At 41.4% G+C, this 56731-nt stretch carries 67 protein-coding genes and 3 pseudogenes (1 of these 70 cut by a window edge); 21 read left to right on the top strand and 49 right to left on the bottom strand.

The window, feature by feature from the left end:
* The 30 genes and pseudogenes from L2764_RS07035 to L2764_RS06895 all read right to left on the bottom strand — a co-directional run.
* A protein-coding gene (locus L2764_RS07035) for a phage tail tube protein (protein ID WP_248939516.1) crosses the window boundary here: on the bottom strand, positions 1 to 190 show its 5' end (the start). 284 nt of this gene lie to the left of the window's left edge; 190 of the gene's 474 nt are visible here — the first part of the coding sequence; the start codon lies at positions 188 to 190; the stop codon falls past the left edge of the window.
* Positions 190 to 609: a phage tail terminator protein gene (gpU, locus tag L2764_RS07030; RefSeq protein ID WP_248939515.1), complete on the bottom strand. Its 420-nt coding sequence runs from the start codon at positions 607 to 609 to the stop codon at positions 190 to 192. The genes L2764_RS07035 and gpU overlap by 1 nt, the downstream gene beginning before the upstream one ends.
* Positions 609 to 1226: a phage tail protein gene (locus L2764_RS07025; protein WP_248939514.1), complete on the bottom strand. Its 618-nt coding sequence runs from the start codon at positions 1224 to 1226 to the stop codon at positions 609 to 611. Before L2764_RS07025 ends, gpU begins: the two co-directional genes overlap by 1 nt.
* On the bottom strand, positions 1223 to 1501 hold the full coding sequence (locus L2764_RS07020) for a hypothetical protein (RefSeq protein ID WP_248939513.1): 279 nt from the start codon (positions 1499 to 1501) through the stop codon (positions 1223 to 1225). The genes L2764_RS07025 and L2764_RS07020 overlap by 4 nt, the downstream gene beginning before the upstream one ends.
* 6 nt (positions 1502 to 1507) lie before the next feature.
* Positions 1508 to 1762 (bottom strand): hypothetical protein, encoded by a 255-nt coding sequence (locus L2764_RS07015; RefSeq protein ID WP_248939512.1) that lies wholly within the window; start codon positions 1760 to 1762, stop codon positions 1508 to 1510.
* Positions 1763 to 1826: 64 nt separating this feature from the next.
* Entirely contained in the window at positions 1827 to 3683 is a 1857-nt protein-coding gene (locus tag L2764_RS07010) for a phage major capsid protein (protein ID WP_248939511.1), read from the bottom strand.
* Entirely contained in the window at positions 3661 to 5124 is a 1464-nt protein-coding gene (locus L2764_RS07005; protein WP_248939510.1) for a phage portal protein, read from the bottom strand. Before L2764_RS07005 ends, L2764_RS07010 begins: the two co-directional genes overlap by 23 nt.
* Positions 5121 to 5639, bottom strand: a complete 519-nt coding sequence (locus tag L2764_RS07000) for a hypothetical protein (protein WP_248939509.1) — start codon at positions 5637 to 5639, stop codon at positions 5121 to 5123. Before L2764_RS07000 ends, L2764_RS07005 begins: the two co-directional genes overlap by 4 nt.
* Positions 5636 to 7660 (bottom strand): terminase gpA endonuclease subunit, encoded by a 2025-nt coding sequence (locus tag L2764_RS06995; RefSeq protein WP_248939508.1) that lies wholly within the window; start codon positions 7658 to 7660, stop codon positions 5636 to 5638. Before L2764_RS06995 ends, L2764_RS07000 begins: the two co-directional genes overlap by 4 nt.
* Positions 7581 to 8144 (bottom strand): terminase small subunit, encoded by a 564-nt coding sequence (locus L2764_RS06990; protein WP_248939507.1) that lies wholly within the window; start codon positions 8142 to 8144, stop codon positions 7581 to 7583. The genes L2764_RS06995 and L2764_RS06990 overlap by 80 nt, the downstream gene beginning before the upstream one ends.
* A gap of 262 nt (positions 8145 to 8406) precedes the next feature.
* The gene (locus tag L2764_RS06985; protein WP_248939506.1) at positions 8407 to 8778 is read right to left on the bottom strand and encodes a beta-sandwich lipoprotein; all 372 of its coding nucleotides are present in this window, start codon (positions 8776 to 8778) and stop codon (positions 8407 to 8409) included.
* Positions 8779 to 8805: 27 nt separating this feature from the next.
* A complete protein-coding gene (locus tag L2764_RS06980) occupies positions 8806 to 9060 on the bottom strand; it encodes an HP1 family phage holin (RefSeq protein ID WP_248939505.1) in 255 nt (84 codons plus the stop codon).
* Positions 9057 to 9284, bottom strand: coding sequence for an Rz1-like lysis system protein LysC (lysC, locus tag L2764_RS28170; RefSeq protein WP_376708387.1), 228 nt, complete (start codon positions 9282 to 9284; stop codon positions 9057 to 9059). Before lysC ends, L2764_RS06980 begins: the two co-directional genes overlap by 4 nt.
* A complete protein-coding gene (locus tag L2764_RS06975; protein WP_248939504.1) occupies positions 9205 to 9642 on the bottom strand; it encodes a hypothetical protein in 438 nt (145 codons plus the stop codon). Before L2764_RS06975 ends, lysC begins: the two co-directional genes overlap by 80 nt.
* Positions 9626 to 10114, bottom strand: a complete 489-nt coding sequence (locus L2764_RS06970; protein ID WP_248939503.1) for a lysozyme — start codon at positions 10112 to 10114, stop codon at positions 9626 to 9628. The genes L2764_RS06975 and L2764_RS06970 overlap by 17 nt, the downstream gene beginning before the upstream one ends.
* A gap of 4 nt (positions 10115 to 10118) precedes the next feature.
* A complete protein-coding gene (locus L2764_RS06965) occupies positions 10119 to 11165 on the bottom strand; it encodes a DNA-methyltransferase (protein ID WP_248939502.1) in 1047 nt (348 codons plus the stop codon).
* A 672-nt stretch (positions 11166 to 11837) separates the two neighbouring features.
* The gene (locus L2764_RS06960) at positions 11838 to 12308 is read right to left on the bottom strand and encodes a hypothetical protein (RefSeq protein ID WP_248939501.1); all 471 of its coding nucleotides are present in this window, start codon (positions 12306 to 12308) and stop codon (positions 11838 to 11840) included.
* 696 nt (positions 12309 to 13004) lie between these two features.
* The gene (locus tag L2764_RS06955; protein WP_248939500.1) at positions 13005 to 13616 is read right to left on the bottom strand and encodes a hypothetical protein; all 612 of its coding nucleotides are present in this window, start codon (positions 13614 to 13616) and stop codon (positions 13005 to 13007) included.
* A 115-nt stretch (positions 13617 to 13731) separates the two neighbouring features.
* Positions 13732 to 14424: pseudogene (locus L2764_RS06950) on the bottom strand (IS3 family transposase); the annotation flags it as partial.
* A 62-nt stretch (positions 14425 to 14486) separates the two neighbouring features.
* Positions 14487 to 15179: pseudogene (locus L2764_RS06945) on the bottom strand (IS6 family transposase).
* A gap of 24 nt (positions 15180 to 15203) precedes the next feature.
* A complete protein-coding gene (locus L2764_RS06940) occupies positions 15204 to 15596 on the bottom strand; it encodes a hypothetical protein (RefSeq protein WP_248939499.1) in 393 nt (130 codons plus the stop codon).
* A 32-nt stretch (positions 15597 to 15628) separates the two neighbouring features.
* The gene (locus L2764_RS06935; RefSeq protein WP_248939498.1) at positions 15629 to 16036 is read right to left on the bottom strand and encodes a hypothetical protein; all 408 of its coding nucleotides are present in this window, start codon (positions 16034 to 16036) and stop codon (positions 15629 to 15631) included.
* Between the two features lie 365 nt (positions 16037 to 16401).
* Complete coding sequence (locus L2764_RS06930) at positions 16402 to 17064, bottom strand: hypothetical protein (RefSeq protein WP_248939497.1); 663 nt, start codon at positions 17062 to 17064, stop codon at positions 16402 to 16404.
* 18 nt (positions 17065 to 17082) lie between these two features.
* Positions 17083 to 17403, bottom strand: coding sequence for a hypothetical protein (locus tag L2764_RS06925; RefSeq protein WP_248939525.1), 321 nt, complete (start codon positions 17401 to 17403; stop codon positions 17083 to 17085).
* A gap of 4 nt (positions 17404 to 17407) precedes the next feature.
* The gene (locus L2764_RS06920) at positions 17408 to 17656 is read right to left on the bottom strand and encodes a helix-turn-helix domain-containing protein (protein WP_248939496.1); all 249 of its coding nucleotides are present in this window, start codon (positions 17654 to 17656) and stop codon (positions 17408 to 17410) included.
* The gene (locus L2764_RS06915; protein ID WP_248939495.1) at positions 17646 to 18830 is read right to left on the bottom strand and encodes a tyrosine-type recombinase/integrase; all 1185 of its coding nucleotides are present in this window, start codon (positions 18828 to 18830) and stop codon (positions 17646 to 17648) included. Before L2764_RS06915 ends, L2764_RS06920 begins: the two co-directional genes overlap by 11 nt.
* Complete coding sequence (locus L2764_RS06910; protein ID WP_248939494.1) at positions 18827 to 19525, bottom strand: ATP-binding protein; 699 nt, start codon at positions 19523 to 19525, stop codon at positions 18827 to 18829. The genes L2764_RS06915 and L2764_RS06910 overlap by 4 nt, the downstream gene beginning before the upstream one ends.
* Before the next feature lie 2 nt (positions 19526 to 19527).
* Positions 19528 to 20349, bottom strand: a complete 822-nt coding sequence (locus L2764_RS06905) for a hypothetical protein (RefSeq protein WP_248939493.1) — start codon at positions 20347 to 20349, stop codon at positions 19528 to 19530.
* A gap of 128 nt (positions 20350 to 20477) precedes the next feature.
* The gene (locus tag L2764_RS06900; protein WP_248939492.1) at positions 20478 to 20675 is read right to left on the bottom strand and encodes a hypothetical protein; all 198 of its coding nucleotides are present in this window, start codon (positions 20673 to 20675) and stop codon (positions 20478 to 20480) included.
* A complete protein-coding gene (locus L2764_RS06895; protein WP_248939491.1) occupies positions 20672 to 20917 on the bottom strand; it encodes a helix-turn-helix domain-containing protein in 246 nt (81 codons plus the stop codon). Before L2764_RS06895 ends, L2764_RS06900 begins: the two co-directional genes overlap by 4 nt.
* Before the next feature lie 144 nt (positions 20918 to 21061).
* Between L2764_RS06895 and L2764_RS06890 the strand changes: the two genes are divergently transcribed.
* Entirely contained in the window at positions 21062 to 21526 is a 465-nt protein-coding gene (locus L2764_RS06890) for a hypothetical protein (protein ID WP_248939490.1), read from the top strand.
* On the opposite strand, the gene L2764_RS06885 is transcribed toward L2764_RS06890, so the two are convergent.
* Together L2764_RS06885 and L2764_RS06880 are read right to left on the bottom strand one after the other, a co-directional pair.
* Complete coding sequence (locus tag L2764_RS06885) at positions 21523 to 21879, bottom strand: hypothetical protein (protein WP_248939489.1); 357 nt, start codon at positions 21877 to 21879, stop codon at positions 21523 to 21525. The genes L2764_RS06890 and L2764_RS06885 overlap by 4 nt on opposite strands.
* The gene (locus L2764_RS06880) at positions 21869 to 22360 is read right to left on the bottom strand and encodes a hypothetical protein (RefSeq protein ID WP_248939488.1); all 492 of its coding nucleotides are present in this window, start codon (positions 22358 to 22360) and stop codon (positions 21869 to 21871) included. The genes L2764_RS06885 and L2764_RS06880 overlap by 11 nt, the downstream gene beginning before the upstream one ends.
* A gap of 382 nt (positions 22361 to 22742) precedes the next feature.
* Between L2764_RS06880 and L2764_RS06875 the strand changes: the two genes are divergently transcribed.
* From L2764_RS06875 to L2764_RS06835, 10 genes are all read left to right on the top strand, one after another.
* On the top strand, positions 22743 to 23102 hold the full coding sequence (locus L2764_RS06875) for a hypothetical protein (protein WP_248939487.1): 360 nt from the start codon (positions 22743 to 22745) through the stop codon (positions 23100 to 23102).
* A gap of 26 nt (positions 23103 to 23128) precedes the next feature.
* The gene (locus tag L2764_RS06870) at positions 23129 to 23347 is read left to right on the top strand and encodes a hypothetical protein (RefSeq protein WP_248939486.1); all 219 of its coding nucleotides are present in this window, start codon (positions 23129 to 23131) and stop codon (positions 23345 to 23347) included.
* Between the two features lie 40 nt (positions 23348 to 23387).
* Positions 23388 to 23735 (top strand): hypothetical protein, encoded by a 348-nt coding sequence (locus L2764_RS06865; protein ID WP_248939485.1) that lies wholly within the window; start codon positions 23388 to 23390, stop codon positions 23733 to 23735.
* Positions 23732 to 24091, top strand: a complete 360-nt coding sequence (locus L2764_RS06860; protein WP_248939484.1) for a hypothetical protein — start codon at positions 23732 to 23734, stop codon at positions 24089 to 24091. Before L2764_RS06865 ends, L2764_RS06860 begins: the two co-directional genes overlap by 4 nt.
* Positions 24091 to 24780 (top strand): hypothetical protein, encoded by a 690-nt coding sequence (locus L2764_RS06855; protein WP_248939483.1) that lies wholly within the window; start codon positions 24091 to 24093, stop codon positions 24778 to 24780. The genes L2764_RS06860 and L2764_RS06855 overlap by 1 nt, the downstream gene beginning before the upstream one ends.
* A gap of 2 nt (positions 24781 to 24782) precedes the next feature.
* Complete coding sequence (locus L2764_RS06850) at positions 24783 to 25055, top strand: hypothetical protein (protein ID WP_248939482.1); 273 nt, start codon at positions 24783 to 24785, stop codon at positions 25053 to 25055.
* Positions 25056 to 25196 (top strand): hypothetical protein, encoded by a 141-nt coding sequence (locus L2764_RS06845; protein WP_248939481.1) that lies wholly within the window; start codon positions 25056 to 25058, stop codon positions 25194 to 25196.
* Positions 25193 to 25579: a YopX family protein gene (locus tag L2764_RS06840; protein ID WP_248939480.1), complete on the top strand. Its 387-nt coding sequence runs from the start codon at positions 25193 to 25195 to the stop codon at positions 25577 to 25579. Before L2764_RS06845 ends, L2764_RS06840 begins: the two co-directional genes overlap by 4 nt.
* 381 nt (positions 25580 to 25960) lie before the next feature.
* Positions 25961 to 26086 carry a hypothetical protein gene (locus L2764_RS27700; protein ID WP_283106936.1) on the top strand — a complete coding sequence of 42 codons (126 nt, stop codon included), beginning with the start codon at positions 25961 to 25963 and terminating at the stop codon, positions 26084 to 26086.
* 16 nt (positions 26087 to 26102) lie between these two features.
* Complete coding sequence (locus L2764_RS06835) at positions 26103 to 26345, top strand: helix-turn-helix transcriptional regulator (protein ID WP_248939479.1); 243 nt, start codon at positions 26103 to 26105, stop codon at positions 26343 to 26345.
* Between the two features lie 34 nt (positions 26346 to 26379).
* Here the strand turns inward: L2764_RS06835 and L2764_RS06830 are convergent, their stop codons facing one another.
* Positions 26380 to 27552 (bottom strand): tyrosine-type recombinase/integrase, encoded by a 1173-nt coding sequence (locus L2764_RS06830; protein WP_248939478.1) that lies wholly within the window; start codon positions 27550 to 27552, stop codon positions 26380 to 26382.
* A 251-nt stretch (positions 27553 to 27803) separates the two neighbouring features.
* Here L2764_RS06830 and sbcB point away from each other — a divergent pair, with 251 nt between their 5' ends.
* Both sbcB and cdd read left to right on the top strand, forming a co-directional pair.
* Entirely contained in the window at positions 27804 to 29216 is a 1413-nt protein-coding gene (sbcB, locus tag L2764_RS06825) for an exodeoxyribonuclease I (protein ID WP_248939524.1), read from the top strand.
* Positions 29217 to 29306: 90 nt separating this feature from the next.
* On the top strand, positions 29307 to 30197 hold the full coding sequence (gene cdd / locus L2764_RS06820) for a cytidine deaminase (RefSeq protein ID WP_248939477.1): 891 nt from the start codon (positions 29307 to 29309) through the stop codon (positions 30195 to 30197).
* A gap of 83 nt (positions 30198 to 30280) precedes the next feature.
* On the opposite strand, the gene L2764_RS06815 is transcribed toward cdd, so the two are convergent.
* The 9 genes from L2764_RS06815 to yceD form a co-directional block, all read right to left on the bottom strand.
* Positions 30281 to 30760, bottom strand: coding sequence for an acyl-CoA thioesterase (locus tag L2764_RS06815; protein WP_248939476.1), 480 nt, complete (start codon positions 30758 to 30760; stop codon positions 30281 to 30283).
* 248 nt (positions 30761 to 31008) lie between these two features.
* A complete protein-coding gene (fabF, locus tag L2764_RS06810; RefSeq protein ID WP_248939475.1) occupies positions 31009 to 32247 on the bottom strand; it encodes a beta-ketoacyl-ACP synthase II in 1239 nt (412 codons plus the stop codon).
* Between the two features lie 214 nt (positions 32248 to 32461).
* Positions 32462 to 32695 carry an acyl carrier protein gene (gene acpP, locus L2764_RS06805; protein WP_248939474.1) on the bottom strand — a complete coding sequence of 78 codons (234 nt, stop codon included), beginning with the start codon at positions 32693 to 32695 and terminating at the stop codon, positions 32462 to 32464.
* Positions 32696 to 32858: 163 nt separating this feature from the next.
* Positions 32859 to 33605, bottom strand: a complete 747-nt coding sequence (gene fabG, locus L2764_RS06800; protein ID WP_248939473.1) for a 3-oxoacyl-ACP reductase FabG — start codon at positions 33603 to 33605, stop codon at positions 32859 to 32861.
* On the bottom strand, positions 33589 to 34542 hold the full coding sequence (gene fabD, locus L2764_RS06795; RefSeq protein ID WP_248939472.1) for an ACP S-malonyltransferase: 954 nt from the start codon (positions 34540 to 34542) through the stop codon (positions 33589 to 33591). Before fabD ends, fabG begins: the two co-directional genes overlap by 17 nt.
* Before the next feature lie 32 nt (positions 34543 to 34574).
* Entirely contained in the window at positions 34575 to 35534 is a 960-nt protein-coding gene (locus L2764_RS06790) for a beta-ketoacyl-ACP synthase III (RefSeq protein ID WP_248939471.1), read from the bottom strand.
* A 10-nt stretch (positions 35535 to 35544) separates the two neighbouring features.
* Entirely contained in the window at positions 35545 to 36573 is a 1029-nt protein-coding gene (gene plsX / locus L2764_RS06785; protein ID WP_248939470.1) for a phosphate acyltransferase PlsX, read from the bottom strand.
* A gap of 15 nt (positions 36574 to 36588) precedes the next feature.
* Positions 36589 to 36759 (bottom strand): 50S ribosomal protein L32, encoded by a 171-nt coding sequence (rpmF, locus tag L2764_RS06780; protein ID WP_220740365.1) that lies wholly within the window; start codon positions 36757 to 36759, stop codon positions 36589 to 36591.
* Between the two features lie 17 nt (positions 36760 to 36776).
* On the bottom strand, positions 36777 to 37301 hold the full coding sequence (yceD, locus tag L2764_RS06775; protein ID WP_248939469.1) for a 23S rRNA accumulation protein YceD: 525 nt from the start codon (positions 37299 to 37301) through the stop codon (positions 36777 to 36779).
* A 398-nt stretch (positions 37302 to 37699) separates the two neighbouring features.
* Between yceD and L2764_RS06770 the strand changes: the two genes are divergently transcribed.
* Entirely contained in the window at positions 37700 to 38281 is a 582-nt protein-coding gene (locus tag L2764_RS06770; RefSeq protein WP_248939468.1) for a Maf family protein, read from the top strand.
* Between the two features lie 51 nt (positions 38282 to 38332).
* Here the strand turns inward: L2764_RS06770 and rluC are convergent, their stop codons facing one another.
* Positions 38333 to 39316 carry a 23S rRNA pseudouridine(955/2504/2580) synthase RluC gene (gene rluC, locus L2764_RS06765; RefSeq protein ID WP_248939467.1) on the bottom strand — a complete coding sequence of 328 codons (984 nt, stop codon included), beginning with the start codon at positions 39314 to 39316 and terminating at the stop codon, positions 38333 to 38335.
* A 600-nt stretch (positions 39317 to 39916) separates the two neighbouring features.
* Here rluC and rne point away from each other — a divergent pair.
* Together rne and L2764_RS06755 are read left to right on the top strand one after the other, a co-directional pair.
* Entirely contained in the window at positions 39917 to 43723 is a 3807-nt protein-coding gene (gene rne / locus L2764_RS06760; protein ID WP_248939466.1) for a ribonuclease E, read from the top strand.
* A gap of 124 nt (positions 43724 to 43847) precedes the next feature.
* Positions 43848 to 45407, top strand: a complete 1560-nt coding sequence (locus tag L2764_RS06755; RefSeq protein ID WP_248939465.1) for a SulP family inorganic anion transporter — start codon at positions 43848 to 43850, stop codon at positions 45405 to 45407.
* A 106-nt stretch (positions 45408 to 45513) separates the two neighbouring features.
* On the opposite strand, the pseudogene L2764_RS06750 reads toward L2764_RS06755, so the two are convergent.
* Positions 45514 to 46437: pseudogene (locus L2764_RS06750) on the bottom strand (bifunctional methionine sulfoxide reductase B/A protein).
* A gap of 309 nt (positions 46438 to 46746) precedes the next feature.
* On the opposite strand from L2764_RS06750, the gene L2764_RS06745 reads away from it, so the two are divergent.
* Both L2764_RS06745 and ylqF read left to right on the top strand, forming a co-directional pair.
* On the top strand, positions 46747 to 47586 hold the full coding sequence (locus L2764_RS06745) for an isopenicillin N synthase family dioxygenase (protein WP_248939464.1): 840 nt from the start codon (positions 46747 to 46749) through the stop codon (positions 47584 to 47586).
* A 105-nt stretch (positions 47587 to 47691) separates the two neighbouring features.
* Positions 47692 to 48630 carry a ribosome biogenesis GTPase YlqF gene (gene ylqF / locus L2764_RS06740; RefSeq protein ID WP_248939463.1) on the top strand — a complete coding sequence of 313 codons (939 nt, stop codon included), beginning with the start codon at positions 47692 to 47694 and terminating at the stop codon, positions 48628 to 48630.
* Between the two features lie 116 nt (positions 48631 to 48746).
* Here the strand turns inward: ylqF and L2764_RS06735 are convergent, their stop codons facing one another.
* Both L2764_RS06735 and L2764_RS06730 read right to left on the bottom strand, forming a co-directional pair.
* Positions 48747 to 49232, bottom strand: a complete 486-nt coding sequence (locus L2764_RS06735) for a low molecular weight protein-tyrosine-phosphatase (RefSeq protein WP_248939462.1) — start codon at positions 49230 to 49232, stop codon at positions 48747 to 48749.
* Complete coding sequence (locus L2764_RS06730) at positions 49201 to 50088, bottom strand: DNA ligase (RefSeq protein ID WP_248939461.1); 888 nt, start codon at positions 50086 to 50088, stop codon at positions 49201 to 49203. Before L2764_RS06730 ends, L2764_RS06735 begins: the two co-directional genes overlap by 32 nt.
* 250 nt (positions 50089 to 50338) lie before the next feature.
* Between L2764_RS06730 and L2764_RS06725 the strand changes: the two genes are divergently transcribed.
* Positions 50339 to 50710, top strand: a complete 372-nt coding sequence (locus tag L2764_RS06725) for a diacylglycerol kinase (RefSeq protein WP_248939523.1) — start codon at positions 50339 to 50341, stop codon at positions 50708 to 50710.
* Positions 50711 to 50797: 87 nt separating this feature from the next.
* Here L2764_RS06725 and L2764_RS06720 read toward each other — a convergent pair whose 3' ends face one another.
* Positions 50798 to 52390, bottom strand: a complete 1593-nt coding sequence (locus L2764_RS06720) for a M28 family metallopeptidase (protein WP_376708386.1) — start codon at positions 52388 to 52390, stop codon at positions 50798 to 50800.
* Positions 52391 to 52736: 346 nt separating this feature from the next.
* Here L2764_RS06720 and glpD point away from each other — a divergent pair, with 346 nt between their 5' ends.
* Positions 52737 to 54278 carry a glycerol-3-phosphate dehydrogenase gene (gene glpD, locus L2764_RS06715; protein WP_248939460.1) on the top strand — a complete coding sequence of 514 codons (1542 nt, stop codon included), beginning with the start codon at positions 52737 to 52739 and terminating at the stop codon, positions 54276 to 54278.
* Between the two features lie 220 nt (positions 54279 to 54498).
* Here the strand turns inward: glpD and L2764_RS06710 are convergent, their stop codons facing one another.
* Positions 54499 to 55122, bottom strand: coding sequence for a YceI family protein (locus tag L2764_RS06710; protein ID WP_248939459.1), 624 nt, complete (start codon positions 55120 to 55122; stop codon positions 54499 to 54501).
* Positions 55123 to 55554: 432 nt separating this feature from the next.
* Here L2764_RS06710 and L2764_RS06705 point away from each other — a divergent pair, with 432 nt between their 5' ends.
* Positions 55555 to 56196, top strand: a complete 642-nt coding sequence (locus L2764_RS06705; RefSeq protein WP_248939458.1) for a DUF1353 domain-containing protein — start codon at positions 55555 to 55557, stop codon at positions 56194 to 56196.
* A 70-nt stretch (positions 56197 to 56266) separates the two neighbouring features.
* Here L2764_RS06705 and L2764_RS06700 read toward each other — a convergent pair whose 3' ends face one another.
* Positions 56267 to 56572, bottom strand: coding sequence for a hypothetical protein (locus L2764_RS06700; RefSeq protein ID WP_248939457.1), 306 nt, complete (start codon positions 56570 to 56572; stop codon positions 56267 to 56269).
* Between the last annotated feature and the right edge of the window lie 159 nt (positions 56573 to 56731).

Here is a 56731-nt window from a genome sequence, read left to right as displayed (position 1 = left end):
TTGGACTATCAAGATAATCATCCTCATCGTCCTCAATTGTTAATTCACCAGGTTGAAAGTCCTTTACTTTCCCAATGGTGAGCCATTCAGTATCTTCTTTAAAATCACTAATACTGCCAATGTCAGAGCCCTCTTTTAAACGGCTAAAATAGGTGCCTGCGCCTTTTGTCGGGACTGTTTCAGTAGACATTAATCATCCTCCCAATTTATTGTAAAAGTTAAATCAAGAGTGCCCCACGGCTGGACATCATCGCGCGTATACGCGAAACCTAGCCGGTGACATTCTGACAAAGTATTTTGTACTGTATAATTTCGATGGATAACTTGGTTAATTTTTTCTGCTATCGCATCTAGAGTGGGCTCTAAATCGTTTGTCGCATGTTCGAAAATCTCAACATGTAACGTTGCAGTCCACTCCTCATTTTCAAAATCCTGTCCCGTTGTTTCCCCCACATCAAGATATACAGCAACAGCAGGAAGCTCACTTTCAGTATCGGCATCACCGACATCAATCACGGCCGGATAGCCATTGAACCAAGCCTTAATATCAGATATTTCCGTACTTAAATCATTGATAACACTTTGGCGTATCTGGTTATGCTGTGACACTAAGACCTCCTTTTTAAGATCAGTCTTAATTGGTTATTCAGATTTGCTTTTAATTCTTTTGGCATATCAAAGGCTAATAAACGTTGGCTGTGAGTTTGAAAAGCTGTGGTTATTGGCTTAACCAATGGTAATGCGACAACCTCAATAGGATAACGAGGATCATTCGATCGCTGCATGATGTGCCAACGGCCATTACTTAACTTCTGTAAAAAAGCATTTTTAAAAGTATAACGACCGACTTTGATCGATGTATTACCGCTATATTGACGTTGACTATAGCGCCCTCTTTTATCGCGCTGTACAGCAGAAACCAAATTCTGCCCGCGTTTGCGTACAACTTGCGTTCTCGCAGCACCAATCGCTATTGCTGGGATTTTTCCACGATGTAACTTAATATAAGAAACTGGCTTACGCGCCGTCGCTTTTACATGCTTAACACGAGTACGTACCAGCTTTTGCGTCACTTTTAACTCATTAGCTGTATCTTTCACTGAACGGCTAATTATTCGCTGACTAACTCTATTTAGTGACTGACTTGTTGCCTTGGGGACTGCGGTTTTACTGACGCGATTTAAATTATTAATCGCTTGTGCCAGCTCCTTATCGATATAACTCATAATATGAGCCGTGTAATGCTATTACTTCGCTCAATATCATTAATAGCAAAACTCTTATTATCACGAAGCCGTACTAAGCGATCTCCTTTTTTAACTGCAGGTAAAATAGATGAGGCACATTCAAATGAATATGCGCTCCCCCCCATGGATCCAAACTCATGATGACTTCGAGCAAGATAGCCTTCACAATCGACACCATTCACTTGTACTTTATCTTTAAAGTCAGAGAAGAAAACACCGGTTAAATCGGCGTTAAGTTGGTCTTGAAAGCTCATTGTCCTTTACTCTCCCTCGTCTTCCTCGTCTTCTTCATCAAAATATGCATCTAATTCATCTTTAGCTTCAGTAGGGTCTTTAATCTCTACCGAAATTTTTGCTTTGTCATCGGCGCGTTTTGCCTGTTTGTTGGCAATGAGATCACGGGCTTCAGCTTTGTCCACTTCTACAATCGACGGCTTAGCGTTTTTATCGGTACCCGTCATAGGAAAAACAGCGGTACCTTTAATCATCACGCCGGATAAGATTTGTACTTTCATAAAATAATTCCATAAAAAAGGCGCAGTGAAGCGCCTATATGATTAGTAATGGTTATTGATAACGTTAAGCGACCTTGCCATAGGCGAATGCAGCTCCATGGCGAATAGCTACGTCGGCATCTTGAAACACTCGCAATACCGTGCCACCACTAGCCGCTTTGGTTGACTTATCAACAGTTAAGTCGAGTGCGCCCCACATGCCTACTAACGCCTGGCTAAAATCACCATGTAACATGGCTTGCTGCTCAAGTTGGGTAGACACCACTCCAGGATAACCATTGACTTGATCGCCATCCCACAAATACTTGGCGGTACCTGTCGATTTTTCTGTTGTTTTCAATGTACCGCGTAATGATGGACGCATAGCGTAGGCCATAGTTGAAGCCAAGGCATTAGACTCGGCGACAGCAGTTTCAAATGCGACAATCGTCGCCCAATCCCAACCTTCTACTGGAATAGGGATAGCGTGGACTCCGGTATGATTTTTAATACCTAAAGGCTCATTATTTAAGCCCGTCCCCAAGAATACGGCTTTATCAACCCCCAAACCTATACCGCGTAACATTTCATCGCGCACTAATAAATCAATATCAGGGGTGGATTGCTGCATCAAACGGCGGGTGATAGGTACTGCGCCAGCAATGGTTTTAGGTGACATCTTGATGATCCCTAAACTGACATTGGAATCGGTTCCGTCTTCATCTTCATCAATCCAGTAAAATGATGCACCGTTTGCCATCTTAGGGATATCAACATTACCCACAAGCCCTGTGGCAAAACGCACCCCAAGACCTGCTGCTATCGAGTTAGGACGCAATAAATCAATGAATTGACTACTCCATAAATCGGTAGCAACTAACTCCCCACCGACACCCGCACCCGTTGATTGAGGAGCGGCACGCTTACCCAATTGTGACAAGACTTCGTAATTAACATAAAAGCCACGGGCGTCTTTACCCATTTTATCGGCTAAAGCAACTGACACTTCACGCTCTAGGCCTGCCTTATCCCATTTACCCGTGATACTAGCGCGAACGGCACTGATCAAACTGTATTGGCGTACATCTTTATCTGATAAGCCAAGGGCCATATCAGTGCCGATTGGTTTGACTTTTTTATCCCGTACCGACTTTAAAACCAATTGACGAAATTGATCGACGCGGTGATTTGATTTAACCGCCTCCTCCGCTTCTCTTGCCATACCAAACTGTCCACCCATTGTCATAATCTCTTGGCAACGCTCGGTTTCTTGTTGGCGAATAGCATCGGTATTAACAGGTTTAGCGGGTGTAACAGGTTTTGGGATCTGTTGCTCTGAGCGTTCTTGCTCGTCACCCTTTGGCACTACATTTTCATCTTTAGCCATGTTGCTTTCTCTTAGTTCAATGTTAAAAGTGGGGGCGTCTTTATCTTCATCGCTGCGACCTAGGCCGACATTGGTATCGGCTGGTACAGACACTGACGATATTTCGTAAGGTTGCCACTTAGTGGCTCGATACCAGTCGAGACCGTTTTCATCACGTTTGACGTGAATTATCTCCAACACGCTATAGCCGACGCTGATATGTGGACGGATATTGTCCCGCATGTCTTCCCAAAGCTCTTCGCCACGGGCGCTTTTAGATAATTTAATAACGGCGCGACCTTTGGTGCCATCAATCCATGCTTTTTCTATGGCGCCGCGTTGGTCCATTCTTTGGTGATCCATTAAAAATGCACCACGGTCTTGCAGGCGGGATAAGTCGCATTCACCAGCCCCATGGCCGAGTATTTCCATGCCGAACCAACGCTCGACAGGAGTTTCGCTAGAAAAACTAAGCTCTACAGTGCGCTCTTCTTCATTGATGGACTCGCGAGTGAAGGTTAAGGTGCGGAATTGCTTGCCTATTTGTAGCTGTTTATTCTGTTTCTTTGTCGTCATCCTTATTGCCTTTTGATTGAGTGGGACCGCGTAACTTGCGCACCTCAGCCATTCTCTGCTCAAAATCGAGTAATTCTTGCATCACGGTTTCGGGATCTTCGCCTCGCTCGCGGATAATTTGGTATTGTGATTTGGTTAGGTTGTTAAGAGCCTCAGTATTGGCCTTTTCGTCCTTTAGTGGGTCCACCCAATCCCAGCGGCGGCCTTGAAATTTATGTGTATCTAATCGTTCAAAGGCTGAGAAATTCAGCCCTTTAATAGCACCACTAAGCAGTGCCATGCGAAGCCATTTTGATTTAATGCGATCACATAACTCTTGGCGCATCCAGCGCTGCCTTTTCTTCCAACTGTCTCTATCTTCGAGTACGAATTGGCGCAAGCTGGAAAAGCTCACCCCTTCTGCATCATTGCCTAGCGCGTTATAACTCACATCTAACCCTGATGCTGCACCACGTTTACCTTCTTTCATGAAGTCAGCAAAATTATCACCGCTGCGATTAAAATTAAGCTCTTTAATGCTATAGCCAGGAGGTACGACCAATGACATACCCGGTTCCACTTCTTCGATAAAATCAGGTTCGTCGGCATTTTCGTCGGGTTCGACTTCAGGATCGAGTTCATACGCCACCATTTTTGAGGCCGCTATTCTTGCGCCCGTTAACTCAGCTTCTCTGTATCCATAAAGGTGATGCATTTCAAGAAGTGACGCATGAGCCCACGGAATACCTCTGCACTGACCGACACGTAAGGGTAAAAAAGCGAGTAACATTTCAGAAGCGGGTACGCGCTCATAACGGGTGTTCCCGTAAAAATACACCCTATCGCCAGGATGATGCGTTAACACATGATACGCTTGAGGCTTGCCCCATTCGTCTAGCTCTACCCCCATGCGAATACGCCGGCCTTCTTTTAACTCTCGATTGTAATTAATGTCTAAATGCGCCGAATCAAGCAACTGCACAGCGAACCCATATTGATTGGGGTAGCCATCGATGAATCTCACTAATATTTCGCCGTCTTCCGCGACGGTACGGATAAACAAGGTTTGAATGTCTTGCCAACTGTATTGACCTGTGACGTCACACGCGCCCTTTTTACACCAGTTGAGAAAATGTGCTTCGATTAACTCATTAGCTCTCTTATCATCCTCTTTGCCAGTGTTCTTTTTAGCTTTACTTTGAAAGTTAAACCCTTCGGGGCCGACTATGTGGGTTTCACACATGTTGAGAAATTTAACAACATAACTGTCATCATTACCGGCCCGCCTTGACTGCGCTTTGATAACGGCTAGATCACGGCGTAACTCTTCATTAATACTGAGTGACATTCCACCAATGCGGGGGCCTGTTAACCCTTGTTTCGCTAGCGCAAAACGTTTATGGCTATTTTGGGCTTTTCGTACCTTATGTGTTTTATCTGTTGGCTCACTTTTTTCATTCATTCAGGTAGCCTCGCCAATACGCGTTTGATACGAAAACCTGAGCCATTTTCACGACTAAATTTTAATATGTAGCTACGGCGTAATTTGTGTAGTTCCATGATCGGGATGCGGTCGAGTGAGCGGCCATCTATGCTATAACGCTCATGATCTGAAAGTATTCGCCCCTCAAGCACGGTATTAATGGCATCTAACATCCTCTTGGCATGACTGCGAGGATCGTACTCTGCTTGCACTTGGGTAAAATCGGGCTCAATCTCTAATTGACCGCTTTCGATTACGTGTTTTTCATCACCCTTGCTGGCATACAATCGCCAATCATAATGCCCTGCTATCCACGTAGCCGTGGTGCTTGCGGTTGCTATGAATGTTACTTGTCCATTTTCAGCGCTTGCAGCTATCGCTATGGCACTTTGTCCCCTTAAAATATATTCAAATTGCCATGTACCATCGGCGAGATCATGTTCAAACGTCCAATTAAGTGACGTTCCAGCACTTATTTTTTTAAGTTCATTCATTTTCGGTACCGGCTTACGAAACCATCGCGTTTACGGGGCTTTCGCTTACGTTTAGTGGGTGTTTTTTTACGGGGAACCTGTGATTCATCTACTTGAATATCAACCTGTGGTTTTTCATCTTCATTATTACCTTTAGACTCATCTTCTACTTGAGGCGTTTTTTTACGATCAATCCTGAGCATACGTGCGCACATATATTGCATCCCTTCACAATCTAGGTAATCGTTACGTTTGGCTACTTGACTCCATTTGCCCGTTTCTTCATTAAATTCTTCGGCAACGATGTGCTTGCAATATTCTTCGGTAATATCAGACGGAATGAGCCAGTCGCCCTCTTTACCTTGGGGCCAACGCACGCGGCCATGTACCCAAGCTTTGGCAATCATGGTGTCAAAGTCCCAACGTTTATCGCCGTGCTTTCTCGTTTTACCTTTATTATCGACCTCTAACTTGACCATTCGAAAGGGTTTGGGCAGTCGCTCAAACCCCATTAATGCTCTCACTCGCCCCTTGAATCGTCGCACGAACGCGAACACCTCATCGGTGCGATAACCCGCATCCACACCCATCAACTTAATTTGTTGGCCGTCCCATTCTTGCTCTAAAAACTCGGCGAGTTCGTTCCAGACCTCGGGCTTATCTGTATCTCCCCAAAGCTCGCCCCATTCGATTAATCGACTCGACATGCCCGCTCGCCAGGCGCGAATAACATAATAGAGGCGGTTTTTTTGCACATCGACGGTACATACAAGCGAATCAAAACCTTCTGGCACTTGCCCTGATTGATAATCAGATCGGAGGCTGTAAACTTCTTCCCATTGCGGCGCGTCACCGGCTATGGCGTAAATTTCACCAAACCCTGTGTTATAAACGGATAGTAGACTGTTAGGATTGCCCGTTTGCTGTGCTTCGAGTAACTTTCGTGCTAGAAAACCATAGCTTTTTTTGGCCGAAAAACTGCATAGGCCACTAACCCAAATACTAAAATGGTTATTATCTTCAATTGGATGTATCGCTGAATGAAACGGGCGGATAAGCTCTTTACTTCCCTGAGAAAAAATAACGCCTCCGTCACTGTAACTTGAAACAGATTGACCAGGAGCGAGCCCTACCCCCTTGGCATTCATGGCTTGTCGGTGTTTATTATCGATTTGATCGCCGCACACAGGGCAAACTAATCGCGCTAACTTAACGGATTGTGCTGGCGTACATTCTTCTTCGGTACCTTTACCAGGCCACCAAAGTAATTCGCTCCGTGGGATAAAGTATTCATCACAGTGCGGACAGGGAACCGCCCATTCATGGCGGGTGCCTTTTTCCCATTGCAACCAGATAGGGGATGATACTTTTTCTCGCCCCGAGGGTGTCCAATGTGTCACCCCTGTTTCTGAATGTACAAACGATGAAACTAATCCGTGAGTTGGTGTACTCGTTAGCCCTAACTTTGAATCTGTGTAGGCATCGCCGCGCGCTTCGGCAATCTCCGCAAGATCGCCTTCACCCGTTGCGTTTTCATCTGGTCTGTCTAACTCATCAACCAAGGTGATCACGGCAGAATCACTCGCCAATTCAGTTGCAGAGCCCGCCCACGCAAAACGTAAAGAGACACCGGCTATGCGTTTCTTATGCTTGGTTGATTTTTTATCGTACTTAACCCAAAGGCTCTTGGCTTCTTTAAACATCTCCACCATTTTGGGCTCAACAACATTGTTTATGTTCGATTCTGTTGGTCCCACATAAATAATCGGCGCCGGATCATCATCCAATTTCCAGCCCATCACATTCTGCATAGTTGCAGATTTACCCATCTGCGTACCCATCACAAAAGTGATACGTGTATAAAGCGGTGATGTAAATGCATCACAAACGGGCAGCATATAAGGTGTAGTATTGGTATCGAAAGGACCAGGGATCGGAGAGCCTGGTGGCATCACTCGATTTTCAGTCGCCCACTTCGCCGCATTCCTCATCGGTTTCGCATTCAACATTGCTGCGCTGTTCTGCAAGATACTCGTCAACAAAATTGTAGATCCTGTCAGCGGTGGCAGAGCGGATGCGGCGGCATTCGATGTCGATTCTATTTTTACATTGCGCAGGATCATCTATTCCAGCCACCTCGGGCGCGAGTCTAGCCCCTAATCCATTGAGTTCCGATGCATATAGGCTCGATATTGCATACATAAACTGACCTAAATCCTCTAAATCAATCACTTTCTCCTCAGCTTTCTTAGCGTCAACATCTGCCTTACGCCGTTTAGCCATGGTTAAAAGTAGATCTTCACCGTCCTTAGTGCCTTCGATGGGACCATTTTCAGCTTGCAGATCACCTATCTGTTTACTTACTTCTCTTTCTGTCAACCAATCAACAGCCTCTTTTGTATTAATTGAGATCGCTTTACCTCTACCCCCGCCCCCACTTGTAGGCATCCCTTGTGTAATAAGATCCCCGACATGCTTAGGTGATTTCTCTAAAATATCAGCGAGGCCATTTCGATTAACGTCCATAAAACTCCTCAGTAAGAAAGGACAAATTAAAAAAAGGTTCAAAGTGAAAACATTAAAAACTCCTTTCTTTTGGTACCAAGTCCTTTCTTTTTAAAATAGATAGTCATTTGATCTAAAAATATTTTCTAGCTAAGTCCTTTCTTTTTCGAGAAAGAAGAAAGGACCTCTTTTTCAACCCTAAAACGTCATAAATCCGGCGAGTGTTGGCCCCGTGGAGTACTCAGGTCCCAGAAGGACCCGCACCACTAGTCCTCGCTATTGTTCAAGTTTTTACATCGATATCAGGAAGTATCACAGAAGGTTTAAATATTACTTTGTATCGATATGAGCTAACGTTTAATGAGTCAAGTTGTTCTGCAAAATATGTCACATTGTCTGACAGCCCAAGATAATGTTTTTTGTACTCGTTATCACCAGTCTTACACGTTACTGATATTTTGGCTGGTGTCGGTTCAATGGAGCATTTACCCTCAACAGTTAACATATAAGTATCTGTTATGCCGTTATAAAACACTATACGTCTATCGACTTGAAACATGTCCGATGCAGTTGACAGATTCTTTGACGCTATTTGTGCATCTGTGCAGCCGAACATTAGAAACACCACAGAAATAACCATTAATATTTTTTTCACACTCTTCTCCTTACTTACCCCACAAAACTATCCATTTTTCAGTTGTTGTTCGAGTAGCTGAACTTCTAAATCATGTTGCTCTTTATCACGCTTATCTCGCTCTTCATCACGCTTATCCTGTCGGACTCGGTACATCCAATTGATAGCAAATGTCAGCACAGCCAATCCGATACTTGCAGCTAATATCCAATCATTGGTTGTTAATACACTACCTGCTGCTGTCGATACTGATGCACTATATGCAGCGGTGCTTATAGCTTTTTGAATAGTTGGCTCACTCATCGTTTACTCTCTACCCAATGGGTTAAACGTTGCCAATCAGCATTACATCCTTGAAATTTGGCGATTAATATCAATGTGTACTCAGCTAATTCAGCGTTGGTTTGTGCTGAGTAATCAGGGGTTAAACAATTGCTTAGCATATTGTCAGGGGGGAACACATACTCTGTCTTGCTTACTGTCACTGTGCGTACAACTGGCGGCTTGCTTGAGCAACTGAGTAACATCATTAGGCACAGCAGTATTAGCCCATTTTTGAATAGTTTCATTATGCTTTACCATCTGATTTAATTTGGATTTAGCAACGACTAGCTGATTGTTAATTCGTTCTTTGTCTATCGCATTCTGTTTGTTGAGTGCCGCCGACAAATCCAATTCAAGCATCAATTTATGCTGCTCAGCTTCTTGTGTAGCAACAACATTGGACAATACATCTAAATCAACAATCAGTGATGTTCTCTGTACTTCTAATGATTCAATGTTTGCCTGAGCTGTATCTAATTGCAGTTGCCTCATGAGTCCGAACGCCACAGCTCCGGCCAAGGCAAACATTAAAATAACGGTTTTATTAAATGGGTTCGGCATCAATCCCCCTTAAGCAAAGTTGCCTTTCAGACTCGCGACGATTGATTAAACCATTGAGCTTGCGGCCATCTGCATACACCCAACGAATCAGCTCATGACATGCGCCCACTCTATCACCGGCTAACAACTTCTTTCTCAGAGTTGAATCAGCAAACGCTTGATGACCCACGTTATAGATAAAACTCAAGTAAGCACCGTGTTCGCTATTACTTAATTCAATTGATGAAGTTAACTTCATCAACTGATAGTTATGTTGGCTTAAATCAGTTGCTAGCTGTTCTAAGCACTCTTTCTCTGTAAATGTCTGATTATCTTTGAGCTCTGCCCCCGTATGACCGTAACAGCTAGTCAAAACGCCAACGGGATCAGAATAAGAACTAAGCACTTGACCTTCATGCTCAGCAATTAATGCACCACCACCCGCGACGCTAGCCGCAAAGCCAAACATCATCAACTTTCTAGAAATGTTCATATAGTTATTCACTGGTTAGTGATTTAAGTGTTTGATTAAAAATATCGCTATCCATCTCAACCCCAACAAATCCACAGCCCAATTCACTGCATGCTTTTGCTGTGCTGCCAGAGCCCATGAAAGGATCGAAAACAACCATTCCCATACGAGCACTTGAACTAATGATGTGCTTCATCAATTTCAAAGGCTTTTCACAAGGGTGTTTACCTGGATAAAATTGAACTGAATCGAAGTCCCACACATCTGTGTAGGGAACATCTTTAGTCACGCTAAATGGCCTGCGTAAACTCTCATATTGTTGACGTAAACCATCATAATCACGCCTTAACTCTATATAAGAGCGGTGCAATACATCGTATTCAGTCGTTAACTCTTTATGGCTTTTATTTAAAGTCCCTGCTTTTTCAACGAACAACCGCTGTAATGCAAGATACTGAGCCTCTGTTGGTAACTTCCATTGAGAGGAACTAAACCAATGGCTACACATCTGAGTGTTAGTTGCCTCATTCACTTGTTTACTTTGAATACCGGCTTTCGCCTTTGCATCACGAAAGTAAGCAATAAGCGGTTCGAACACAGCCCCTTTCAACTCACTGCATTTATCTGAATAGCCAGAGTTACCTTTGGCAAATCCTTGCGCACCATAATGTTCAGCAAAAATTATCCGCTCTGTTTGAGAAGCAAACTTTCTCAACCCTTCTTTACGGTGCTTACGATGAACGCCGTTCTTTTTTCGCCAAACGATATGATTTAACACATTAAAACGACCATCAATTAACACTTCTACTTTTGCAGCTAGCCGCTCTGAACAAAACAAATATAAGCTGCCAGCAGGCTTTAATACTCGCCACATTTCAAACAATATAGAGTCCAACCAAGCTAAAAAATCGGCTTCATCATCCCACTGATTGTCCCAGGCATCTTTTTTCACTTTGAAGTAAGGAGGGTCCGTTGCAATCAAATCAACTGAGTTATCATCCATCCTCTTTAATACATTCAAACAGTCATCGTTATATAGCGTAAATCCGTTTTCTATTGTTATTTTTGTCATTGCTTATCCCTAAAACAAAATACTGGGTGGCTTTGTTAATGGCATAAAAAAACCCGCACGAGGCGGGCAAGGAATGCGATGTCAATTTAAACGGCTCAGTTAAATACAACAACTTCGAGCTTATAAATATCCTAGCGTTTTTTGAGTAAAAAAAACGGTCATATGTGACCGTTTTACGGTAAAAACTGACCAAAAACCCCATTTTTAGGTTCAGACGGCCTTTAAAATCCCTTTTTTTACATTAAAAAGGGTCACTCAACTGACACCCCTCTATGTTTCCTCACTCTTGATTGGTTAAAAAACACACTACCATTGCATACTTCTCAGAGACTGATGCAACGATCACCACTCTAGCCCATGCTGTATATGGGTTTGGTATGGAGAGCAAATTCAATGAGATCTTAGGAATGTCTTAAAAAAATATACTTTTGAAAGCTTCAACTGATTATTGGCACGAAATACAAAAGTGGTAAAAACCACCACTTACTAACATTCAATTTTTTGCTGATTATTGGTGAGAAAACTTGTATTTTTGAGGGTTAAAGCACGGACTTCAGCTGAGTGCCAAAGCCACGTGGCGTACTTTCATTATTATGGTGAATCGGGGTGGAAATTAGGAAATTATTAGCTTGCTTAACATTGTGCGATAAGGTCGCGGCCTATCGTTATGAGTTATATTTTGTCACTATACTTTAAAACAACTTTTAGGAAATCCGTTGGTTTAACAATCCGTAGCTCAAACTTTTCAAATATAGTAGGCGAATGTTTATATATGCCCTTGTCTGATGTTACGAAACAACCTCCGTACTTATGGGCTTCAAATACATGGAAGCAATCAGCTTCTCTTTTTATAGGATGTCCATTACCAGCAATTATCTCTGTTATTTCTGCCAATTGTGCCTTTTCTTGACTCGTGAGATTTAACTTAACCGTTTTTCTAGAACTTACTGCTAGATGCTTTTTTTGTTCTGATGAATTCGGGTGTTTCATCTCTGCTTCTACAGAGTGCATAACCATTATTTTCTTTTTGTTCTTACGTAAAAGTTGCTGAACTTGATCAGAAGCAATTATGTCTTCTTCGCTACCTGAGTCAAAAGCACAGGAGTCAAAGAAGACGAAATTGTCGTAGGGATTAAAATCCACTTTGGTCTCCAAAAAATAAACGCGCACTTAAAGCGCTTGTTAAAGGGCATTTATACATAGCTAGTGTTCTGGTCTAATCCCATCTTTTCAAAAATATAAAAAGTACGATCACTCAGTGCTAAAAAAAAATAGAAAACAACAAGCCTCTGCCATTAGGCGTTCAATAAACAAGCAAGAATAATTTAATTTTGGTGCCCAAGTTATTTTTTAGTACAAACGAGGATTTTTTATTACGCTTCGCTTAATGAAGATTCTAAGTTTCCACTCCTTCTTGGAATAAGGAGTGGGAACTCGCGACTGCAGCCTCACCGCAGGTGATAAATGTAGATACACTCTTGATTGATGTCTATACCCGTGAGACTTCAAGCTGCAGGATTCAGTTGGAATGAAAAGTCTTTTAGACAAGGTCATTAATTGCTCCTGCATAAATGACATTTCCATCATCCTTGATCGTCAGCTGAACATCGAGCCTAGTCATTCTAAGTTGGTGTTTAATAACACAGTATAAAAGGCCTTGCTTTTACATATAAAGAGGCCAACCCTTTGGGAGTGTGTAAAAGCGCCTACTTCTGCGTTGTATCACCTTAAAAGGCAATAAGCATTTTGGCAATAATACGCCTTGAATTAGGCACTTTTACGCACTCTGAAAACATGCATCTTGAAGTATCACGGGTATAAATGACTAACGAACGATTCTTATTCCTCAAAACTCTCCATGAATACATCAAAAGGCTCAAAATCAAAATAATTTGTATGTTCTAAATCCCACCAAGCAAATGATTCGCTGTTCACTCCAAAATCAATTTCTTTATGTATTTCGCCAACTCTTTCCCTGACTCCATTAGGAATTTTATCCTCTAAATAATCTTCATCATTCATAATGGCTGTAGCAGCAAAAAAACAAACCATGGGATTTTCAGATAAATACTGGTTAGTTAACAAGGTGTCATCGATATTTTCGTTGTTGTTAAAAGCCGTTGATGACAACAGAATATGTTGAGCTTGACGCCTAATAGAACTAGCAACTTCGATCTCGTTTTCAGTCTTTTCTTCTTTTAAAACAGATGAAAGTAATAGTTTTTGAGCGTACTCGGCTACCTCAGGATCAGGATTAATGCCACAGGATAAAGCATGAAGCATCTCAATTGAATCTTGGTCATTGTTTTTTGCTTTTGAAAAAATCGCGTCAATATGTAGCTTTGATACATCTAAATTATCAACAAGAACGGTATTGAGATTATCTTCAACCCCTTTATTAGCGATATCCGATGAATAAAGAGGTGTTGAATCAGTAATGGCAGATGGCATGAAAAACCTTTTCATTTTTTATAAAAATAAAAAATACAGCTTCCATTAAAGTAAATCTTCCAAAAAAACAAAAAATTTCTAAAAAAAAAACATAAACATTGATAAATTGTACTGGTCAACCCAAATTGGACACTTTTAGTTGAGAATATTCAAACTCTACCGGTGACAGATCACCATTAGCAGAATGCAGCCGCTCTAAGTTGTAGTATTTCATATAGGCAGCCACATCTATCTTCATAAACTCTCTTGTTGGTTGATTAACTTTAAAAAGCCAATCATGTTTCAGACTACCAAAGAAACGCTCTACGACTGCATTATCCCAACACGCGCCCACATCCCCCATGCTGGCACGGATCCCATAACTCGATAACAGCCTACCGAATTGCTTACTGGTATACTGTGAGCCTCTGTCACTGTGAAATACTAGGCCTTTAGGCGGTTGCCGAAGATTGTAAGCTTTCATTAATGCCTTAGATATCAAGTCTGTCGTCATGCGTTTATCTATATGCCATCCCACTATTCGACGTGAATATAAATCCATCACTACAGCTAAATACATCCAGCTTTCACCCGTTTTCAAATAAGTCACGTCACCCGCCCAAACCTGATTAGTAGAAGTTGGATTAAAGTTCATGTTTAGCAGGTTATCAGCAACGCTATCGTTGTGTTTTCGCTTTGTTGTCACCTTATAAGCTTGCCGTTGAGTAACCTTGAGTCGTAAACGTCCCATGATTTTACGAACTAAATAGCGGCCAACTTGATAGCCTTCTTTGCGTAATCGCTTCACCATTTCACGGTTCCCTAGGCGGTTCTGTCGCAAAACCAGATAACGTCGCTATAAATGAAGCGTGTACTATCCTTCAGCTACAACTATCCCGCTAAAGAGTAAAACTGCTCCCATGGGGTCATGTTGCGATCCGTTTTCATTTGTCCCAGCTTAATCATTGACCAAAGCTCTACACCTGCTAATGTTGCTTCAGCCCCAATCCAAGACTGCCATCCTAAGCATTGATGCATTTTTCCTTTCACTTTTCGGTGACTTTACTCCACTATATTATTGAGATATTTAATTTCAAGTACCTCAATCATCAATAACATGCATCCCATTAACCACAACCGAATATTAAGGGCATCAAGTGCAGCGATATTGGCCCCACTTTTATCAATGACAACCCGATGTGGTAGTCCATTATGATTAATCGCTTTGTTGAGAAACCTCAGTGCAGCGGCTTCATCGCGCTTCTCACTCAAATAAAAATCAATTACTGCGCCAAATTTATCAACAGCTCGATAATAGTAAACCCATTGGCCTTTAATTTTGATGTAGGTCTCATCCATCCGCCAAGTACCAGATACTTTCCGTTTTTTTCTTCGAAAAATGACTTCGAGTTGCGGAGCATATTTGATAACCCAACGGTTCAGGGTTGAGTGATCAAAATGAATATTACGTTCAGCAAAGATCTCCTCAATTTCTCGATAACTGAGTTTATAGGCCAAGTAGTAACGCAGTGCCTGCATGATAATCGCAGAAGGGTAATGTCGGCCTGAAAAATTGAGTGTCATAAATGTAAGCATAAAAAGTGATGTTTAGATCATAAAGCATTTAGGATATTTGCGACAGAACCAATAAACGAACGTAGGCGTCATGGCCGAATCATCATGAATGAAAAGCAAACCACAAGCTGCCGTACAAATGGCTAAAAACAAGCCCATGACTGCAGCAACAAAGTTGCTCATTAGATGTTTGTTCATATCTGACATTCGCCGTTGTTCTGTGATTGTCATTTTCTTACTTTCAGTCAATGAAGCAAAGCTTCTTAACGTAGGTGCTAATTGCAGAGAAAGTAAGCAGAAAAGAGCTGTTAATCCCCATATCCCTTCTCTAATCGAACAACTTAGCCAATCAAAAATCAAGGCAAAAATACCGCTAAACACACATAGGTGCACCCAAAACCGACACTCCCAACTTAACCTTTGCATATACCATCCCTTGTATCTATGGCTCAAATTAATCAGGCCGCTGAAACGAAATACTGCTGATAACGCCCCTTTAACTCGGGTGGCAGGCTCTCTAACGCACTTAAACTACAACCTGCAGCAAGCAAGTCACGTAAAATGCTATTGATCGCTTCTTCCCTGCAAAACTGCACTTTAAAAGAGCGGCCTTTTATCTTTTGCTCAATCTTTTGCAAATACCGATTTAAATCATACGTGTAACGCATGGTGTGTTTTGCTTTCTTAATGGTATCAAAATCATCAATAAAGCTGAGCGTCACTAGCACCGAATCATCCGTTCTTTTAATCGATGAGTCTACGTAGCCTTTTTCAAATAACGCATCACTCAAATCGCTTGGCTGAACACCTTTTGATAAATAAGTCGCAACCAATTTGGCTTTTAACTCATTAATGTTTTTTCTCATTTTTAATCGTCCTTTTTTAACTTTGATGAGGTGGCATACAGACAAGCATCGCGCCAGATTGAAAACATATTGTTAGTCTCAACGGCTAATTTTTAAAAAAGCTCGCCGCCACATCGTGTTTCGTATAAACACGAGTCATAGTTGAATTTAATGTGACTCGGAATAAAATATTTCTTCTCGAATCCCTGTTTTATCAATTCAAACTCCAACATAGGCTTCCTCCCTCTACCCACACAATTCCAATTGTTCTGATATGTTTTTAATCACTTGTTTAGCTTTCGGGTGACTGAGTTTGCACTCTTTCATCAACTGCCTAACCTTGATACTACCAATATCAATCAGAGTGTTGTTTTCACTAAAGGCAGCTAATTCATTATCTTGACTAAGTGTTCCTGTGCTGTTGCTGCTCGTTGTATCTGCGTTCCTGCCTGTTCCTTCTGTATCTCCTTTTGCAAGAGAATAACTCTTGCATGAAAGAAAGCTGATATGGCAAAACAGGCAATAATCACAAGTTCGGTCAACACGCTGACACAGATTGCCCACTGCGTTAATGAGCTACCACTTTCACCAGGTGAATATAATGCATTCCGCTGCTCTGTTATTTTATTGATTGGTGATTCAGTTGCAGACACCACACCGTGCTCTGCAACAGCTTTTAAATAAGCTTCTTCTTGCTTATTCAAGCTATCGAGTTTGTTTTGATCTAACACGCTGAGCTTATCAGCAACTGCATAATCCATCGTATAATGCATGGCAAATATGCTTGCACCGGATAAACATAATAAAAGCCCACTGGCGATCAACGTCACAAACCAATTGACGCTATTTTTAATAAAAAAAGTTAATAGCGGTTTGACGCACTCAAACAGCACTACCAGTGACACCATTGCAATAACAACAATAACGGGCAAACCTTCAGATAATTGACGCATAGCATGATAAGACAGCGCCGCCTGTGCTGATAAAATGAGGCCACCCAGCACTAATGCTGAGATAAAAAACACTTGATATTGCTTTAACTCATTCATTCGATAATGTCCCTATTATTAAATTAGCAGCTCACCTTCCGCCCTTCTGAGCCAATACATGTAAGATTTTTCCGAATCAAACCCGACTAGGGCCCAATTCTTTTTGCAGATGTAGCGAACGCGCAAAGCGCGGCGGCAATCTTGGCTTAAGTGCTCAATTTGTTGGTCATATTGATAAACATGATCGGGTACTTTCTGTTCGACACTTGCACTACTTTCAATTCGAATTTCACCGAGCTTGTCACAGGCACTGCGGCTACCATAGCCGCCGCCGTACTCTTGCCCACGCCAATAGCGGCCCCATATTGTTAATTCACTACGTAATGTTTTGATACTCATTTTATTAATGTGCAATTTGAGCCATCCCCATCACCTCAATTAAGGGCAATCTAAAGACATCTTCACAAATCGCCATTAACGCGTCATAGCTCACTGGGCATTCGCCCTGCTCCCAGCGGCGATAGGTTTTATCACCAACACCGAAGCGTTCGGCCACCTCACTTTGTGTCATGCCTCGGATCCCGCGCCCAATTTTCAAAATCTCAAAGCCACGCACTTTTTTAACCATATTTTTATCAGCATCACTCATCATCTGCTCCGGCTTTTTTAGTCAAATAGCTGTGATAATCATTCAGCGCCCGCAACATGCCGGCATCCAGCGTACTCCTTACATAAGTGCGTAATAACAAAGGTAATGCATGATTAAGAATGCGCTCACCCACCATAGTATCAACGCCCATGTCAGCAATAATGGTCCGGCATAATTTGCGCAACGCATGGCTAGTAAAATACTTAAACCGAATTGACTCACTCCAATACTGTGCGGTACGAATTGAAATAACGTCACTACGGTCCCCGGCAAATAAATATGAGCGTTTACCGATATGTTTTAATTGCCAATGTTTGTATTGCTGTAGCAACCCTTTAGCCGCACCAGTTAACGGTAGTCGGTGAGCCTGCTTAGTCTTGGTATCTAACGCGGGAATAGTCCAGTAATCGCCCGCGAAATGCGACCACTTTGATTGTCGGGTTTCATCAATGCGCGAGCCGAACATGATCATCAACATAAATAGCATTTTTACTGGTGGCTCTGCTTTTTTAAGCGCGTTAAAAAGAACTTTTAGATCGGCAGCACTCAATTGTGCGTCGACTTCTGGCGGTAGCGTGAGACTCAATTGCACTCGGTAACTATCCAAGGGGTTTTTACTCAACAAACGCAAGTCACAAGCGGCACTTAAGGCGCGTTTTAATACATTAACCGTCAATTTAATGTAGTGCGGTGCATACTCATCGGCGAGCATGGTTTTAACTAACTCAGTATCAACTGTGATGAAATCCAGTTTTGACAGCAATACAGTCCCCACTCTTGGCGCTAAATGGCTTTTAATCATGCTCCGGCAATTGCGGCGCCAGCTATCGCTCAACGTATGATTATCTTGAATATGGCCTAAATACCAGCGGAGTAAATCCGAGACTCTGACCATCTCTGCCGAGCTAACCAGCTCACCCGCCGCCACCTTAGCCAGACGTTTGGGCAAATCATTCACCAGAGTCTTTAAACAAAGGTGCGGCCAATTACCCTGTTTTTTCCACGCGGCTTTACCTTGGTTAGGCAAAATCAAATGTACCGATGCCCTGCCGCGTTTGCTAATCGCTCTTAATCGCAATTCAGGGTACCGATGATCTCGAAACTCACGCGACGAACTATCAGCCAACCATCTTTTAATTTGACTGTCATTGAGTTTGCCATACTGCACACTGCTCATTGTTGTCCCGTTCTATAACTTTGCCAATCAAACATCAGCCATGGACCACCACCCTCCAGAACTCTTTCAATTACCCTCTTTCCAAGGGTTTCAACAAGGTTATTTGCATCTAAATTTGTTAAAATCCCCGTAGGTAAACATGCATTACTACGATCATTAACTATTGAGTTCAGTGTAAGTTGTTCATTAACGTTATTACGCTGGACTCCTACTTCATCGATAACCAATAAATCAAACCCACTTAAGCGAGCCATCAATCTTTCTTCCGTTTCCTTGCTATCTTTGCGATATGTATCTCGTAAACGCATCATAATCTCAGAAACGGTAACAACGACAGCTTGCTTACCGTTATCAATAAAATCATTAGCAATAGCGCTAGCAATATGATTCTTACCTGTCCCTGGTGTTCCTGAAAAAATAAAGCCGCTACACGAGGGTGATTCATTCTGTGTAGCTAACCACCCTTTTGCAGAATCAAGCATTTGCTCTTGGCTCTCATAACGAATTTGATAATTATCAAGAGAACAATTTTGATGTTTCTTTTGAATACCGCTTCGCCCTAATGCCCGTTTAGCTCTAGCTTCCTCACGATGTTGATCACATTGCCTAGCAAATTCACTCGCTTCCTGAGCTCTTAACGCAATTAACTGTTCATAGCTGTATGGTGCTGAATATTGTTTTTTAATTTGTTCCATGATTAGCCTCTGTAGAATTCACTGTCTGGCCCTGGTACAAACTGACTTCCCGACTTAGGACACTGGTTGATATTATGTAATTGATTGGGTAATTGAATAGGTGTGTGCCACATCTGGCCGCGAATGAACTTGGTGATCCCCAGTGCAAATTGGCCGTTAGCATTTGTCCCCCAGACGCTTGGATCAGACTGGGTCAGCCAGTGGATAGCCTGCTCTGCATCTTGGTCGGTGAGTTTTTCATCTTTCCATGCATTCCAAGCACTTGTGTCGGTACCGCCTTTGCGGTGTGCAGGATAAACGGCGAACAAGTCTTTAAATGCTTGAGGCTTGGTATTACGTTTCTTGCCTGACGCTTTGTCTGGTTTTGAATTTGAATCAAAATTTTCAGCGTTAGGCACAGTAATATTTAAGTGTTTCTTTTTTTTCTTTTGTTTATTTTCTAAAGATGTTTCTTTTATAGTTGCGGATTTACCGACATTCGGTTTACCCGTCGGACGGGTTTTCCGTCCTTCGGTGATAATTTGAGTAATTGCCGTGGGATACACTAACCAATCAGTATCAACAATATGGCCTTTTTCATCTCTAACAAGTTGTTTTTGAAGATAGTTAGCTAACTGTAATTCTTTTAATATGCGAGAAAGCTTATCTTTTCTGCAATTAGGTGACTGCGACTGTAACCATTCATTATTAAACTTCCAGTTGACAGGCAAGCTCAGCATAAAACCTAGTAAACCACGAGCTTCAAAGCTCAGTAGCTTATCCTGCGTGGTCAAATTGGGGATCACAGTAAACTCCTGTGACACATTCGCTTTATAAATCGCCATATTTCTCCTTAGCAAATCCTGTGCTTGATTAATTCAATAATCTCAGCTAGCATAAATTTGCCTTATCTAAGGTGTTTTACATTAAGCCTGCTTGTCGTCAAACTGCGCAGGCTTTCTTATTTCTGGTGTTAATTTTGTCTGCTCACCCTTTTCCTTTGCTCATAACCATCCCTACAATCGGCATCGCAGAACGGCTTAGCAATAGGTTCATGGCAGTTATGACAGCGGCCAATTTTCGGGAGTCTTGGGGTTTTGACGCGATTAGCCATGGCAACATTGATGTTTAATTGCTCTTGCGCAGCGGCGCGATCGGCACAATCACTCATGCACTAGACTCTTTGTCGGTTTCTAGAATTTCAGGGAAAACATCTGGCCTTAAATCATGTTTAGTGACGAAACCGTCACAGCACTCAATAATTGCTGCTACATCAACAGATTGTATTTTTCTACTCCCGTTAATGTATGAACGAATTGAAATTTCCGCTTTTGATAACGATAAAGCCAATTTACTCAATAGTATTTTTTTGTCATTAAGGGGCAGTGAATTGAAATAATCTTTTAGTGTCACCCTGTATACCTGATTTACAAAATGTATACAAACCTTAATGGCAATGTATACAATAGTCAAATGCTAATTTCAGAAATGTCAATATATTTGCCTTGATGTTATACAGGGTGTATTATTAATCGGTATCTAAACGAGGAAGTTAAATTGACAGCCATAACACAAAAACCTATTTGGGCCGTAAATGCTCAAGAAGTAATGAGCAAAAAAGGTATTCAGAAAAACCAATTGCTAGATGTTTTTGGGGTAACAACCACGGGTGCTGTCGTTCACTACTTTCAGGGTAGAAGAGAACCATCAGTCAGCGGAATACAAAGATTAGCTGATAAACTAGAAATGCAACTACCTGATTTGCTAGGTATTAGAAATGACTCTCATTCTGAATTAGCTAAAATGAACGGGCAAATGTTGACAGATGCATTGCAGATATTGATCAGAACGATAGATGCGACGGTTGAAGATATTGGCGTATTTTTTAATCTTTATCAAAAAATGGGCGCAGAAAACATTATAAGAGCTGCTAACATTTTAGCTGATGTTGGTGAATCAGAAAGCAATGTTACTGCTGTTATTAAAATTCAAGAGATATCAAGAAAAGCAATGAACTGTTAACCTTCGTTTTTTACCAAAGATAGATTATTATTTTTTATTGATGATGAGATTGCAAGGAGCCTTTGATCACATAATACGATTTGAATTATCTTTTTCTCTAAATCTGGATTTAATTCTGCCTTAGCCCTTGAGAAAGCAATCCCTTTTAATTCATCCAACAAATCAGCTTGAATGCCACAGGCTGTGTCTGATTTGATTTTTGAATTTGAACAAACTACAGCAGCGATTTTTTGTGTGGAAACATTTGATTTTACATTTCTTTTTGAACAAAAAAAATCATTGCTTACTTTTTTCAGCAGATGTAATACAAAAAAAATCATAATAATAAATAACACTAATGCACTATAAACCATAATTACTTTCCCTAACTTTATACCTATATTTCACTGAGATGCAAAAAAATATCAAAACAAAAATATTTATAGCTTTAACACCTTCAACATAAAGCCACTCTAAATAACCTGTATTAAAGTACATACGTTCTGAAAACCTAAATGCCTGAAGAAGTAGCAAACAAGAGAATATAATACATATAGTTAGGCTCTCTCTGGAATGTTCAATGTTTTTTGCTTTATGCATCCTTACAATTAAAAAAACCGAAAGAGTATCAATAGCTCCAAACGTAACATACCAAATAACCCTATCTAAAATAATATTTCCTGTAATCGCATAAATAACTGGTTCTAAGGTAAGCATTAATAAATTAGATAGCCCCCAAACAAGAAAACAAATAAAAAAAGAATCTATCTTTCCGAACTTTTTATACCAATACCCAAAACAGAAATAATACCCAATTAATAAAGCTATTCCCTTGAAATACAGGTTGCTATCCATATCATGCAATCCTTCATTTATTTATATAATTAACACGTAATTATGACGATTGCTTCAACAACGGAGGTTCATTTCCACTACCGTTCCCCAAAGGTGATGGAAAGGGGCTTATTCCCTCTTCACCTTTAACATTAATAATTATTGAAGTCTCAGTTGCATGTAACTTAGAAGCACAAACCACAACACTTAGTACAGCAAACCCATTCACTAGAATCTTAAACAATTTCATTTCTACCTCCTCATTTATATATACCAACCTAACGCGATATTGTATACATTTCAACATTAATTATACAAAGATTGAAATAAACTTGACCTTTATGTATATCAAGTATACATTTTGTATAACGCAAATAAAAGAAACCAAACAAAGGAGCCGAACATGATCTTAACAAAGTGTCCCCACACCGATAAAGAACGTATTGAGTTCTCCCTACTCGCTTTACTGCATTTCGCCTGTCTTATGTCTGTTGGCAACCCAATGGCCTGCCCTCGTGTTCAAAAGCGCTTAAATGAGCTGCAAGAGCGTCTTGATATCTTTAACCCAAGCCGCTTGTTCCGTGAAACATATTGTAAACAAGTCGGCAAATTAGGCGAACAGTTTAATTTGCAGCTAAAAAATAAACGTCTGTACGTTGGTCGCATAACAGCCGCATTAACAAGCACTTCCATAGAAACAACCAAAAAAACAGCGATTGACAATATTGTCCATTTGTCTAATCAAGTCAACAGTAATCGTTAACTTTCGCACAACAAATGGAGCTTGTTATGTCTACTCAAAACGCTACTTGTATCAGCATGTTACACCAAACGCATTCAAACGCCCCTGCTATCCACTATTGCAACTGCATGATAGCCAGTCTCAAGCAGACACAGCGTGACTATCCGAATGAGTCACATTGTTTCCAGCGCCTAATTCAACAGTGGCGGGCGATGCGCAGGGGTTTACGCAAACAAAAGTCACACATTGGTAGCGCTAAAGTCTAATAAACCTAAGTCTTATTAAAGCTGTTATTCAAAGGAGAGAATGATGTTTTTAGTCTTTGGTGTCACACGAGATGTCGCGAAAAAAACCGCGCTAAAAAAGTGCACGTTAGTTGAAGGATTTGGCAAAAACATGATCCAGCTCACACAAGAGCAGTATGAGAAAAAAGTCGATGACTTGACACAAAATCTCTATAAATCAATGAAACCTGTCAAGTTGAGTTACTCGCTATCATCACCTACTCGTGCCAAAGAGTTTTTAAAACTCGTTCAGCAGCAAGTTGAGTGCCGCGATTTAACCATTCGTTATCGCAAACCCACCGGAAAATTCAATCCAAAAACCAAAAAGCCAATGATGGCAATGACCGTATACAAAGGAGAAATACTTTGAGTACTAATACCCTAAATAATACCCAACTTGAATATGACGTTTTAGTCAATCAGGCGGCGCTGCATATTCAATATGCAACCTTACTCAATAATCAGCTAGCAACTGCCCAAGCTGCCGTTTTAAAGTCGCTCGAAACTGAAAACCCGCTTGATTGTTTCAACGCAATGAAAAACGCATTGTCAGTCCAAAGTTTGCTAGATGCTGTGTTTGACGCACATGAAAGCAATATCAGCGCAGAAAGCTTTTTAGCAAACAGCCTTCAAGCCGTTCCTTCCCATTTATGTTGCATCAACAGAATTAAATCAGAACTTACCAAAACTCAACTACCCAAGCTTAACGAACAAGGAGCAGCATAATGAAAGAACTACACGATATCGTCACCAATAAAATCGGTAACATGGTTGAAAATGGCACCATCGAACAACTAATCGAAAATAAGCTAGAAAGCTTACTCGCTGAAACAGTCAATGATGCGATGAAGAGTTATAGCTCGTTCGGTAAAGCATTAAAAGAATCGATTGAGAAATCAATTGGAACCAGCCTCAGTCAAGTGTCATTCCCTGAATATAATCATTTTGTCAGTCAATTAGTCGTCGAGAAATACAGTGAAGTTTTAAGTAAAGAAGCAGCAAATAACATTGATGTATTATTAAAAGACGAACTAAAACCCGTCCCAGATGTTATCGATGCACAAGCCCTATTAGATGAGACCAAAGAGTATTGGGAAGAATCAGCCCACTCTGAGGGTGAAGAAGAAATCGATATCAAATGGGATGAAAGTGATAGCGCGATCTATATGACGCTAAAGCATCCTGAATATGAATCAAACAACATAAAAATTAGCTTCTACAACCATGGTGAGGAAAGTGGCGTTTATCATATTGGTTATATTAATAAGGATGACAGACCTATCACTTCCGGCATTGGTCATGCAACCCATGCAATGGGATTAGCTGGCTACTTCTACAAGCTCTACTGCAAGCAAACCAAAATCCACGGCCTCAGCAATATTTATGATGAAGCAATCTACGTAGGGTTCGATTAATCATGAATATGCTCATCCAAGGCGGCGAAGATTGTCGTCGCCTTCAATATCTCTTGTTATTAACCGACATTGAGTCTGACGCCATCAAAAGCGCCTTGATTGATCATTACGCTCGTGGCTACGGTGTCGGCTCAGCAGCAGGTGCTAACGGTATCGATACCAGCAATTTACGCCGCTCGATGCGCTCACTAAATAAAGTGGCACGTATCGTTGAGCAAATAAAAGAAATCGATTGGGTCAACCACTCTGAACGACTTGTAAAAGAGGTCAGTTGAGTGACTGCCTACGCCGAAGAATTGATCGAGTATGTCATCGCCAACAGCGACAAAATAAATAGAGAACAGGCCATAGCATGGTTAGACGTTAATGCTTCAGCGTGTTGGCAAATGAAAAGCGCAGACAAGGAAGAGAAATGAAATTTAGAGTATGGGACTCAAAATTTAAAAAATACATCAATTCTAGCGATGTCAGGATAAACGCGTCCAACGGTGAATGTCATGGCGTCAGGTCAGGCGGAAACGTTCCTCATTGGCATCTTGAGCAATTCACTGGCCTGAAAGATAAAAACGGCGTCGATATTTGTGAGGGGGACATTGTTAAGTGGGGTCATGTAGAGGGGTTTATTGAAAGAATTCCCCGTATAGCGGTTGCTAAGCTGTTCCCCGCTCTGCATTTCGAGACAACCAATCTGGGAGAGCATAATCATGAATTTCATTATGGCAGCTTTTTATACGCTCGATGTATAGATAAAGCCATGGAAGTGATCGGCAATATTCATGAAAACAAGGAAGATGAATAATGAATAAATCAATCATGACTAGAAAGCTAAAGCCCAATGGCTACATCGCAGTTTGTCAGTGCGGAAAGACGGTAGGCGCTATAGATCTAAATCGAACAGACAGGCAGGACTCGAGCAGAATTCTAGGTAAATGGATTATGGATGGCTGCGAGCTTAAACCTAAGTTTGCTAGCACTTGGCAAACGGACGTTTCACCATGTATTTGTGGAGGTTAATCATGACTTCAGAACAACCTAAACCCATCGTAAAAACCCATGTCGCTTTCTGGGTTATTCCGTACATCTATTTATTCAAGTTGTTTTGCTTCATCAATGGCGTTCGCTATGAGCGCCGAATGATATCAAAAGTCATCGCGAAAGGAATTAGCTGGGAGAGAGTTCAATGAGTTTAATCATGAAAGGCAATGCCTCAAACACAAAGCAAGTGACTACATTAGGTATTCATTTACGTAAATTTCGAGTTGAAAACGAAATGACACTCGTAAAAGTTCGACACAGTATCAACTAAATTCAAGGATAAGATTATGACATTACCAAATAGTATAGCCCCCGTTACAAACGCGCCTTACTGCGTAATTTCCGAGCAGTTGTTATCGGCAACCCAAGCAATGAAAACCCTAGGTGTAAGCAGAGCCAAATTTTACGAAATAGTCAAAGAAGCTGATTTTATTCAAACCGTTAAGCCAATGGTGTTAGTCACCAACGGTAGAAAGCAGTATCGTTACACAGAAATAATCTCATTCATTGAAAAGAAACAGGCATCGTGATTATTCCCCGCCATTAATGGCGAGGCTTCAAACTTTATTGGAATACATGTGTCTTTAATTCATTCCAATAAAGTTGATACGCCGCTTTCTGTTCATCAATCCAGTCATGTTTGTTATAGATCGCCATGATGCCACCTAGCTCATGGCCTAACATTTTTTCGGTGACATGCGGCATCACCCGCTTCTCACTTAACCGAGTTGAAATAGTGCGTCTAAAATCATGGGGAACAAAATGCTCATACTTGAGCACCTCATTTAGTCGCTGCACATAGCGGTTAATTGAATGAGTCGTCAAGCATTTATCTCGTTGGGCCCCTTCAATTAAATACTGCCGTTCGACACCATAGATAAAATCTAACAACTCCAAAATATGGATACTATGATCGCTAAGTGGTCGCCTTATAGCCTTGCCAGTTTTAGATCTTTCCTTGGGCAATACCCAAACTGCATCATCCAATTTAAACTCTGCTCGTTTCGCTTCCCTTATCTCAGCGTTTCGAGCGCCAGTTAAGATCAGCAACTGCACACACGCCTTAGTCTTAGGCGTCGCCCGGCTGGACTCGATCTGACGCCACAGCCCTGCAACCTCGCTCCACTCCAATACTCGGTCACGCTGAGATTGTGTCGTACCAATCGCTTTAATAGGGATATCTAAACAGAATGAGTCCTTAATCTCGCCTCTTGATTTTGACCACCTGATCACAGTTTTCAAGCGCTTTAAAATACTACCAGCATTAGCGGCCGAGGTGTTGGTACGGACTGTATCGAGAAACTTCACCCACTCTGTATACCTATAACGTTCGACATCGATGTTGTAGTTCGGCATAATATATTTATTAATGAAGCTCTTATACAGAATGACGCTTTTGGATGACAGTTCCTTGATTGCATAGATATCCATAAAATCATTGCAGATATCACCTAATAATCTACCGCCGGATTGCTGCACCGCATAGCAACGAGGATCTAATCCATCTTGCAAAGCTTGCCTAAGCTCACCCGTCTTGATGCGAGCTAGGGATAACTTCATGTCTGGATAGCGGCCAATTTTAATTCGCTGTTGCTTACCATGCCAACGAAAGCGATAATTAAACGTGATCATGGCATTTTTAGTGATTCTGGCGGTCAGGCCATCTCTATCAGCGACTTCTCGCGGGCCGTTGTAAGGCGATTTTATATTTCTTAACTTGCTATCCGTGAGAGACATGGTAATTTCCTTTTATTCTGTACTTTAAAGTCCATTGCCTGCAAGGTGCGCCAATAGCTTATATAAGCTTTTAGTTCAACTTTGTTAAGATCACCGCAGGGGCACATTTTTAACATTCGTGATGCACATTACGATGCACAATTTAAGTTTAACACTACGAAATGGATACGAATAGGAATGAACATGAAAAATAGTAAAGTATATTTTAAATTAATAAGATACATTGAATTTACATGTGAAACAGAACAATGATGAACACTCAAAAACAAGCAACGTTTTTTTGGCACGACTATGAAACCTTTGGTGTCAATCCAGCCAAAGATCGCCCTTCACAATTTGCGGGGATCCGCACGGATATGGATTTGAATATTATTGGTGATCCCGTTAATTTTTATTGCCAACAAGCAAAAGATTACCTTCCGGCACCCGAAGCGATCCTCATTACGGGAATAACGCCTCAACTCGCTAACTTAAAAGGGATCCCAGAAACAGAATTTATGGGACGAATCCATCAATATTTTAGCCAACCACAAACCTGTGTTGTCGGATACAACTCATTGAGATTTGATGATGAAGTTACTCGTTATGGTTTTTATCGTAATTTTTTTGACCCTTATGCCAGAGAATGGCAAAACGGTAATTCACGTTGGGATCTCATTGATTTAGTCAGGGCTTGTTATACTTTCAGACCTGATGGGATCATTTGGCCTGAAAAAGAAGATGGTACTCCGAGCTTTAAACTTGAAGCACTCACACAAGCAAATAATTTGAGCCATGAAAAAGCCCATGATGCGATGTCGGATGTTCATGCGACCATTGCCATGGCCCAGTTAATTAAAAACGTGCAGCCTAAACTTTTTGATTATTACTTTGGCCTTAGACGCAAGCAAGAAGTCAACAAGCATATTGATGTCCTTGATATGAAGCCCCTTATTCATGTTAGTTCAAAATTCAGTTCTCTCAATGGCTGCGCTGCCATTATCGCCCCCGTCGCTTATCACTCAAGTAATAAGAATGCGGTAATATGCATCAATCTCAATATGGATATAAGTCCCCTCATCGAATTATCCGTTGAGGAAATTAAAACACGTATGTATACCAAACGTATCGATTTAGCAAAAGATGAATTACCTATTGGAATAAAACAACTTCATATTAATAAATGTCCCTTTATCGCCGCAGCCAAAACGCTAACCGATGATAATGCTGCTCGCTTACAAATCGATAAAGCGTTTGCAAGAGAGCAGTATAAACGACTAAAGCAACACCCTGAAATTAGAGAAAAATTGGTCGCCTTATTTGAACTCCCTTATGAAGATAAAATAACCGATCCCGATCTTCAACTGTATAGTGGGGGTTTTTTTAGTGCCGCCGATAAAGAAAAAATGGATATTATCAGACATACCAAACCGAGTAATTTAGCGGCGTTATCTTTGGCGTTTGACGACTCAAGACTCAACGAAATGTTATTTCGTTATCGTGGGCGTAATTATCCAGAAACACTTGACGATCATGAACAAGATAAATGGCGCACTTTTTGTCAAGATAGACTCAATGATCCAGCCTACATGCTTAATTTAGAAAACCTTATCGAAGAAACATCCGCTGATGAGGAAAAACAAAAACTGCTTTCAGCCCTGTGCCACTACCTCCAAGCACTATGAAAGTGACTTAATCTATGCTGAACCACTACACACATTTTATTTTTCTATGCTAAAATTGCGCGCCAATAAGAAAAATAGCAGGAGTGGTTCATGCAGGATAGATTTATTGAACCCATTAAAACATTATCCAATTCATTAGCTAATGCGTTAACACCCTTATTAGATGACCGTTTTTCAGGGTATATTAGTGCCTCACAACGACAAAAACTAATGACTGTCACTCAACTTGATGAAGCACCATTACTACTTCAATTACTTCCCATTGCCGCCGCTTTATCTAAACCCACTATTAGCCATTTCTATGTCGGCGCAATAGCGAAAGGGGCCAGCGGCGATATTTATATGGGTGCTAATATTGAACTTCAAGGAAAAGCCTTATTTCACTCCGTCCATGCAGAACAAAGTGCCATTAGTCATGCTTGGTTAAAAGGAGAAAAATACATTAGTGACATCATCGTCAATGCATCTCCCTGCGGCCATTGCCGACAATTTATGAATGAGTTAGTCAAAGGGCATGCAATAAACATTCATCTTCCCAAGCAAACACCCAAAACATTAACCCATTATTTACCTTATGCTTTCGGTCCAAGTGATTTAAACGTTCAGCATCCATTATTATCACCACAATATCATCCACATTCACTGGATTCAGATGATCCCATCATGCAAGTTGCACTAGAGCATGCCAGTAAAAGCTATGCACCTTATACCCAGAATCATGCGGCAGTCATATTAGAAACGGTCGATGGAAAACAATACAGTAGTCGATATGCCGAAAACGCGGCTTTTAATCCATCAATGCTTCCGATGCAAATGGCGTTATCAGCGATGGTACGCCATGATCAAGATTTTAGTGATATTACTCGTGCCATCTTGGTTGAATCTTCGAAAGGCAAAGTCTCACTCATAGGCGCCACAACAGATGCCCTCAATGCGGTGAGTAACGTTGAATTAGAACATAAGTTGGCGATCCCTGCCTAGAAAGGCTGTTCAACATAAACTAACAGGCTGTCATTATTGATGACAGCCTGTTAGTTTGATAATCCTCGACAATCTTAGGCTCCTCAAATCGTTGAGTGTGTCTCCATATGATGAGTCAGTTGTTTTCTTAATTCCATCAATTTTAATGCCGACTCCCTATTTCTTACCTCTTCTTTCGTCACCGGAATCCATTCAGGTACAGGAGTCGGTGAGCCTTCGTCATCGACTGCAACCATAATGACAATACAATTGGTTGTTAAATGTCGCTCCGAGCCTTTCGGATCGCCCGCCTTGACCTCAATAGCTAAGTGCATAGACGTTCGGCCTGTATAACTGACTTTAGCCCTCACTTCCACGATATTGCCAACATAAATAGGTTTTAAAAAACGGATCCCGCCAGCATAAGCCGTAATACAATATTTTCCACTCCAACCTGCAGCGCAAGCATAGCCTGCAAGATCAATCCATTTCATCACGGCGCCACCATGAACCTTACCGCCAAAATTAACATCTGCAGGTTCGGCTAAAAATCGCAGCGTTATCCCATTTTCTGTACCTGACATAATCACCCTCAAATCATATTATGAATGCACTCAAACTCAAGTCAGTTGAAACTGTAATACTCAACTGGTTTGGCTATAAGTGTATGCTAAAACACCGGTCTCCCCAAATGAGAAAGAAAGATTAGACTTCGACTCAATAGTCACTCGAATAGAGCAGCAAAATAAAAAGCGCTGCATGAGCGCTTTTTTTGTATTAATATTTTAACTATTAGCCATTATTAAATGGAGAGTACTAGTGGATCAATTCGTTAGACTTTTTTAAACAATAATGACCCATTAGTTCCACCAAAACCAAATGAGTTACATAATGCGTATTCAAACTGATAATCTCTCGCAGTATGCGCAACAAAGTCTAAATCACAACCTTCATCAGGATTATCCAAATTAATCGTAGGGGGGACGATTTGATCTTTCAAAGCCAAAATCGTCACAATCGCTTCTACAGCGCCAGCCGCACCTAATAGGTGTCCGGTCATTGACTTTGTTGAACTCACTAAAAGGTCATAAGCATGATCACCAAAAGCCGATTTGACTGCTGCGGCCTCGGCTCTGTCCCCTGCAGGAGTCGATGTCCCATGAGCATTAATATAACCAATTTGTTCGCGAGTAATTTTAGCATCATTAATTGCATTCACCATTGCAACTGCCGCGCCTTCACCATCACTGGGTGGCGAGGTCATGTGAAAAGCATCACCGCTCATACCAAAGCCAACCAGCTCACCGTAAATGGTTGCCCCTCTAGCCTTAGCATGTTCATACTCTTCCATCACCATAACACCTGCTCCATCACCAATCACAAAGCCATCTCTGTCTTTATCCCATGGACGACTGGCCGCTTGTGGATCATCATTGCGAGTCGATAACGCTTTTGCCGCGCCAAATCCACCGACGCCTAATGGACAAGTCACATCTTCAGCACCACCCGCAACCATAACATCAGCATCGCCATAAGCAATCGTTCGCGCTGCAAAACCAATATTATGCACACCCGTCGTACAAGCCGTTGTCACAGAAAAATTAGGCCCTGTCATGCCATATTTAATCGACAAATGCCCTGCTATCATATTGATAATAGTACTCGGTACAAAGAAGGGAGATATTTTCCGGGGGCCACCTTTTGTCAAGGCGGAATGATTTTTCTCAATGAGAGGCAGCCCTCCCATTCCGGCACCAATTGCCGTTCCGACACGGCGAGGGTCTAATGCGTCCATATCCAGACCCGCATCCATTACCGCTTGTATTCCTGCAGCCATGCCGTACTGAATAAATAGATCCATTTTACGCGCATCTTTACGAGATAAATATTGCTCAATATCAAAATCTTTCACTGAGCCACTAAAGCGAGTCGAATACTCACTCGCGTCAAATTTTGTGATCGGAGCAATACCACTTTTACCTGAAATCAATGCCTTCCAGGAAGAACCTACAGTATTGCCTACAGGGCTGACTAAGCCTAAGCCAGTTATGACTACACGACGTTTAGACACGCTGCCACCTTCATCATTTGATTGGAAAATAATAATAGTATATAGAATATAGAATATAGAATATAGAATACATACTATTTATCTATATTGCCTAGAATGGCGAAAGCATTAAGAAATGGAAATGAGTGAAATAATTGACTTGATGACTCATCACCATCATAGACAGAAACAAAAACAGGCGGCAATTATGCCGCCTGTTTTCTAAGAATTCTAATTACTGATTCTTAGAAACATAATCAACAGCTGCTTGAACAGTAGTGATCTTTTCAGCTTCTTCATCAGGGATCTCGGTATCAAACTCTTCTTCTAGTGCCATAACCAACTCAACAGTGTCTAGAGAATCTGCGCCTAAATCGTCAACGAAAGATGCTGCTGATTTAACTTCTTCTTCTTTAACGCCTAGTTGCTCAATGATGATTTTCTTTACACGTTCTTCGATGTTGCTCATTAGTTTTCTTTCCTATTCAAATTACGCTCGTGCGTAAGATTATGAGTATTTTATTGAAATTCGCTGACAATGCAAGCTTAACTTGTGTGGTCTAACCACAAATTTAGCTTAAAATGGATATAAAATACCACCAAAATTTTCAATAATTGTCTACTACTTGTTTTTATACCATGTACATGCCGCCATTTACATGAAGTGTTTCCCCTGTGATATAGGCTGCCGAATCCGACGCTAAAAAGAGAACAGCATCAGCAATTTCCTGTGGCTTTCCTAATCTTTCCATTGGCACTTGTGACATAATAGCTTGTTGTTGCGCTTCCGTCAGCCCATCTGTCATATCTGTCTGAATAAATCCAGGAGCAATAGCATTCACTGTTATGTGGCGAGATGCAACCTCTCTTGCAAGAGATTTTGTAAATCCAATTAATCCCGCTTTCGCTGCAGAATAATTCGTTTGCCCTGCATTGCCCATCGTACCTACAACTGAGCCAATATTAATGATACGGCCAGCGCGTTGTTTCATCATAGGACGCATGACAGCTTTAGACGTTCTAAACAACGAAGTCAAATTAGTATCAACAATATCTTGCCACTCATCCTCTTTCATTCTCATTAATAAATTATCACGAGTAATCCCCGCGTTATTAACAAGAATATTCACTTCACCCGCTTTTTCTTTGATACTAGCAAAAAGTTCAGTAACAGACTGGGCATCGGTCACATTTAGCACCAAACCATGGCCTTTATCGCCTAAATAATCTTGGATTGCCGCTGCGCCTCGTTCACTGGTCGCCGTACCTATAACAATCGCCCCTGCTGACACTAAAGTTTCAGCAACTGCTCGTCCAATACCACGACTGGCTCCCGTTACTAATGCAACTTTCCCCGTTAGATCAAAATGAATACTCATTAAAATTCCTTATTTCAGTCAATGCTGAGAATGATGCGACATCGTTAATCGCTTGTGCTGAAATTGAACGATCGATACGTTTTGTTAATCCGGTTAACACTTTCCCAGGTCCTATTTCAAACAAACGCTCAACACCATCGCTCGCCAATCGCTCCACCGTTTCAGTCCAACGAACAGGACAATATAACTGACGTACCAAGGCATTTTTTATGTCATCACTCGCCATTGGTGAAGTAACATCAACATTATTAATGACATTAATAATGGGCGTTTTAAACTCAACGGCGGCTAAGGCATTCGCTAATTTATCGGCAGCCGGTTTCATCAAAGCACAATGTGAAGGCACGCTGACTGCTAGGGGCATGGCTTTTTTCGCCCCTTTTTCTTTACATAAAACAGCCGCTCTATCGACAGCCGCTTTTTCACCTGCTATAACCACTTGTCCAGGGCTGTTAAAATTCACTGGACTCACAACGGCCCCGAGTGCCGCTTGCTCACAAGCTTCAGTAATACTGTCGTTATCTAAGCCAATAATGGCATACATAGCACCCGTTCCTGCAGGCACAGCTTCAAGCATCAATTGCCCTCTCAGTTGCACCAGCTGAACCGCTTCTTTAAAATCGATAACACCAGCACAGACTAATGCTGAATATTCACCTAAACTATGACCTGCTAACACCACAGGTAATGTCGTCACTTTTTCTTTATAAGCACGCCAAATTGCCACACTCGCGGTCAATAACGCAGGCTGAGTTTTGTCCGTTTCATTCAATGTTTCTGCTGGACCTTGATGAACAAGCGCCCAAAGATCGTAACCTAATACGTCACTCGCCTCATTAAAGGTTTGTTCAATAACCTTATATTCTGTCGCCAGCTCAGTCAACATACCCACAGATTGAGAGCCTTGACCAGGAAACACAAAAGCCGTCTTTTCCATTATATTTTCCTATATGAATGTCTGATCTTCGATTAAAAACGAATTAATGCGCTACCCCAAGCGAATCCACCGCCAAAGGCTTCAAGTAATAGCATATGACCACGTTGAATACGCCCATCACGCACCGCTTCATCCAATGCTATAGGCACTGAAGCGGCTGATGTATTACCGTGTTTGGCTAACGTTAACACCACTTTATCAAGACTCATATCTAATTTTTTAGCGGTCGCTTTGATAATGCGAAAATTAGCTTGATGGGGTACCAGCCAATCGATATCAGATTTCTGAATATTATTTTGTTTTAATGTCTCAGTCACGACATGAGACAATTTAGTGACCGCAACTTTAAAGACATCATTACCCTTCATTTGCATGTAGTCACTGACATTACTCGCCGCTCCCCCTCGAGTCGGTATGGCCGATTTAAGTAAATCACCTTGACGTCCATCGGCGTATATACTGGTCGATAAAATACCTGGGGTTTCTGAGGCGCTGACAACAACAGCACCGGCACCATCACCAAATAAAATAATGGTCGCGCGATCGTCTGGATCGCATAAACGGGATAAGACATCAGCGCCAACCACTAATACTTTCTTGGCTGCACCAGACTTGACATATTGATCGGCAACAGATAATGCATAAACAAAGCCCGAACACGCCGCAGCAATATCAAAAGCTGGGATAGTATGCAGGCCTAATTTTGCCTGTATTTCACAAGCGGCTGCAGGAAAAGCATTGGTGGCACTGGTCGTGCCACAGACGATCATATCCAGCTCTGATGCCTCTATGCCCGCCATCTCAATCGCTTTTAATGCGGCTTGATAACCCATAGTAGAAACAGATTCATCGACCGAAGCAATTCTTCTTTCAGAAATGCCAGTACGCTCGACAATCCACTGATCTGAAGTTTCAACCATATTTTCAAGATCTTGATTGCTGCGTACCTGTACGGGTAAATAACTACCGGTACCGAGAATTTTTGTATGCATAAGGATTTTTTCAGCTTTTAGTGTCTAAAAGGATCGACTCGAGACGTTGTTCAATCATCTGAGGGAGCCGGCGTTGTGCTTCTGTCACCGCTAAATTGATTGATCTAAGATAAGCTGCTTCATCGGCACTTCCATGACTTTTTATTACAATTGCGCGCAATCCTAACAGAGTTGCCCCATTATAGTGGTCGGGGTTCATTTGATTTAACACCGAACGAATGCGTGGAGCGATAAATTTGGCGAGTAATCGAACAAAAAATCCTTGGGTTAATCCTTTCTTAAGTTGCTGAACCAGTAAACGGGCAATCCCTTCTGAAGTTTTAAGGGTAATATTACCCACAAAACCATCACAAACAATCACATCGACTTCACCAGAATATAAATCATTACCTTCAATAAACCCCACATAATTCACATGAGGAGTCTTCTGAAGCAGCTGAGCGGCCGCTTGTACCTGCTCATTTCCCTTTAATTCTTCAATGCCAACATTCAATAATGCCACTTTCGGTGACGGCGTATGATCAACCGTTTCACTCAGCACGGACCCCATTACCGCAAATTGAAATAATCCTTGAGCATCACAAACAACATTGGCCCCTAAATCCAATAAATAAACTGGCGTGTTATTCACCGCAGGTAAACAACTCACTAACGCAGGCCGATGGACCCCAGGAAGCGTTTTAAGTAGCACTTTAGACATCGCCATTAATGCACCTGTATTACCCGCGCTCAAACACGCCTCTGCCTCGCCATCACGCACAGCTTCTAACGCTAAGCGCATTGAACTTTGTTTACGGTGCCTTAAAGCAAAAACAGGTTGATCTGACATCGCGACCGTTTCTGTCGTATGGCGGACAGAAATACGATTTAAAATGGATTGGGGTTGATTCTTGAGCAGAGGGGCTATTAGGGCTTCATCACCCGCGAGGATGACGTTAAGGAGAGAATGAAGACGAAGTGCCTGCAAAGTTGCAGGCACTGTAATGCGGGGTCCACAATCGCCCCCCATTATATCTAACGCAAGCGTCAGACTCGTCATATGAGCATCAACAAATTACTTATTGATAACCTTTTGACCACGGTAAAAACCATCTGCTGTCACATTGTGACGAAGATGGAGTTCACCACTGGTCGCATCTACTGATAATTGAGCGGTGCTCAAAGAATCATGTGAACGACGCATTCCACGTTTTGAACGCGACTTTTTGTTCTTTTGTACTGCCATTAGCCCTGTCTCCTAGATTACTTGCTCTTCAGTTTTTCTAACACTGCAAACGGATTTGGACGCTCCTCTTGAGCGGGTTCTATCTCGCCTACCACTATGTCTTGACCACCAAGATGACAATTTTCATTATCATGTAATGCGATCAAAGGCATAGATACTATCAATTCATCTTCTATCAATTGATGCAGACGAACTTCGCCAATTTCATTACACTCAATCGGCTCATACGCATCCGGGAGCTCATCGATTTCAGCTTCTGTCTTACAAAGACCAAAACTGAATTCGACCGTAACCTCAGTGGTAAAAAGTGTCATACAACGCTGACAATGCAGAGTGAGCTCCGTCACAGCCTTCCCTTTCAGGTAGACTATCCCCTGTATATCTACGTCACATTTAATCGACACTGCCACATCGGAACAGTCGCCGGCACATAATTCATTTAATCGCTTTAACTGCTTACCTGGAACCAGACCTTCATAAGAAAGCTGACTCGCTGAAGCGCGAACGGGATCAATTGAAACCGGTATCTTTACTGTTTGCATAAGGCGCGCATATTATAGTTTGAAATCCATAGAGTCAAAAGAAAAATAACATTCAGCCATAAATGGGCCTACTTTACTCTCTTCCATACTCAAAAATTTAAAATTGACTGTTCTTAAATTTTACCCAAGACGCTCGCTTTACTCAAGCTATTACGCTTAAAATAACTGCGGTCAGAACCATTTTAGCTAAATTAAGCTCAATTTTCACCTGCATCGTATTTTTCAATACTGATTTATGTCACATTCAGTAACCATTCATGTCAATATTAGGCTTAAAAAGGAATATCGCCACAATGATAAAAGCCCACCTCTGATATTCCCTCACAGAATAGCTTGCAGCTCCGCTCCAAATTTAGCGACAATAACCCTATCATTCTTTTCATTCAATGAGTCTCATTATGCCTACGCCTTTAATTTTAGCATCTACTTCACAGTATCGACAATCCTTATTGCATAAACTCAATGTCCCTTTTATTACCCATGATCCTAGTATCGATGAAAGTCCTTTACCCAGCGAGACACCTCCTCAACTCGTCAAACGATTAGCCGAACAAAAAGCCCAAAGCGCGACAACCCAGTATCAGCATGGAATAGTCATCGGCTCAGATCAAGTTGCTGTCATCAACGGTAATATTATAGGTAAGCCCCTTACTTTCGACAATGCCATTTATCAATTATCTCAGGCTTCCGGACAAGCCATTACCTTTTACACTGGACTTGCCGTTTATGACATAGCAAAACAGTCCATGGACTCAATAGTTGAACCCTTTACTGTTCATTTTCGCCGATTAACAGAGAGTCAAATTCGACACTACGTCAATGAAGAACAACCCTTTGACTGTGCAGGTAGTTTTAAGAGTGAAGGGTTAGGTATTGCGCTATTTGAACGATTAGAAGGTAAAGATCCCAATACACTCGTGGGTTTGCCTCTTATTAGTCTCATCGATTTACTGGCTAAACATAACGTTCATTGCCTATAACAGATCATGTTAAATGCCGATAACATTATCGGCATAATGTGATAAGTGAGATTAAATTTTCTTTAAATGAGTCAATGTGGTTTCTAATACGACATCAAGTGGCGCTTTTACTTGCATCACTTCTTCCGTATCCGGATGAATAAATTTAAGTTGAGCGGCATGAAGAAAAAGCCGGTTTAATCCTTGCCCCCGCATTAGATCATCAAATTTTTGTTCACTGTATTTATCATCACACGCTATCGGGTGGCCTGCATATTGGCAATGAACACGAATTTGGTGCGTTCTTCCCGTCACGGGACTGGCTTGAACTAAAGTACTATCACTGTATCTTTGTAAAATTTTAAATCGAGTTTCCGACTCCTTGCCTTCTTTGTTCACCCTCACAATGCGTTCACCTGATTTCAAGGTTAACTTTAATAGAGGGGCTTTAACCACTTTATCATGAGCTTGCCAAGCACCACGTACCAAAGCCAAATAATCTTTCTGCATTTTTTTAAAGCGTAATTGATCATGTAAATGCTTTAGCGCACTCCGCTTCTTAGCAATCAATAACACCCCAGAGGTGTCTTTATCGAGTCGGTGAACCAGTTCTAGAAACTTTTGTTGCGAACGTAACGATCGCATCGCTTCAATAACACCAAAATCCACCCCACTTCCACCATGAACAGCAATCCCAGCAGGTTTATTCAATACAATGATAAATTTGTCTTCGTACACAATACGCGCTTCTAACTGGGAGACTTTTGTGAGTTTTACACTTGGAGCTGGTCGCGCATCGGTATTGGATACTCGAACCGGTGGCACCCTGACAATATCCCCTTCTTGCAATTTATACTCAGGCTTAATACGCTTTTTATTCACACGGACTTCTCCTTTGCGCACGATTCGATAAATCATACTTCTAGGCACGCCTTTCAAATGCGTCAACAAAAAATTGTCAATTCGTTGTCCGACGTTATCTTCGTCAATGGTAATAAACTTTACTGCTACTTTCGGTGCTGAATTGGGTTCTGAATTGGGTTCTGAATTAGTCATGGTACGCCATCGTGTCTATCTATGTGGCATATTGTACAACATGCACAAAAGAATTGTGTCTTTCCATTTGATGAATTTCTCGAATATTGCTATATTTACCCCACAAATACAGAAGAAAGTTTTAGATAAACTTATCCTTCCTCCTGTATTTCTAATCTAGGTAAAGAGCCTAAAATTATTTTTATACTCGTAGCAAACCGTTGATTTGCAAGTCGTTGTATCAATATAAAGCCATATTAATTAGCTTTCACGACTAAACGGGATGAAAATCCACTTCTACAGTGGTTATTCTTTCATTCTAGATCCAAATTCGAACATTTATCTTAAACTTGTTATTAAGCGCAAGTACTTCAATTTGGCATTACCGGACAGATATTAAAGAATTTATGGGGTTGGTTGACGTTTTACAACGAATTCCTTGTTTTTGTAACCATTGAAAATGAGCCATAAATAGGATGCGACACGCAGAGAATGCGTCTAACAGTGATGCGCACCTTAGCCTAGCACCTTGCCGTGAGGCATAAATTGAATAAACTAGGCCCGTAATGCAAAGAATGTACTCGCGTTTCATGACCCTGAATATAGAAGAATTACGTTATCATGAAACGGATGTTAATTAATGCAACTCAATCAGAAGAGTTGCGCGTCGCCCTCGTTGATGGGCAACAACTCTATGATCTCGATATTGAAAGCCCTGGCCATGAACAAAAAAAGGCCAATATTTATAAAGGAACAATCACACGAGTCGAACCGTCATTAGAAGCCGCTTTTGTTGACTATGGTGCAGATCGCCATGGTTTTCTGCCTCTAAAAGAAATCGCTCGTGAGTACTTTCCCAAAGGTTATTCATTTCAAGGCCGTCCCAATATTAAAGAAGTGGTCAGAGAAGGCCAAGAAGTCATCATTCAAATTGACAAAGAAGAGCGGGGCAACAAAGGCGCAGCACTCACGACTTTTATTAGCTTAGCGGGTTCTTATTTGGTGTTAATGCCAAATAATCCGAGAGCGGGCGGCATTTCTCGCCGAATAGAAGGCGATGAGCGAACGGAATTAAAAGCCGCGCTTGCTGAGCTTGATGTTCCACAAGGTATGGGACTCATTGTTCGAACGGCGGGTGTGGGTAAAGAAGCATCTGAATTGAAATGGGATTTAAAAGTCCTACTCGACTTTTGGGGAGCCATTAAAGAAGAAGCCGATAATGCAAAAGCACCAGTATTAATTCATCAAGAAAGTAATGTTATTGTTCGTGCTATACGCGATTATTTACGTCGTGACGTAGGAGAAATCCTTATCGATCATCCTCGTATCTTCGAACAAGCAAAAGAACATGTTGCTCTTGTGCGCCCAGACTTTGTCGAACGTATTAAGCGTTATGACGCTGAAGTGCCTTTATTTACACACTTTCAAATTGAAACGCAGATAGAATCCGCCTTTCAACGTGAAGTGAGATTACCTTCTGGCGGCTCAATTGTTATCGATCCAACGGAGGCATTAACCTCCATTGATATTAACTCCGCTCGCGCCACTAAAGGTGGTGATATTGAAGAAACCGCTCTCAACACTAACCTAGAAGCTGCCGATGAAGTCGCACGTCAACTGCGTTTGCGTGATTTAGGTGGATTGGTTGTTATCGATTTTATTGATATGACCCCCGTCCGTCATCAACGTGAAGTTGAAAAGCGAATGCAAGATGCGGTACATCACGACAGAGCAAGAGTCCAATTGGGTCGTATTTCTCGCTTTGGACTCATGGAAATGTCTCGTCAGCGTCTTCGCCCTTCTTTAGAGGAGTCTGCTGCCCATTTATGTCCCCGTTGTCATGGACAAGGGACGATACGCGGTACCGAGTCTCTGGCTTTATCTATTTTACGCTTAATGGAAGAGGAAGCCATCAAAGAAAACACCTCGCAAATTGAAGCTGTTGTTCCTGTCGATGTGGCCGCGTTCTTATTAAATGAAAAAAGAAAAGCCATTAGAATCACAGAAGAGCGTCATAATGTTGAAGTCTATGTGATCCCCGATCCAAACATGACAACACCCGATTATCGAGTGTCACGTCATCGTAAAGATGATCAGATCAGTGAGTCTAGCTACAAGCTACTTGAGCAACCAGAAGCCACGCTTTACGAGCCGCGTAAACTTGAACGTACGAACCTTCAAGAGCCCGCCTTAAAAGGTTTTGCTTCACAAAGTAAAACCACGATAACCACTAAACCCACAGTAAAAACGACGCAAAAAACCAATCAACCCGGTTTAATCGCGCGTATGTTAACAGCCTTAAGTGGATTATTTAGTAGCGAGACGCCTGAAAAAAACAAGACTGAGAGTCACACAAGTCGTCAAGGACAGAATAAGACTCAGCGCAGTAATCAAAACAAAAACAATCGTCGTAATGACAACCGTCGTAATGACAATAAAGACAAATCGACAAATCGTTACAGTGAAAACCGCAATAACAAAGAAAAGAGCGAACTCAATAAACCCGTTCGAACGAATACTAATACGACAACTAAGCCTGCTAAGACTCCTACTGAAGCTAGCACCACAGCGCAAGAGACAAGTGCACCGCAACCGAAGCAAGAAGTCGCTAGAGAACGCCGTCAACGTCGTAATATGCGTCGAAAAGTACGTGTGAGTAATGAAGAACAAGACGAACACACTGAAAGTGTAAAAGTGGATCCTCAAGTGACTACGCTTGCCGTCACCACTCAGGAAGATAAAAATACTAAGCCTAAACGCCAAACTCGTAAAGCAAAACCTAAAGCGCCATTAAATCAAACCACTGAAAATCAGCTACCCATATCTGATCTCTTGACAGAAAAATCAGAGGTTAAAACAAATAAACAAGATAACAATCAAGAGACGACACAGAACAAACGTCAATCGACCACTGTATCAGAGAAAGCAACGGCTTCTAAGCCCCTTACTGAAGCAGCTGAAGTCATATCGACGCCGATAACTTCCGATGCTGACGTAGAGAATGTGCTTTCAACTGAATCTGCTGAAACCGATCAAGTGATCAAAGACGCTAAAGAAGGCCAACGTCGAAGCCGCCGTAGTCCTCGACACTTAAGAGCCGCTGGCCAACGCCGTCGTCGCGATGAGAGTCCAACTCAAACCAATGAGTCAACACATCAGTCTCATGATGAAGCCCCTGTCACTCACTTCATTGAGTCTAATCCTGCTCAAAGCCATCAGGTTGCCACGGGTATCGCAAGTTCAGGTGCTTTCTCTCCACAACAAGTGCATTACCAAGCCCAAAACGCAAGCCAAAGCTTATCGGATGATGTCACCACTCACGTCGAGAAAACACCACACACCGATAGTCATACTGCTACCGCTCCAGTCCCAAAAGTTACTACTGCCGATACTGCTATCATAGCGGCGGCAACAGCAAACACGGGTAGTAAAGAAGAGCAGCAAGGATATGATGAAACAGCACTTGCCTCATCTCAAACAACCAAGGTTAGATCAAGTACAGTGCTTAACAAACAAGAAAGCACTGAGATCACAGCAGCCAAGAGTCAAAAACAGAACAGAAGAGTCAGTACTGCGAGTACAGCAGTTGCAACCTCTCCTTCGGCTCTCACGCCAACTCAGACTAACAAGCCGCTGCCTATTCTGACTGAGAATACCCCAACGGTCAGTGAGAAAAAAATCAAAGAAGTCACACCCGCTATCAAGCAGAGTAGTCATTCAGTCGCGGCTTCTCCGAGCCGAACGATGTCAAGTTCTGCTGTAGTTAGCCCTGCTAAACAAGCAAAAAAGGAAGAAACATTCACGCCCATTACTGAGCCTAAAGCTGAAAAAGTGACAGAAACAGAGGTTACAGAACCCAAGCTTCAATCTAGCGCTGTTATCACTAAAGAGAAAAGTGAGCCATTGGCACCCACAACGGTGAGTCCGGTTATAGACGATACGACTTCGATTTCAGAAGACAATAAGACTGAAGCAGAAACCCCCCCAGTAATAAGCACGACAATTGAACACTCCGTTGTACATGAGCCAGCCTCAGAGAATACTGTGACTGATCGTCCGGAAACAGTGGTAAAGAAAACGGCTTCAGTCGAAACAGTACAATCCACTCGTACTGCACAGGCCCCCACGACACAGCCTGTAACAGCTGAAGTGAGTCTCAGTGATAGTGTTATCATGGCTGAGAGCAAAGTCATTATTAATGCTGAGCATACCGATAATCAGGCGCAGCTCAAACCTAAGTCTACACCTGCGGTGAATAGTAGTCGTTTTGGCACGATGATCTCATCTGATACCACAAAACCTGTGGTTAAAAACAGAGAACATGTTACCACCCCTGAAGGTAAGCAATATGCCACATCAGAGTCCAATACGGTCGCCCCACTAGCTAAAACGGCTAACAGTGTGACTGCTGATATTGCCAAAACCTAATCTATCGATGCAGTAAAGTAAAAGCCATGCGACTTCGCATGGCTTTTTCATATCCTTATTGCTGATTATTTGTTAGTATTCGCGCCCAAAATCATTCACTCAACAATTTTACAACAGAGGTTAAATGTTCGAACTCATTCGTCACAAAACGACCAGCCATAAAGCAGATATCCTTTCAGGTTTAACAGTTGCATTAGCCCTGGTGCCTGAAGCTGTCGCTTTTGCATTTGTCGCTGGCGTAGAGCCTATAGTCGGTTTATATGCTGCTTTCATCATGGGGCTGATAACAGCGATTATCGGCGGACGGCCGGGTATGATCTCCGGAGCCACTGGCGCTATGGCCGTTGTCATGGTTGCATTGGTTGCAGAGCATGGTATTCAATATTTATTTGCAGCGGTCGTATTAGCAGGCTTAATACAAGTTTCAGCCGGACTATTAAAATTAGGCAAGTTCATTCGTATTGTTCCCTACCCTGTCATGATGGGTTTCGTTAATGGCTTAGCCATTGTCATTTTTCTTGCTCAATTAGGCCAATTTAAAACCCTCGATGCTAATGGTGTACTCAGCTGGCTGCCACAAAATCAGTTAATTATCATGCTAGCACTCGTCGCGCTGACCATGTTGATCATTCAATTTCTCCCTAAATTAACCACGGCGATCCCGTCGTCATTGGCGGCGATATTAACGGTCACGTTAATCGTGGTATTGATGGATCTAGACACACGCAACGTCCTCGATTTTTTACGTTCAATGAGCGGAGACATCAATGCAACTATTGCCGGTAATCTGCCAACATTTTCAATTCCCTCAGTCCCCTTTAATATAGAAACCTTATCCATTATTTTGCCTTACTCTTGCATCCTAGCGGCTGTAGGCTTAATTGAGTCATTGTTAACATTGACCGTTATTGATGAAATGACAGGCACACGTGGACAAGGCAATAAAGAATGTGTTGGACAAGGTGTCGCGAATATTACCAATGGCTTTTTCGGTGCCATGGGCGGTTGTGCCATGATTGGCCAGTCTATGATTAATATCAACTCAGGCGGCCGCGGCCGTTTATCTGGGATCTCGGCAGCCATTGCACTATTAACGTTTATTTTATTTGGTTCAGACTTTATTGAAATGATCCCACTCGCCGCGCTTGTAGGTGTCATGTTCATGGTGGTACTGGGTACCTTTGAATGGGCCAGTTTTAAAGTCATGCGTAAAGTGCCTAAACACGATGCATTCGTCATCATTCTGGTCACTGTGGTCACCGTTTTTACCGATTTAGCCGTTGCAGTCTTCGTCGGGGTAATTGTCTCTGCATTGGTTTTTGCTTGGGAACATGCCAAACATATCAACATCAAAGTACGAGAAGATCAAAATGGTTGGAAAGTGTACCAATTAGAGGGTCCGTTATTTTTTGGCTCTGCGGCAGAATTCTTAGAATTATTTGACGCACAGTCTGATCCTGAAGATGTCATTGTTGATTTTCAATATTCTCGTGTTTGCGATCACTCCGCGCTAGATGCCATTGATACATTAGCAGAGCGGTATGGTAATGCCGGTAAACGCCTTCACTTACGCCATTTAAGCAATGATTGTAAAAAATTATTGCAAAAAGCAGGTGATTTGGTTGAAGTGAATTCCATTGAAGATCCTTTTTATAAAGTAGCTGTGGATAAAGTTGCCCCTTAACGGTTCACTTGCCGATAAATAAAAAAGCGAGTCACATTGACTCGCTTTTTTATTTAAGGCTGGCATTGAATACTCACTCGCAGCGAGGTTGGCTAGCATCAATCCTTTATTTCAATTTATTGGCAAACGCACTTTTCACTTTATCCAATTTAGGCTTTATCACCAGAGTACAATAAGGCTCTTCACCATGAAGTGAGAAATAATCTTTATGATAGTCTTCAGCAGGAAAAAAATCCGTGACCTCTTCAACTTGAGTCACAATAGGATCTGGCCATACTGCTTGTTCTGTTAATCCCTCAATAACAGCAAGGGTTGAGCGCTTTTGCTTGTCTGTATGAGTAAAAACCACTGAACGATATTGTGTACCAACATCATTACCTTGACGATTTAACGTCGTTGGATTATGGCTGTGGAAAAAAATACTTAACAATTCACCAAAACTGATGATATGAGCATCGAAAGTGATCTGTAACACCTCCGCGTGCCCTGTATCACCCGAGCAAACTTGATTATAATTGGCATCATCAGCTGCCCCGCCACAATAGCCAGATTGCACCGCCAATACCCCATTAATGGAAGAAAAAATGGCTTCCACACACCAGAAACAGCCTGCTCCAAAAGTCACAACCTCGGATGTCATCGTCTCTTTTGCCATGATTGTATTTTCATTCACTTAATCAGTACCTTTAAATATCATTGATATTGAATTCACGCAATGGCGGATATTATTATTTGTTAACCTTTCGCCTTCAAAAACATGCCCCAAATGCCCACCACACTGATTGCATAAAATTTCAGTTAGTTGGCCATCCACATCTGGGATACGCTTTATCGCCCCCTCAATTTCACCATCAAAAGCTGGCCAGCCACAATGCGCATTAAATTTATCTTCTGAGCGGTATAAAGGATCTCCACATTTTTTACAGCAATAAATGCCAGACGCATCATGCAAGTAATATTCTCCACTAAAAGGCGCTTCAGTCCCTTTTAGTTCAATCACTTTTTGTTCCATATCGGTTAATTGCTTCACCCTTTCTTACTCCCAATAAACCTTTCATTACATTAAAGCACACAGCGAATGCTCAATTTAATTCGATCCAACAACAGACCTTTGACATCAATATAATCTTTCATCTTTATTCAAAAATAATAAAAGATCTCCTGTGAATTAACAAGCTCATCCACTCGCAAGTACTACCCATTGAATAAGAAACGACGTAAAATGGCGAAGACCTTGCTTGAAGAAAGGTTAATAGTAAAATTAACCTTTCAATATTGCGCCTCTGACACTGCAAGTATAAACTAACATGCGTATTACCATAAAATAAGAACACGGCATATGAAACTAGAAACGATAGACTACCGTGCGCCCGATAGCGCTGAGCAATTTGTAAAATCTTTAAGAGAAACAGGATTTGGTGTACTTTCTAACCATCCTATTAGCCAAGAACTGGTCGAAACCATTTATCAAGAGTGGCAAGCATTTTTTAATAGTGATGAAAAAAACGACTATTTATTTAAACCCGAAACCCAAGATGGTTTTTTCCCAGCCAGTACTTCTGAAACAGCTAAAGGACACACAGTCAAAGATATCAAAGAATACTTTCATGTCTACCCAACTGGACGGATCCCTGACGCCTTAAGAAAAAATATTACCACCTATTATGATCATGCAAATTCGTTAGCCGCTGAATTGTTAACATGGGTTGAAAAATACTCACCCGCATCAGTGTCTGATAAATATTCTATCCCACTGGCAGATATGATTGATAATAGTGAAAAAACACTACTCAGAATTTTACATTATCCCCCGATGTCAGGCAATGAAGAAGTGGGTGCCATACGCGCCGCAGCACATGAAGACATCAATTTATTAACGGTATTACCAGCAGCCAATGAACCCGGGTTACAAGTACAAACCAAAGACGGAAATTGGTTAGATGTCCCCAGCGATTTTGGTAACATCATTATTAATATTGGCGATATGCTACAAGAGGCATCGGACGGCTATTTTCCTTCGACCAGCCATCGTGTCATTAACCCTAAAGGCAGTGACATGAGTAAATCTCGGATCTCTCTGCCCCTTTTCTTACACCCAAATCCAGATGTGATTCTTTCAGAAAAATATACTGCCGATGAATATTTAAACGAACGCTTACGAGAATTAGGCGTTATTTAAACGTTTATTGTAATAAAAAGCGCCTGAGGGCGCTTTTTATTTGGGTCATTCACTTTAACAAGGTAAAATCTACACATCAGTTTATAACAAGCAGAGCAACTCAAAATGGCCATTCAGTGGTATCCAGGACATATGCACAAAGCACGCAAAGAAATCGAAGAGGTCATGCCTCAAATCGATTTAGTCATTGAAGTGCTTGACGCTCGCATTCCTTATAGCAGTGAAAACCCCATGGTACAGACCCTTCGTGGTGATCGTCCCTGTATCAAGTTACTCAATAAATCCGATTTAGCCGATCCAGAGACCACCCAACTGTGGATTGAATATCTTGAGCAAGAACAAGGCGTAAAAGCCATGGCTATCACCACATTACAAGCTTCACAGGTTAAAAAAATCCCCGATCTTTGTCGAAAATTTGTCCCTAGCCGCAATAAAATTGAAAAAGATATCCGTACTATGATTATGGGGATCCCTAATGTGGGTAAATCCACCATTATCAATACCCTTGCAGGCCGGACGATCGCCAAAACAGGGAATGAACCCGCAGTCACTAAAACGCAGCAACGTATTAACCTACGTAATGGTATCGTTTTATCCGATACACCGGGTATTCTATGGCCTAAAGTTGACAATGAATCCAGTAGCTATCGTCTCGCTATCACTGGCGCGATTAAAGATACCGCCATAGAATATGAAGATGTGGCTATGTTTGCAGCTGAATACTTTTTAAAGGCTTATCCTAATGCCATTAGTGAGCGTTATAAATTAAAGAGCCTTCCTGATACTGAAATTGAATTACTCGAAGCCATTGGCCGTAAACGCGGCGCACTGAGACCTGGCGGCCGTATAGATTTACATAAAGTCTCTGAGTTACTTTTACATGAATATCGCTCGGGTAAAATTGGATTACTGTCTCTTGAAACTCCCGCAATGGCGGAAATAGAAAAAGCAGAAGTCGCTAGAGTTCAAGCGCAAAAAGCAGAAAAAGAAGCGTTAATACGTGAGCAAGAAAGACTTAAACGTTCGGGTATACGCCATGACTAATATAACATGCTTTATATAAAATAATTTACTTAACATTATGCCCAATAAAAAGTGAGAGCCTGTCGTCTTCATTTTCTTTTACTTAATTGGGCATACTTATCGGTCCTATTTCATGCTTACTCAGATAATAAAAATTGTATCCACTGTTCTGCACTTTCCTCGAGTAAATTAATCACCCCTTCAAAACCATCACCTTGACCATAATAGGGATCCGGCACATTTTTATCATCTAAGGATGAAAAAGCCATCATCAATTTTAATTTATCTTGATATCGTTGAGGACATGTCGTTCTTAAATCGGCCAAATTATTTTCATCCGCCGCTAATATCAAATCAAATTGTTCAAAATCTTGCTCAATGATCTGCCTCGCGATCATATTATCAAAAACATATCCTCTTTTATTTCCCGCTATCACCGAGCGATGATCGGGTAAAGACCCCTGGTGATAAGCTAACGTACCCGCAGAATCAATAAACACCTTAATCCCAGATGCAGCCATTTTAACTTTAAAAATCGCTTCAGCGGTCGGTGAGCGGCAAATATTTCCCATACAGACTAATAGTATTGATTTAATCATCATTTTTCCTTTCGGTAATGTCATTAACCCCATCTTGAGACTGACTTTCTGAACTCACGCTCAAAAAGCTAGCAAATCTAGGGATCCCTTTATGCGTCACTCCCCGATATTGATAAATAACCTGAGTGCCCATTTTAGGCGGATTTTGTCTTTGTGCATCGCTAAAGCCTGTGCCTAACTTAAATGGCTTGCCATTGGGCATTGTCACTAATAATGCGCCCATCATACCGCTAAACTTCCCTTTACCTGCTTGATAGCCCACAACCTTGGCTTTCGCTTCATCAATAGGTTTGAGTTTAATGATCTTATTGCTTCTACCTATTTGATACAGCGCAGTTTTTTCATGTAACATGAGCCCTTCTCCACCCAACTCAATAGTCTTAATGAATAACGTATCAAGTTCTTTTTGAGATTTTAGCGTGTATTGAGGGATCACTTCTAAGAACGCTGACAGCCCCTTTAATTGCGCTTGCATAACGTGATAACGTAAGTTAAAACGCTGTGTTGATGCTGGTAAATCAAACACCATAAAGCGGACCGATCGCCACAATTGTGGATCAGGGTTAGTTTGCTTAATCAGGCTGAGCATCTTATGAAAACGATTTCTGCCAAGCCAAAGCTCACCATCTAAAGGATAAGCGGGGAAATCTCGACTAAACCATACTGGCACCGAAATCATGTTCCCTGAACGAGTATAAAGCGCCGAGCCATCCCAATAACCTCTCACCCCATCCAACTTTTCACTAATTAAATAATCAGATACATTAATGTCTTCAGGCATATCTGTTGCTAATTGAATTGGCGGTCGCCAAAGTAATACTTCAGCTTGAAGGACACCAAAGCACAACAATGTCATCAACAAAAATAATGTTCTGTGCATTCTATTTTCTCTTTCAAGGCTCCAATAAACAAGGATAGTACGGTCATCAATATTATTCTTTCATCTTTTATGAGTGATCTACCCATAAACCACACGTTCTCACATTTTATTAAGCTCGCTCTTAAATTGGCGTTGATGAGCCTTTTAGGTTTATACTCTGGCCGCTTCAACCGTCAAACCAGCAGTTGAAGCCATGAATTTATCATTTGTACTGAATATTCGTATTATCAATATTTTTATCAAGGTCGTTATGAAACCAGAAAATAATCACGGTATAAAACGTATCATTAGAGCAACCAACTTTTCATTTAAAGGATTACAAGCGGCTTGGAAACACGAAGCAGCCTTTAGACAAGAATGTGTACTCGCTATCATTCTTATCCCCATCGCACTGTTAATTGATGCCACTCTCGTTGAGCGGCTCTTGCTCATCATGACCGTCTTTATCGTACTCATCACGGAGTTACTCAATTCTGCGGTTGAAGCCGTGGTTGACAGGATCAGTCGTGAGCATCATCACTTAAGCGGCCAAGCAAAAGATATTGCCTCTGCAGCTGTCTTTATGAGTTTACTTTTATGTGGGATCACTTGGGTAATGATTTTAGCTTCAAGGTTCGTTTAATAACAGATCCAAGTCAAACAGGCAGAAATGAAGTCTCTGCCTGTTTTAGCCATAAGCTAATATTAATAAATCAGGATCAATCAAATACTAGCGACCATCTTCAGCGCGGCGTTTTTTGAAATCAGAATGCTCTATCCAACGCGGCCAATCATTATTATTAGCCAGTTTTGCTAAAATACTGCCGATAAGCCCTAAATCTTGTTTTACCCCCCCTAAAGTCCAACTTTGCGAAAAATCATCCGTATCTTTGTGGTATTTGTGGGCAATATAATCTGGATCCGTATCACCTAGACTCATAAATAATAATCCAGGTACCCCTTGTTGTGCTAAAGCAAAATGATCCGAACGATATAAGAGGCCATTTTCAGGACGAGGATCGCCCTTAACTGTTCGCCCTTGTGATTTAGCAGCAAGGGCTAAATCGGTTTCTAATGTCGATACACCGTCACCATATCGTAAAATATAACTCACTTCATCATTCACATTCATCCCGTCAATATTCAAAAAAGCCACGATATTTTTCGTGGCTATGGGAGGATTGAGTGAAAAATGTTGTGCGCCGATTAATCCTGTTTCTTCAGCGGTGAAGGAAGCAAATAAGATAGAACGCTGAAAGGGTTTGATAAGCGATAGTTTTTTAAATATCCTTGCTAGTTCAAGCACCCCCGCCACACCGCTCGCATTATCAACCGCGCCATTGTAAATGTGTTTTTTGCCTTTTTCGTCAATAACAGTCCCTAAATGATCCCAATGAGCCTGTAACACCACCATTTCTTTAGCGTGCTCGCTCCCAGGAAGTAGAGCAAGTACATTATAGGATGTTTCTTTTTCGATATGGGTTTTCAAGGTTAAACTTACCGTCGAATTTAGACCTAACGCTTTAAAACCTTTCTTTGCCGCCTCTACTTTCTGTTTGTTATAATCCAATCCTGCTTCAGCAAAAATCTGCTCTGCGGCCTCTTTTTGTAACCAGCCTAAAACCCCCAATTTATCCTGATTGTTATTTTCATCAACTAAGGTAAATTTACTGCCAGTATTAGAATTTTTTACCACGCCCCACCCATAAGCGGCGGGCGCGGTTTCATGTACGATAAGTGCTGCAGCAGCGCCTTGACGAGCAGCTTCTTCATATTTATAGGTCCAACGCCCGTAATATGTCATGGCGTTACCTTTAAACAACTGAGGATCTTGAGTCGCAAAGCCTGGATCATTGACTAAAACGATCACCGTCTTACCTTTCACATCAATGCCCTCATAATCATTCCAACCATATTCAGGCGCATTAATACCATAGCCCACAAACACCAATTCACTCTTTGATAGCTTAATGAGTGCATCCATCCGCTCTGTCCGAGCCGTAAAATCCACTCCATTTTTAAAACGAAGATCCCCAACATTTAAAGACATCTTCGACTCTGGGGTCATCTTTGCTAGCGGGACACCCTGCAAGTAGCTATCGCCAAATCCCGGTTTCAGCCCCATTTCTTTAAAGGCATTAACGAGATAGGACAGCGTTAACGTCTCCCCCGCTGATAAAGGTCCCCTGCCACCAAATTGATCGCTTGCTAATACGCTAACATCATGTCGGTATTGCGTTAAATTGACTTGCTCTTCTATCTTCAGCTCCGATGCCGATGCCAATCCCGTACCTGATATTAAATTAATGATATTCAACATCATAAAATAAAATATTCTATTCACTTACTCACCACCACATACAAATAATCAACGATTAATCCACGATAACATAAAACTCACACCACAATTACACCCAATTGAGTGACATCTTGATTAACGGTTTCAAAAGACTTATTTAAAATCAAAGACTTCATATTCACACACTCCACAACTCACTTTAAATCTTCGAAAAAGTTCGAAGTAGATTGAAAAAAAATCCGAAACAATATAAATTGAACATCAATTAGTTCGAAAACGAACATTCCGAGTTATACTGATGATAAGTAATGATTCAAAATATCGTTATTGTGAACCAGCACTGAGCATATAAAACACAAAGGGGTGATAAATGACTAAGAAACAAGAGACAGTAGACTTATTTGTCGTGGGTGGCGGGATCAACGGCGTAGGCATTGCAGCCGATGCTGCTGGACGTGGCTTATCTGTCTTCTTATGTGAGCAAAATGATTTAGCACAAGCCACTTCTTCGGCAAGTAGCAAACTCATCCACGGTGGATTACGCTATCTGGAACACTATGAGTTTCGCTTGGTACGTGAAGCACTTGCAGAGAGAGAAGTTATGCTAAAAAAAGCACCACATATTGTTTCTCCAATGCGCTTTCGTTTGCCTCATCAACCTCATTTACGCCCCGCATGGATGATCCGTGCAGGGCTATTTTTATATGATATTTTAGGTAAAAGAGAAACCCTTGCCGCATCTAAAAATATTAAATTTGACACCAGCAGTCCGCTAAAAAAAGACCTCAAGCGTGGGTTTGAATACTCCGATTGTTATGTCGATGATGCAAGGCTTGTCGTACTCAATGCCATTGCGGCCCGTAATAAAGGCGCAACCGTCGTCACCCAAACCCGTTGTATTAGCGCAAAACGAAAAGACGGTTTCTGGGAGATTCATATCGAAAATACATTAACCCATGAAGTTCAATGTATTTATGCAAAAGGGTTGGTTAATGCAGCAGGCCCATGGGTCGCCTCCTTTATTGAAGATGGTCTAAAACTTAAAGCGGCTCATGGTATACGCCTCATCAAGGGCAGTCATATTATTGTGCCTAAAATTCATGATGAAAAACAGGCTTATATTTTACAAAACGAAGATCAGCGTATTGTGTTTGTGATCCCCTACAATGATGATTTTTCACTCATTGGTACAACCGATGTTGAATACCAAGGCGATCCTGCGGCGGTGGCTATTTCCAGCGAAGAGAAAGATTACCTTATCAGTATTGTTAATCAACACTTTAGTAAACAAATCAGTATTGCAGATATTGTCTCCAGTTACTCTGGCGTTAGACCTTTATGTGATGATGAATCCGATAAAGCATCCACGATAACCCGAGATTATACTGTCGAAATTGAAGATAATAATGGCCATTGTCCCTTACTGTCTGTTTTTGGCGGTAAAATCACGACTTACCGAAAATTAGCTGAATCAGCCATGACAAAATTAACCCCTTATTATGATCATATCGGCACAGCATGGACCGTCGACGCCCCTTTGCCTGGCACAGAAGACATCCATGACACGGTTAACTTTAAAGCTATTTTTGAAAAGAAATTACTCAATGATTTCCCTTGGTTACCGCGATCAATAGCCACTCGTTTTAGCCGCAGCTACGGCTCGCTTTGTTTAGATTTCTTAGCTGAAGCGACGGAATTAACTGAACTCGGCGAGCACTTTGGAGCCGGCCTATATGCCGCTGAAGTGGATTATTTAATGACAAAGGAATGGGGCGTTCATGTCGATGATATCCTCTGGAGACGCACAAAATTAGGCCTTTACCTTAATGATGTGCAGCAACAAAGAGTGGCTGATTACCTGGCAAAAAAGTCACTCAACGCTGCGCCTGACAGTCTGTTGAAGTATGGCTAAAAAGTAATGCACCTAACATGAAGCAAAACCACTTATTAGATAAAAATGAGCTAGAGACAGATCTCTAGCTCATATCGTTTCGATTAGAGAAAGTATTTAGGTTAACACTTCACACCGTATTAAAAGGCTAAAAGTCGTTGGTTATAATGTTGAACGGAGTGAAAACAACCAACTGTTTTTTCAGTTTAAATTGACTGTCTAGCTATCAATATTCAAAAATTCATTTCAGAAACTCTGCATATATTTCTAAATCGACCTCATCACCAACAATAGGGATATAGCTATCCATGCCAAAGTCAGACCGTCTGATTTGACCCACAGCACTAAAACCAATCGTGTATTTCCCTGTCAGCCAGTTATTCGCACCACCGTGAAAAGTCGCTTTAAACGTCATGGGTTTGGTGACTCCCCTAAATGTTAGATCACCCGAAAAGTTAAAACGGCCATCTGATATTGCTGTAACAGTGTGGCTAGTAAATGAGGCTTGTGCGAAACGCTCGCTATTAAACCAAGTTGAGTTTTGTAACGTTTCAGCTAAATCTGCATTATTTATATCAATAGAGCGAATATCCACTACGGCTTTTAGTGACGCAGCCGCCATATTATTGGGATCAAAGTTGAGTGCTGCATCAAATTGATTAAAGCGCCCTACATAAGTTGATAACCCTAAGTGTTGGATTTTAAATATTAATGCAGCGTGTTGACTGTCAAGCTGATATTCACCAGCTTGTAGCTCTACAAGCTCAGTCTTAACATTGGGCGCTAGCCAGCTAACACAACTTGATAGCGATAATGTCACTAAAATGGCCAACAGCGTTTGTTTAACCCTTCGTGTTCTATTCATGGAAGCCATAATCATTTAACCATTGATCCGTGTTGTCGATGATAATGCTGAATAGTATAACGAAGTAAAAAAGAAAGGGATCGAGAATGACTTTAAGTAACGTTAGTGGCCACACCATATCCAGCCAACGGTGATAAGCCTAAGAGTACCCGCGATCTATTGGTTATCACCCATGCCTCATCAGCCCCGCGTTGCGAGAGTCATTACCGCGCTTGATTGAGAAAGGATTCGTGCATCATAAGAAAGTCATCATACTGGCGGAAAACGATGCGCCCTTGCCAAGGGATACTTATATTCTTGTAAAGAAGCCTAAGAACCGAGTAAAAAGCCTAAACTAAAGTTAAAGAGCAGGATAAAGAAACGATTGAATACAAAGTGGGACAGACTGCCCCGGTTGGGAATATCAATTATTGAAAATAGAAGGATCTATTGATGAAAAAACATTTCTTCATATTTGTAGTGATTCTGTTTTTATTTGGATGTGTATCTCAACATTACGAAGAAACTGCAACAGGTAAATTATCTGGAAAATTAAAGGTTGAATGGATTAGTCCTGATGAGTTTCAGTTTCTTCCAGATAAAGATGATCCACTGACTTTTGAACGTTCAAATGGTCAATTTATTCAACCTGCAGAGATGCAAACAGATGGCGGTTCTGTTCCAAGAGTATTTTGGGTGTTTAAAAGTTTTTCGCCTTGGGGATATGCACCTGCCTTTATCATTCATTATTGGCTGTTTCATATGAAATATTGCAATATATCTGGTAATGAAAAATATGATGTTTTGGTTGCTGGACAAATTATGTCTGAGATAATGAAGACCATGATGAGTAAATACCCAGAAATTGAAGAAAATAAGTTTGTGCTTTATTCAATGAATCAGGCCGTGACGTCAGATACAGCTAAAGACCTATGGGATAATGGAAAGTGTCCGTCTAAAGAAACTCAAAATAAAATCCGTGCACGTGCTCTTGCGCTTTATGGTGATACTGATTTTGAGGGGAATATTAAATCAGAGGATAAAGCGAAGCAGGACGATAATTCACTAAAAATGGTATTTACGATTGAATTTTAGTGGGGCAGACTGCCCCACCTGACACTGGTATACCAGATAAATGCTAGGTAAGACATTACGGTGAATATGTTTAAATACTCGACTTGATTTCTTTTTTTAATATGTCCAACTGTTTACTATCCAGCCGATCAACTTTTTCTTGCAGAAAGATCTTATCTTCTTGACTGGGTAAAGCAATACGAACCATTTCTAGATAAGTTAATAGCTTTTCATTTGAATTGGTTATTGCTGCATCATAGAAAAAAGCGACAATTAACTCATTATCTAATGGCTGTAAACATTGAGTTCGTAAAGTTGTAACAACATAATAAGTAGCTGTTTTTTTTATCATTATCGGATAAACGATTAAACCACTTATTTTTCGTTTTAAAATCATTGATATTATATTTAGAACAAACTTTAGACTCTTTTCCGTATTTTGCTAGGCGTTGTTGATCAAATCATATAAGGTTTGATCATCCCCATTTTTGCTAAAAATCTAAATATTGGTGTTTCTCTCAGGCATACCTAGTCTAATGACTTTGTTGATTACTTT

It is taken from the genome of Shewanella surugensis (assembly GCF_023284005.1).
Taxonomy (GTDB): domain Bacteria; phylum Pseudomonadota; class Gammaproteobacteria; order Enterobacterales; family Shewanellaceae; genus Shewanella; species Shewanella surugensis.
The sequence above is the reverse complement of the archived record's forward strand: the minus strand, read 5'-3'. Positions and strand labels throughout refer to the sequence as shown.

What these genes read in the sequence shown, in the direction of transcription:
- L2764_RS07025 (WP_248939514.1), bottom strand. Translation starts at nt 1,226, where the DNA reads ATGAGTTATATCGATAAGGAGCTGGCACAAGCGATTAATAATTTAAAT.
- L2764_RS07020 (WP_248939513.1), bottom strand. Translation starts at nt 1,501, where the DNA reads ATGAGCTTTCAAGACCAACTTAACGCCGATTTAACCGGTGTTTTCTTC.
- L2764_RS07015 (WP_248939512.1), bottom strand. Translation starts at nt 1,762, where the DNA reads ATGAAAGTACAAATCTTATCCGGCGTGATGATTAAAGGTACCGCTGTT.
- L2764_RS07010 (WP_248939511.1), bottom strand. Translation starts at nt 3,683, where the DNA reads ATGACGACAAAGAAACAGAATAAACAGCTACAAATAGGCAAGCAATTC.
- L2764_RS07005 (WP_248939510.1), bottom strand. Translation starts at nt 5,124, where the DNA reads ATGAATGAAAAAAGTGAGCCAACAGATAAAACACATAAGGTACGAAAA.
- L2764_RS07000 (WP_248939509.1), bottom strand. Translation starts at nt 5,639, where the DNA reads ATGAATGAACTTAAAAAAATAAGTGCTGGAACGTCACTTAATTGGACG.
- L2764_RS06990 (WP_248939507.1), bottom strand. Translation starts at nt 8,144, where the DNA reads ATGGACGTTAATCGAAATGGCCTCGCTGATATTTTAGAGAAATCACCT.
- L2764_RS06980 (WP_248939505.1), bottom strand. Translation starts at nt 9,060, where the DNA reads ATGAGTGAGCCAACTATTCAAAAAGCTATAAGCACCGCTGCATATAGT.
- lysC (WP_376708387.1), bottom strand. Translation starts at nt 9,284, where the DNA reads ATGTTACTCAGTTGCTCAAGCAAGCCGCCAGTTGTACGCACAGTGACA.
- L2764_RS06975 (WP_248939504.1), bottom strand. Translation starts at nt 9,642, where the DNA reads ATGCCGAACCCATTTAATAAAACCGTTATTTTAATGTTTGCCTTGGCC.
- L2764_RS06970 (WP_248939503.1), bottom strand. Translation starts at nt 10,114, where the DNA reads ATGAACATTTCTAGAAAGTTGATGATGTTTGGCTTTGCGGCTAGCGTC.
- L2764_RS06965 (WP_248939502.1), bottom strand. Translation starts at nt 11,165, where the DNA reads ATGACAAAAATAACAATAGAAAACGGATTTACGCTATATAACGATGAC.
- L2764_RS06955 (WP_248939500.1), bottom strand. Translation starts at nt 13,616, where the DNA reads ATGCCATCTGCCATTACTGATTCAACACCTCTTTATTCATCGGATATC.
- L2764_RS06940 (WP_248939499.1), bottom strand. Translation starts at nt 15,596, where the DNA reads ATGCAAAGGTTAAGTTGGGAGTGTCGGTTTTGGGTGCACCTATGTGTG.
- L2764_RS06935 (WP_248939498.1), bottom strand. Translation starts at nt 16,036, where the DNA reads ATGAGAAAAAACATTAATGAGTTAAAAGCCAAATTGGTTGCGACTTAT.
- L2764_RS06930 (WP_248939497.1), bottom strand. Translation starts at nt 17,064, where the DNA reads ATGAATGAGTTAAAGCAATATCAAGTGTTTTTTATCTCAGCATTAGTG.
- L2764_RS06925 (WP_248939525.1), bottom strand. Translation starts at nt 17,403, where the DNA reads ATGAGTATCAAAACATTACGTAGTGAATTAACAATATGGGGCCGCTAT.
- L2764_RS06920 (WP_248939496.1), bottom strand. Translation starts at nt 17,656, where the DNA reads ATGATGAGTGATGCTGATAAAAATATGGTTAAAAAAGTGCGTGGCTTT.
- L2764_RS06915 (WP_248939495.1), bottom strand. Translation starts at nt 18,830, where the DNA reads ATGAGCAGTGTGCAGTATGGCAAACTCAATGACAGTCAAATTAAAAGA.
- L2764_RS06910 (WP_248939494.1), bottom strand. Translation starts at nt 19,525, where the DNA reads ATGGAACAAATTAAAAAACAATATTCAGCACCATACAGCTATGAACAG.
- L2764_RS06905 (WP_248939493.1), bottom strand. Translation starts at nt 20,349, where the DNA reads ATGGCGATTTATAAAGCGAATGTGTCACAGGAGTTTACTGTGATCCCC.
- L2764_RS06900 (WP_248939492.1), bottom strand. Translation starts at nt 20,675, where the DNA reads ATGAGTGATTGTGCCGATCGCGCCGCTGCGCAAGAGCAATTAAACATC.
- L2764_RS06885 (WP_248939489.1), bottom strand. Translation starts at nt 21,879, where the DNA reads ATGGTTTATAGTGCATTAGTGTTATTTATTATTATGATTTTTTTTGTA.
- L2764_RS06880 (WP_248939488.1), bottom strand. Translation starts at nt 22,360, where the DNA reads ATGGATAGCAACCTGTATTTCAAGGGAATAGCTTTATTAATTGGGTAT.
- L2764_RS06875 (WP_248939487.1), top strand. Translation starts at nt 22,743, where the DNA reads ATGATCTTAACAAAGTGTCCCCACACCGATAAAGAACGTATTGAGTTC.
- L2764_RS06870 (WP_248939486.1), top strand. Translation starts at nt 23,129, where the DNA reads ATGTCTACTCAAAACGCTACTTGTATCAGCATGTTACACCAAACGCAT.
- L2764_RS06865 (WP_248939485.1), top strand. Translation starts at nt 23,388, where the DNA reads ATGATGTTTTTAGTCTTTGGTGTCACACGAGATGTCGCGAAAAAAACC.
- L2764_RS06855 (WP_248939483.1), top strand. Translation starts at nt 24,091, where the DNA reads ATGAAAGAACTACACGATATCGTCACCAATAAAATCGGTAACATGGTT.
- L2764_RS06850 (WP_248939482.1), top strand. Translation starts at nt 24,783, where the DNA reads ATGAATATGCTCATCCAAGGCGGCGAAGATTGTCGTCGCCTTCAATAT.
- L2764_RS06840 (WP_248939480.1), top strand. Translation starts at nt 25,193, where the DNA reads ATGAAATTTAGAGTATGGGACTCAAAATTTAAAAAATACATCAATTCT.
- L2764_RS27700 (WP_283106936.1), top strand. Translation starts at nt 25,961, where the DNA reads ATGAGTTTAATCATGAAAGGCAATGCCTCAAACACAAAGCAAGTGACT.
- L2764_RS06835 (WP_248939479.1), top strand. Translation starts at nt 26,103, where the DNA reads ATGACATTACCAAATAGTATAGCCCCCGTTACAAACGCGCCTTACTGC.
- L2764_RS06830 (WP_248939478.1), bottom strand. Translation starts at nt 27,552, where the DNA reads ATGTCTCTCACGGATAGCAAGTTAAGAAATATAAAATCGCCTTACAAC.
- sbcB (WP_248939524.1), top strand. Translation starts at nt 27,804, where the DNA reads ATGAACACTCAAAAACAAGCAACGTTTTTTTGGCACGACTATGAAACC.
- cdd (WP_248939477.1), top strand. Translation starts at nt 29,307, where the DNA reads ATGCAGGATAGATTTATTGAACCCATTAAAACATTATCCAATTCATTA.
- L2764_RS06815 (WP_248939476.1), bottom strand. Translation starts at nt 30,760, where the DNA reads ATGTCAGGTACAGAAAATGGGATAACGCTGCGATTTTTAGCCGAACCT.
- acpP (WP_248939474.1), bottom strand. Translation starts at nt 32,695, where the DNA reads ATGAGCAACATCGAAGAACGTGTAAAGAAAATCATCATTGAGCAACTA.
- fabG (WP_248939473.1), bottom strand. Translation starts at nt 33,605, where the DNA reads ATGAGTATTCATTTTGATCTAACGGGGAAAGTTGCATTAGTAACGGGA.
- fabD (WP_248939472.1), bottom strand. Translation starts at nt 34,542, where the DNA reads ATGGAAAAGACGGCTTTTGTGTTTCCTGGTCAAGGCTCTCAATCTGTG.
- L2764_RS06790 (WP_248939471.1), bottom strand. Translation starts at nt 35,534, where the DNA reads ATGCATACAAAAATTCTCGGTACCGGTAGTTATTTACCCGTACAGGTA.
- plsX (WP_248939470.1), bottom strand. Translation starts at nt 36,573, where the DNA reads ATGACGAGTCTGACGCTTGCGTTAGATATAATGGGGGGCGATTGTGGA.
- rpmF (WP_220740365.1), bottom strand. Translation starts at nt 36,759, where the DNA reads ATGGCAGTACAAAAGAACAAAAAGTCGCGTTCAAAACGTGGAATGCGT.
- yceD (WP_248939469.1), bottom strand. Translation starts at nt 37,301, where the DNA reads ATGCAAACAGTAAAGATACCGGTTTCAATTGATCCCGTTCGCGCTTCA.
- L2764_RS06770 (WP_248939468.1), top strand. Translation starts at nt 37,700, where the DNA reads ATGCCTACGCCTTTAATTTTAGCATCTACTTCACAGTATCGACAATCC.
- rluC (WP_248939467.1), bottom strand. Translation starts at nt 39,316, where the DNA reads ATGACTAATTCAGAACCCAATTCAGAACCCAATTCAGCACCGAAAGTA.
- rne (WP_248939466.1), top strand. Translation starts at nt 39,917, where the DNA reads ATGAAACGGATGTTAATTAATGCAACTCAATCAGAAGAGTTGCGCGTC.
- L2764_RS06755 (WP_248939465.1), top strand. Translation starts at nt 43,848, where the DNA reads ATGTTCGAACTCATTCGTCACAAAACGACCAGCCATAAAGCAGATATC.
- L2764_RS06745 (WP_248939464.1), top strand. Translation starts at nt 46,747, where the DNA reads ATGAAACTAGAAACGATAGACTACCGTGCGCCCGATAGCGCTGAGCAA.
- ylqF (WP_248939463.1), top strand. Translation starts at nt 47,692, where the DNA reads ATGGCCATTCAGTGGTATCCAGGACATATGCACAAAGCACGCAAAGAA.
- L2764_RS06735 (WP_248939462.1), bottom strand. Translation starts at nt 49,232, where the DNA reads ATGACATTACCGAAAGGAAAAATGATGATTAAATCAATACTATTAGTC.
- L2764_RS06730 (WP_248939461.1), bottom strand. Translation starts at nt 50,088, where the DNA reads ATGCACAGAACATTATTTTTGTTGATGACATTGTTGTGCTTTGGTGTC.
- L2764_RS06725 (WP_248939523.1), top strand. Translation starts at nt 50,339, where the DNA reads ATGAAACCAGAAAATAATCACGGTATAAAACGTATCATTAGAGCAACC.
- L2764_RS06720 (WP_376708386.1), bottom strand. Translation starts at nt 52,390, where the DNA reads ATGATGTTGAATATCATTAATTTAATATCAGGTACGGGATTGGCATCG.
- glpD (WP_248939460.1), top strand. Translation starts at nt 52,737, where the DNA reads ATGACTAAGAAACAAGAGACAGTAGACTTATTTGTCGTGGGTGGCGGG.
- L2764_RS06710 (WP_248939459.1), bottom strand. Translation starts at nt 55,122, where the DNA reads ATGAATAGAACACGAAGGGTTAAACAAACGCTGTTGGCCATTTTAGTG.
- L2764_RS06705 (WP_248939458.1), top strand. Translation starts at nt 55,555, where the DNA reads ATGAAAAAACATTTCTTCATATTTGTAGTGATTCTGTTTTTATTTGGA.
- L2764_RS06700 (WP_248939457.1), bottom strand. Translation starts at nt 56,572, where the DNA reads ATGATTTTAAAACGAAAAATAAGTGGTTTAATCGTTTATCCGATAATG.